The organism is Lederbergia sp. B243.17, assembly GCF_057657925.1.
In genome coordinates this window covers 115,344-173,014 of sequence record NZ_JBWBKF010000055.1, presented here as the reverse complement: position 1 = coordinate 173,014, position 57,671 = coordinate 115,344, and the positions used below count along the sequence as shown (strand labels likewise).

Annotated in this window: 44 protein-coding genes, 1 pseudogene and 1 riboswitch (1 of these 46 only partly in view); of the genes and pseudogenes, 40 read left to right on the top strand and 5 right to left on the bottom strand. The window is 43.1% G+C overall.

Translation table 11 applies throughout. The features are described from left to right. Positions 1 to 282: 282 nt before the first annotated feature. The 11 genes and pseudogenes from AC0TWI_RS10455 to AC0TWI_RS10405 all read left to right on the top strand — a co-directional run. Entirely contained in the window at positions 283 to 3,285 is a 3,003-nt protein-coding gene (locus AC0TWI_RS10455; protein ID WP_488126288.1) for a lamin tail domain-containing protein, read from the top strand. A gap of 474 nt (positions 3,286 to 3,759) precedes the next feature. Then, entirely contained in the window at positions 3,760 to 4,179 is a 420-nt protein-coding gene (locus AC0TWI_RS10450) for a PTS sugar transporter subunit IIA (RefSeq protein WP_488126287.1), read from the top strand. Between the two features lie 15 nt (positions 4,180 to 4,194). Continuing rightward, positions 4,195 to 4,665 (top strand): PTS sugar transporter subunit IIB, encoded by a 471-nt coding sequence (locus tag AC0TWI_RS10445; protein ID WP_488126286.1) that lies wholly within the window; start codon positions 4,195 to 4,197, stop codon positions 4,663 to 4,665. 23 nt (positions 4,666 to 4,688) lie between these two features. Then, positions 4,689 to 5,471 carry a PTS mannose/fructose/sorbose/N-acetylgalactosamine transporter subunit IIC gene (locus tag AC0TWI_RS10440; protein ID WP_488126285.1) on the top strand — a complete coding sequence of 261 codons (783 nt, stop codon included), beginning with the start codon at positions 4,689 to 4,691 and terminating at the stop codon, positions 5,469 to 5,471. After that, positions 5,452 to 6,303 (top strand): PTS system mannose/fructose/sorbose family transporter subunit IID, encoded by an 852-nt coding sequence (locus tag AC0TWI_RS10435; protein ID WP_488126300.1) that lies wholly within the window; start codon positions 5,452 to 5,454, stop codon positions 6,301 to 6,303. The genes AC0TWI_RS10440 and AC0TWI_RS10435 overlap by 20 nt, the downstream gene beginning before the upstream one ends. 26 nt (positions 6,304 to 6,329) lie before the next feature. After that, positions 6,330 to 7,391 carry an SIS domain-containing protein gene (locus tag AC0TWI_RS10430; RefSeq protein WP_488126284.1) on the top strand — a complete coding sequence of 354 codons (1,062 nt, stop codon included), beginning with the start codon at positions 6,330 to 6,332 and terminating at the stop codon, positions 7,389 to 7,391. Positions 7,392 to 7,465: 74 nt separating this feature from the next. Beyond that, on the top strand, positions 7,466 to 8,476 hold the full coding sequence (locus tag AC0TWI_RS10425) for an SIS domain-containing protein (protein ID WP_488126283.1): 1,011 nt from the start codon (positions 7,466 to 7,468) through the stop codon (positions 8,474 to 8,476). Between the two features lie 379 nt (positions 8,477 to 8,855). Further along, complete coding sequence (rpoN, locus tag AC0TWI_RS10420) at positions 8,856 to 10,169, top strand: RNA polymerase factor sigma-54 (protein ID WP_488126282.1); 1,314 nt, start codon at positions 8,856 to 8,858, stop codon at positions 10,167 to 10,169. A 128-nt stretch (positions 10,170 to 10,297) separates the two neighbouring features. Continuing rightward, complete coding sequence (locus AC0TWI_RS10415) at positions 10,298 to 13,054, top strand: sigma-54-dependent transcriptional regulator (RefSeq protein WP_488126281.1); 2,757 nt, start codon at positions 10,298 to 10,300, stop codon at positions 13,052 to 13,054. Positions 13,055 to 13,590: 536 nt separating this feature from the next. Continuing rightward, entirely contained in the window at positions 13,591 to 13,890 is a 300-nt protein-coding gene (locus AC0TWI_RS10410) for a hypothetical protein (protein WP_488126280.1), read from the top strand. 657 nt (positions 13,891 to 14,547) lie between these two features. Further along, a pseudogene (locus AC0TWI_RS10405) lies at positions 14,548 to 21,174 on the top strand (discoidin domain-containing protein); the annotation flags it as partial. Between the two features lie 57 nt (positions 21,175 to 21,231). Here the strand turns inward: AC0TWI_RS10405 and AC0TWI_RS10400 are convergent. Then, the gene (locus AC0TWI_RS10400) at positions 21,232 to 21,870 is read right to left on the bottom strand and encodes a LuxR C-terminal-related transcriptional regulator (protein WP_488126279.1); all 639 of its coding nucleotides are present in this window, start codon (positions 21,868 to 21,870) and stop codon (positions 21,232 to 21,234) included. A 58-nt stretch (positions 21,871 to 21,928) separates the two neighbouring features. Then, positions 21,929 to 22,012, bottom strand: a riboswitch (cyclic di-GMP riboswitch). Positions 22,013 to 22,311: 299 nt separating this feature from the next. Between AC0TWI_RS10400 and AC0TWI_RS10395 the strand changes: the two genes are divergently transcribed. The 3 genes from AC0TWI_RS10395 to AC0TWI_RS10385 all read left to right on the top strand — a co-directional run bounded on the left by AC0TWI_RS10395 (position 22,312) and on the right by AC0TWI_RS10385 (position 24,269). After that, positions 22,312 to 22,734 carry a hypothetical protein gene (locus AC0TWI_RS10395; protein ID WP_488126278.1) on the top strand — a complete coding sequence of 141 codons (423 nt, stop codon included), beginning with the start codon at positions 22,312 to 22,314 and terminating at the stop codon, positions 22,732 to 22,734. 24 nt (positions 22,735 to 22,758) lie between these two features. Further along, positions 22,759 to 23,532: an MCP four helix bundle domain-containing protein gene (locus AC0TWI_RS10390; RefSeq protein WP_488126277.1), complete on the top strand. Its 774-nt coding sequence runs from the start codon at positions 22,759 to 22,761 to the stop codon at positions 23,530 to 23,532. Positions 23,533 to 23,597: 65 nt separating this feature from the next. Then, positions 23,598 to 24,269, top strand: coding sequence for a hypothetical protein (locus AC0TWI_RS10385; protein WP_488126276.1), 672 nt, complete (start codon positions 23,598 to 23,600; stop codon positions 24,267 to 24,269). A gap of 428 nt (positions 24,270 to 24,697) precedes the next feature. Here AC0TWI_RS10385 and AC0TWI_RS10380 read toward each other — a convergent pair whose 3' ends face one another. Continuing rightward, positions 24,698 to 24,868, bottom strand: a complete 171-nt coding sequence (locus AC0TWI_RS10380) for a hypothetical protein (RefSeq protein ID WP_488126275.1) — start codon at positions 24,866 to 24,868, stop codon at positions 24,698 to 24,700. 156 nt (positions 24,869 to 25,024) lie between these two features. Between AC0TWI_RS10380 and AC0TWI_RS10375 the strand changes: the two genes are divergently transcribed. The 16 genes from AC0TWI_RS10375 (at position 25,025) to AC0TWI_RS10300 (ending at position 39,043) form a co-directional block, all read left to right on the top strand. Then, a complete protein-coding gene (locus tag AC0TWI_RS10375; RefSeq protein ID WP_488126274.1) occupies positions 25,025 to 25,684 on the top strand; it encodes a helix-turn-helix transcriptional regulator in 660 nt (219 codons plus the stop codon). A gap of 16 nt (positions 25,685 to 25,700) precedes the next feature. Continuing rightward, complete coding sequence (locus tag AC0TWI_RS10370) at positions 25,701 to 26,072, top strand: RidA family protein (protein WP_488126273.1); 372 nt, start codon at positions 25,701 to 25,703, stop codon at positions 26,070 to 26,072. Positions 26,073 to 26,156: 84 nt separating this feature from the next. After that, positions 26,157 to 26,915 (top strand): 3-oxoacyl-ACP reductase family protein, encoded by a 759-nt coding sequence (locus AC0TWI_RS10365; protein ID WP_488126272.1) that lies wholly within the window; start codon positions 26,157 to 26,159, stop codon positions 26,913 to 26,915. A 96-nt stretch (positions 26,916 to 27,011) separates the two neighbouring features. Beyond that, positions 27,012 to 28,478, top strand: coding sequence for an NCS1 family nucleobase:cation symporter-1 (locus AC0TWI_RS10360; RefSeq protein ID WP_488126271.1), 1,467 nt, complete (start codon positions 27,012 to 27,014; stop codon positions 28,476 to 28,478). Further along, positions 28,471 to 29,700, top strand: coding sequence for a M20 family metallo-hydrolase (locus AC0TWI_RS10355; RefSeq protein ID WP_488126270.1), 1,230 nt, complete (start codon positions 28,471 to 28,473; stop codon positions 29,698 to 29,700). Before AC0TWI_RS10360 ends, AC0TWI_RS10355 begins: the two co-directional genes overlap by 8 nt. A gap of 13 nt (positions 29,701 to 29,713) precedes the next feature. Next, positions 29,714 to 31,087, top strand: coding sequence for a dihydropyrimidinase (gene hydA, locus AC0TWI_RS10350; protein WP_488126269.1), 1,374 nt, complete (start codon positions 29,714 to 29,716; stop codon positions 31,085 to 31,087). Positions 31,088 to 31,112: 25 nt separating this feature from the next. Then, positions 31,113 to 32,012: an NAD-dependent epimerase/dehydratase family protein gene (locus tag AC0TWI_RS10345; RefSeq protein WP_488126268.1), complete on the top strand. Its 900-nt coding sequence runs from the start codon at positions 31,113 to 31,115 to the stop codon at positions 32,010 to 32,012. A 78-nt stretch (positions 32,013 to 32,090) separates the two neighbouring features. Continuing rightward, complete coding sequence (locus AC0TWI_RS10340; protein ID WP_488126267.1) at positions 32,091 to 33,035, top strand: sugar kinase; 945 nt, start codon at positions 32,091 to 32,093, stop codon at positions 33,033 to 33,035. Positions 33,036 to 33,052: 17 nt separating this feature from the next. Continuing rightward, positions 33,053 to 33,700, top strand: a complete 648-nt coding sequence (locus AC0TWI_RS10335) for a bifunctional 4-hydroxy-2-oxoglutarate aldolase/2-dehydro-3-deoxy-phosphogluconate aldolase (protein ID WP_488126266.1) — start codon at positions 33,053 to 33,055, stop codon at positions 33,698 to 33,700. A gap of 240 nt (positions 33,701 to 33,940) precedes the next feature. Continuing rightward, complete coding sequence (locus AC0TWI_RS10330) at positions 33,941 to 34,696, top strand: GntR family transcriptional regulator (protein WP_488126265.1); 756 nt, start codon at positions 33,941 to 33,943, stop codon at positions 34,694 to 34,696. A gap of 17 nt (positions 34,697 to 34,713) precedes the next feature. Further along, positions 34,714 to 35,145 carry a PTS sugar transporter subunit IIA gene (locus AC0TWI_RS10325; RefSeq protein ID WP_488126264.1) on the top strand — a complete coding sequence of 144 codons (432 nt, stop codon included), beginning with the start codon at positions 34,714 to 34,716 and terminating at the stop codon, positions 35,143 to 35,145. An 18-nt stretch (positions 35,146 to 35,163) separates the two neighbouring features. Continuing rightward, positions 35,164 to 35,448: a PTS sugar transporter subunit IIB gene (locus tag AC0TWI_RS10320; protein WP_488126263.1), complete on the top strand. Its 285-nt coding sequence runs from the start codon at positions 35,164 to 35,166 to the stop codon at positions 35,446 to 35,448. 6 nt (positions 35,449 to 35,454) lie between these two features. Beyond that, positions 35,455 to 36,723, top strand: coding sequence for a PTS ascorbate transporter subunit IIC (gene ulaA / locus AC0TWI_RS10315; RefSeq protein WP_488126262.1), 1,269 nt, complete (start codon positions 35,455 to 35,457; stop codon positions 36,721 to 36,723). A 26-nt stretch (positions 36,724 to 36,749) separates the two neighbouring features. Beyond that, on the top strand, positions 36,750 to 37,673 hold the full coding sequence (locus AC0TWI_RS10310) for a phosphotriesterase family protein (protein ID WP_488126299.1): 924 nt from the start codon (positions 36,750 to 36,752) through the stop codon (positions 37,671 to 37,673). Positions 37,674 to 37,683: 10 nt separating this feature from the next. Then, a complete protein-coding gene (locus AC0TWI_RS10305; protein ID WP_488126261.1) occupies positions 37,684 to 38,307 on the top strand; it encodes a bifunctional 4-hydroxy-2-oxoglutarate aldolase/2-dehydro-3-deoxy-phosphogluconate aldolase in 624 nt (207 codons plus the stop codon). Positions 38,308 to 38,311: 4 nt separating this feature from the next. Then, on the top strand, positions 38,312 to 39,043 hold the full coding sequence (locus AC0TWI_RS10300) for a creatininase family protein (protein WP_488126260.1): 732 nt from the start codon (positions 38,312 to 38,314) through the stop codon (positions 39,041 to 39,043). A gap of 283 nt (positions 39,044 to 39,326) precedes the next feature. Here the strand turns inward: AC0TWI_RS10300 and AC0TWI_RS10295 are convergent, their stop codons facing one another. Beyond that, the gene (locus tag AC0TWI_RS10295) at positions 39,327 to 42,362 is read right to left on the bottom strand and encodes an ATP-binding protein (protein ID WP_488126259.1); all 3,036 of its coding nucleotides are present in this window, start codon (positions 42,360 to 42,362) and stop codon (positions 39,327 to 39,329) included. 239 nt (positions 42,363 to 42,601) lie between these two features. Here AC0TWI_RS10295 and AC0TWI_RS10290 point away from each other — a divergent pair, with 239 nt between their 5' ends. Together AC0TWI_RS10290 and AC0TWI_RS10285 are read left to right on the top strand one after the other, a co-directional pair. Next, complete coding sequence (locus tag AC0TWI_RS10290) at positions 42,602 to 43,219, top strand: class D sortase (RefSeq protein ID WP_488126258.1); 618 nt, start codon at positions 42,602 to 42,604, stop codon at positions 43,217 to 43,219. Between the two features lie 8 nt (positions 43,220 to 43,227). Next, the gene (locus tag AC0TWI_RS10285; RefSeq protein WP_488126257.1) at positions 43,228 to 47,979 is read left to right on the top strand and encodes a collagen binding domain-containing protein; all 4,752 of its coding nucleotides are present in this window, start codon (positions 43,228 to 43,230) and stop codon (positions 47,977 to 47,979) included. 45 nt (positions 47,980 to 48,024) lie between these two features. Here the strand turns inward: AC0TWI_RS10285 and AC0TWI_RS10280 are convergent, their stop codons facing one another. After that, on the bottom strand, positions 48,025 to 49,140 hold the full coding sequence (locus AC0TWI_RS10280) for a response regulator (protein WP_488126256.1): 1,116 nt from the start codon (positions 49,138 to 49,140) through the stop codon (positions 48,025 to 48,027). Positions 49,141 to 49,434: 294 nt separating this feature from the next. Here AC0TWI_RS10280 and AC0TWI_RS10275 point away from each other — a divergent pair, with 294 nt between their 5' ends. Together AC0TWI_RS10275 and AC0TWI_RS10270 are read left to right on the top strand one after the other, a co-directional pair. After that, the gene (locus AC0TWI_RS10275) at positions 49,435 to 50,001 is read left to right on the top strand and encodes a GNAT family N-acetyltransferase (RefSeq protein ID WP_488126255.1); all 567 of its coding nucleotides are present in this window, start codon (positions 49,435 to 49,437) and stop codon (positions 49,999 to 50,001) included. Continuing rightward, on the top strand, positions 49,997 to 50,665 hold the full coding sequence (locus AC0TWI_RS10270; protein WP_488126298.1) for an HAD family hydrolase: 669 nt from the start codon (positions 49,997 to 49,999) through the stop codon (positions 50,663 to 50,665). The genes AC0TWI_RS10275 and AC0TWI_RS10270 overlap by 5 nt, the downstream gene beginning before the upstream one ends. 241 nt (positions 50,666 to 50,906) lie before the next feature. Here AC0TWI_RS10270 and AC0TWI_RS10265 read toward each other — a convergent pair whose 3' ends face one another. Beyond that, positions 50,907 to 51,527 carry a hypothetical protein gene (locus tag AC0TWI_RS10265; protein ID WP_488126254.1) on the bottom strand — a complete coding sequence of 207 codons (621 nt, stop codon included), beginning with the start codon at positions 51,525 to 51,527 and terminating at the stop codon, positions 50,907 to 50,909. Positions 51,528 to 51,807: 280 nt separating this feature from the next. Here AC0TWI_RS10265 and AC0TWI_RS10260 point away from each other — a divergent pair, with 280 nt between their 5' ends. The 6 genes from AC0TWI_RS10260 to AC0TWI_RS10235 all read left to right on the top strand — a co-directional run. Beyond that, complete coding sequence (locus AC0TWI_RS10260; protein ID WP_488126253.1) at positions 51,808 to 53,508, top strand: methyl-accepting chemotaxis protein; 1,701 nt, start codon at positions 51,808 to 51,810, stop codon at positions 53,506 to 53,508. Positions 53,509 to 53,743: 235 nt separating this feature from the next. After that, the gene (locus tag AC0TWI_RS10255; RefSeq protein ID WP_488126252.1) at positions 53,744 to 55,444 is read left to right on the top strand and encodes a methyl-accepting chemotaxis protein; all 1,701 of its coding nucleotides are present in this window, start codon (positions 53,744 to 53,746) and stop codon (positions 55,442 to 55,444) included. A 192-nt stretch (positions 55,445 to 55,636) separates the two neighbouring features. Then, positions 55,637 to 56,569: a GntR family transcriptional regulator YhfZ gene (gene yhfZ / locus AC0TWI_RS10250; protein ID WP_488126251.1), complete on the top strand. Its 933-nt coding sequence runs from the start codon at positions 55,637 to 55,639 to the stop codon at positions 56,567 to 56,569. A gap of 63 nt (positions 56,570 to 56,632) precedes the next feature. Continuing rightward, the gene (locus AC0TWI_RS10245) at positions 56,633 to 57,010 is read left to right on the top strand and encodes a PRD domain-containing protein (RefSeq protein ID WP_488126250.1); all 378 of its coding nucleotides are present in this window, start codon (positions 56,633 to 56,635) and stop codon (positions 57,008 to 57,010) included. Next, on the top strand, positions 57,010 to 57,366 hold the full coding sequence (locus tag AC0TWI_RS10240; RefSeq protein WP_488126249.1) for a DUF2620 domain-containing protein: 357 nt from the start codon (positions 57,010 to 57,012) through the stop codon (positions 57,364 to 57,366). The genes AC0TWI_RS10245 and AC0TWI_RS10240 overlap by 1 nt, the downstream gene beginning before the upstream one ends. 27 nt (positions 57,367 to 57,393) lie before the next feature. Next, positions 57,394 to 57,671: the start of a YhfT family protein gene (locus AC0TWI_RS10235; protein WP_488126248.1), read on the top strand. Its footprint extends 1,015 nt past the window's final position; the window shows 278 of its 1,293 coding nt (coding positions 1-278); the start codon lies at positions 57,394 to 57,396; its stop codon lies off the right edge, out of view.

The following is a 57,671-nucleotide window of genomic DNA, read 5'->3' as shown; positions in this document are numbered from 1 at the left end:
ATCCATTAAGATCTGATAGGCTTAAAGCATTCAACTTTGCTGTGATATAGTTATTCCGACTCATTGCCATCAAGAGTGTGGTGTACTATGATGAAAATAATACATAATATTCTGATACCATTTATGGGTGGAGAATAAGAGAACCCCATGAAAATGCCAGACTGCTGCATCTTTGCGGCACTGCTGGTTTTTTCATGGGGTTTTTTATGTGGAAAAGTGCTTTTGCCTCTATGCTTCGTCAGCTTCCCGAACCCTACAATATATGCAAAAGGGAGGAAGGATATGTTTAGTAAGATGGATCGTTTGATGCATGGGCTGTGGATGGCAGTGGCGGTGATCGTCATGGTGTTTTCTGTGCCGGGCGGTGATGCTCAAGCTTTGGAGGGGGACCCGGGCGTTTTGATTACGGAAATCGTTGCGAAATCCGCCGGGGAAGGCCAGCCGTTTGAGTATGTGGAGATTTATAATCATACTTCACAGGCAATTGATCTGAACGGCTATCAGCTGCAGTATTTTACGAGTGATTTTACGCAGCCGGCCAACAGATGGCCGATTCCGGGCCAACAGATCCAGCCAAGAGAGTCGATCGTGCTGTGGCTCAAGAAATTTAATGATCCGGATGTGCCGCTCTGGGATTTTAACTCGAATTACGGCGTGCTGCTGCATAAGGACCAGGTTGCGGAAATAAAATTGACAACGGCTGGGCAAGGCTTGCACGACAGTGCCTTGCGCCAGGTCGGCATTGCCAATGCTGCGGGAGAAACGATTGTCACCGCCCTTGTGAATGAAGGAACAGCAGACGGCATTACAAACAAAAGTGTCATCTACCAAAAAAGTGATGGACAACAGATGACAAGGATCCGGAACAATGAAACGGCCACTCCGGGAACACTTGTTGCCGGTCAGGTGCCGGGGCCAGAGACACCGACAGACGTAAAGGCAGAACCATTAAACGGAGCCGTTGCGCTGAGCTGGAATGCATCTGCGGAGGCGGTAAGCTATCACGTCTATCAAAAAGGGGCAGCCGGGCCGGCGGTTGTCAATGGCGACACGTTCTACACGGCGGAAAATCTAGGGAACCATCAGTCTTATACTTTCACGGTAACCGCGATAGATGCGGATGGAAATGAATCACCGGCAAGTGCGGCTGTTCAGGCGGTCCCGCAGGAAGCGTCCGACCGTGAAGCTCCGCAGGCTCCAGCAGGATTGAAAGCAGTGCCTGGAGCCGACCATGTCGTGCTTCAGTGGGAACAAAACCCGGAAGCGAATCTTGCTGGCTATAACGTCTATGTTGATGGAATATTTTACGAAAAAGTCTTGCCGGAAAAGACGAGCATTACTATATTGCCGCTCCAGCTCGGAAGGGAATACACGTTTTCCGTGACAGCGATTGACATCGCCGGAAATGAGTCCGATCAAGCGCAACTCATTGCCGGACTATCGGACGATGTGCCGATACCTGAGATTCTCATCACGGAAGTCGTGCCGGATACGGATAACTACGCAAAGTATGACGCCTTTGAGTATGTGGAGATCTACAACAACAGCAATGAAGCCATCGATTTGAAAGGCTACCGGATCCGTTCTGGAAGCTGGAACGTAGAAATCCAAGCGTCCGTCATTATAGAGCCATGGGATACTCAGCTGTTCTGGACAAGGACACAGCAAATCATGCCAATTACGCTTGAGGCGTTCAACTCCGCCTACTTCGGCTCTTATGTAAGCAAATACTTAAGCGAAGAAAAAGTTCATATTTTAAACAATATCGGCGGTTTGGTGAATAGCGGAAGCCAAAGCGTCATCATAACCAATCCTCAAGGATCCGAAGTGGTGAGGGCAAACTATACGGGAGCAGACGTGTCATTAAGAAAATCCGTTACGTTCGGCTTTCCGTCTGACCGCAGTCTGACGATGAAGACGCTTGCGGGCCATCAGGAGCCGACCCCGGGATGGGTCGATCCGGATCAGGTGCCTAAGAGGCCTCAAGGGGATCAGCAGTTGCCAAAAACTCCTGCGAATGTCCGGGCAGAAGCAGGCAGCGGAACGGCAGAACTGACGTGGGATCCGGATAATGAGGCTGATATTTATCGTTATCATATATATAAAGACGGGCAACTGGAGTTCTCCGTAAAACCGGATCAGTATTCCTTTACGCTTTATACGCTAACCGGAAACAAGACGATTACACTGGAAGTCGCTGCAGAAGATGTATATGGGAATATTTCAGAGAAGTCGGAGCCGCAAAGAGTAACGCCGGCCCACCAAATCATTACGCAGGAAGAGAGGTCTTTTGTGGAAAAAGATCCTGCCTACCAGGGGTTATGGGACATCAGCAAGGACGGACCAGTCATACCGGGACTTGCCCAGGACCTCATACCCCAGGGAATCACATACTATAAGCAAAAGGATTGGATCTTGACGATCAGTTATCTTGATAATGGCAGACCTGGCACCTTGACCGTCGTAGATGCCACAACTGAAAAGCTCGTTAAATCGGTTTTGCTTTATAACAAAGACGGCAGTCCATACACGGGCCATGCGGGAGGACTCACGATCAGCAAAGACCATGTCTGGGTCGCTTCCGAGGAGCATCTGCTTCCATTCCGGATCAGTGATCTTGTGAATGCGCCTAACAATGGCGAAATCCGCTTCCTTCACAAAATACAGGTTCCGATTCATGCCGCCTACAATGTGTATGATGAAGGCATTCTCTGGGTCGGTGAATTTTACGAGGCGAAAGACTATCCGACCGATCCGTCTCACCACATGGAGACTCGGACGGGGAATATGCATCATGCCTGGATGATCGGCTTCGATTTGCGGCCGAACACCGATATGCTTACAAAAGAGCAATGGAATGAAAGTTCCGGCCAGCCGGCTGTTCCTGATTATGTATTATCGACAACGGACAAGGTTCAGGGAGCAATTGTTCAGAAAAAGGGCATCACCTTGAGCACTTCCTATGGCCGGGGGAATGACAGTGTGCTGTACCGCTATGAGTATCCATTGAAAGAGAAGCCGCATAGTCAGCTGACGGTCGCAGGGAAAACTGTTCCCCTCTGGTTCTTGGACGGAGCTCAGTCTAAGCCGCGTGAGAGCATTGAAGCCATCCCCATGCCGGAAGGGATTGTCGCCAACCATCCGAAAGATCTGTATGTGGTCTTTGAATCAGGAGCCAATAAATACCGTTATACGACCACCTATCCGATGGACCGCATGCTGAACATCGATTTGAAGAAATTGATGAAGGACGACAAGGACATCATTAAAGAAGAGAGAAAGTAACGAAATCTGGTGACAAACAACATTTGGAAAGGAAAGGCATCGTCGAGATGAATCTCTGCGATGCTTTTTCTAGGGCGCCCTGCATGGGCGAATACTAGGTGGTGAAAGCTCCACTACAGGCTTGGCATCAGGAACGGTTAGCTGTTCATCCTATCCCATAACGTCCCATTGCTGATGGCCTTATGAACGGCAGGAAAAAAAGTCCGCCCAATATGCTCTCTAAAAATGATACAGTGTCAAAATACGTTGATGTAAAACACAATCGGGACTTTTAGTGTCAAAAAAGCTGTGTATATAGTCAAAATACCCAATCCGAAATGGATGGTATTAAAAATTATATTTTTTTTATCCCTTTATATAAAGCGCTTTCTTAATGATTTTATAAAAAAGTTAAAGCATGCCACTAAGTTGGCATGCTTTTTGCATTAATAAAGGGTGAGGAAAAATACAGTCATGATGAGGGGGTGATCAATAGTGAGATATATATTGCTGGCTTCACATGGAAAACTTGCAGAAGGGATGCTGAATTCAATTGAGGTGATCATTGGTAAACAAAATAATGTTTGGACTTTAGCTGCTTATCTTGAGCCTCAATTTGATTTAAAAAAACAAGTGATTCAGTTTGTAAAGAAGATATCTGATAAGGACGAACTTATTATAGTCACTGATATTTTAGGCGGGAGTATAAATAATGAGTTTATGAATGTATTAGAGGATAAGAGAATTCATTTAATTTCCGGAATGAATTTAGCGCTTATCATTGACCTGTTAACGAACATATCAAGAAGTGAATCTCTAGAAACAATCATTCCTTCGGTTTTAGAGAATATCAGTGAGTCCATCAAGTATTGTAATTTGGAAATGAATAATCAAGTATCTGACGAAGAATTTTAAGGAGAGGGCAAATAAATGATTAAATTATTGCGTGTTGATCATCGATTATTACATGGACAAGTTGCATTCAGCTGGACACAGCATCTAGGGGCAGATTGTATTTTAATCGCGAATGATGATGTGCCAGTCAATGATCTGCGAAAAACGACCATGAAACTAGCGAAACCTCAAGGTGTGAAATTAGTCATTAAAAGCATAGAAGATTCCATTGAAGCCTTAAAGAGTGGGGTTACTGATAAATATAAACTCTTTATCGTCGTGGAATCGGTTGCTGATGCGGAAAGAATAGCAAGCGGTTACCCCCAAGTGAAACTAGTAAACTTGGGAGGGATAAAGGCAAGGGAAGGAACAAGAAATATTTCAAAAGCAGTTAATCTATTGCCACAGGAAGAGGAACTGGTTAAAAAGATGATGGCGAAAGGAGTGGAGGTGGAAATCAGACAAGTCCCTAGTGAAAAACGAATGAATGCTGAAGCTGCATTATAAAAAAAGATTAGGAGGAGCAAAGGATGTTAACGGCATTATTATTAGGGTTTATTGCCTTTGTAGCGCAATCTGAGTATGCCTTGGGAACATCTTTGATATCTCGTCCCCTGGTTACTGGACTGTTTGTAGGAATTGTAATGGGGGACATCAAAACGGGTGTCATTATGGGTGCCACATTGGAATTGGCGTTTATTGGTACATTTTCTGTCGGTGCAGCAATCCCTCCAAATATCGTTACAGGTGGTGTTTTAGGTGTAGCTTTTGCAATTGCCAATGGTGCAGGCCCTGAAACAGCTTTACTGCTTGGTTTGCCTATAGCGACACTAGCTCTAATATTTGAAAACCTGTATCTCGGTCTTGTGCTGCCGATTCTCTTGCATAGGGCTGATAGATATGCTGAAGAGGCAAATACGCGCGGTATAACGGCAACCCATCTATTAGGCGGATTTGGAATGTCTTTGATGATTGGCTTAATTGTCATGATTTCCTATTCTGTTGGCAGTAATGCTATCAGCCATGTACTGGATATGATTCCGGCGCCAATTCAGACTGGATTAGAAGTGGCAACTGGGCTGATTCCTGCTCTTGGATTTGCGATGTTGGCTAGATTGTTAATCAATAAACAAGTAGCACCGTATTTTTTCCTGGGGTTTTTATTAGCAGCATACCTAAATATACCAGTAACGGGTATTGCATTGATTGGTGCGGTAGTTGCTTTTGTGATCGTTAACCTGATGAACAGAACGAAGCTGGCAGGAATTGAAGGAGGGGCGATTGACAGTGGGGATGACGATGAAGAGTTCTGATGAACATGATGCGATTCAAAAAGACGAGGCGGTTGAGATTACAAAAAAGGACTTGAATAGCCTTTTTTGGCGCTCCTTTACAATGGAGTTCTCTTGGAATTATGAACGCCAAGCTAGTCTTCCATTTACATTTGCGATGATCCCCATATTAAAGAAGTTATACAAAAATAAAGAAGACCTTGCTGCTGCTTTAAAGCGGCACTTAGAATTTTTTAATACGACTCCCCATATAGTCACACTTATATTAGGGATTTCAGCTGCAATGGAAAAGCAAAATGCGGAAGACCCTGCGTTTGATTCTGGATCAATTAACACGGTTAAAGCCTCTTTAATGGGCCCTTTGGCAGGGATAGGAGATTCGTTTTTTTGGGGAACTCTACGCCTTATAGCTACAGGGATTGGCACATCACTTGCACTGCAGGGAAACATTTTAGGGCCAATTTTATTTTTATTGGTATTTAATATTCCCCACATCGCGCTACGTTACATCTTTACAGGATTAGGCTATCGACTGGGGACCGGTTTTTTGAAAAAACTGCAAGAAAATGGTGCCTTGGGAATGTTAACTTTAGGCGCAGCAATATTGGGATTAATGGTTATTGGCGGTATGAGTGCAGAAATGATTGTATTAGAGATTCCAGTCACTTTTGGCAGTGGTGAATCCGAAACTTCTGTGCAAGAAATATTGAATGGGATTATGCCGGGACTTCTGCCTCTTCTGGCGTTTGGCTGTGCCTATTGGATGCTGGGAAAGCACTGGAAGCCAACGACGATTTTGCTTTGGATTGCAGTTTTTAGTATTTTAGGTGCTTGGGCTGGAATATTTGGATAAGCTATTTGGAAAGGATGAGGGTCGCATTGAATGAAACGATGATGGACTATATCAATGAACAGCATCTAGTATGCAAAAATATTATCAATAATTATTCTGAAAACCTAAGACCATTTCAAGATCTAATTACGCGCAAAAAGCCGAGAAATTGGTTAATTATCGCAACTGGTTCCAGTTATAATGCAGCTTTAAGCGCAAAATATTATATAGAAAAGATATCTGGAATATCAGTTGAGATTAAGGAGCCTTTTACATTTGTTCATTATGAAGAAATTAATCGGTCAACAGATTTCATATTAGCCATTTCTCAAAGTGGAAAAAGTTCATCAACAATTGAGGCCTTAAAAAAATCCCGAACAAAAGAAGATACCCCTATAGCTATTTTAACAGCGAATTTAGACAGCCCTGTAACAGAATATGCTGATTTCATCATAGATATTGGCTGCGGAGTTGAAAATGTGGGCTATGTGACAAAAGGTTTTACGTCCACCGTATTAACCTTAATGCTGATGGGGATGGTCACTGCCAGTAGTTATGGAGATAAAAAGGCCCTATTAGAAAAGAATGAATTTGAAAGAGTTATAGATGAAATTCCAAGCGTTATAACTGCGACTGAAAGCTTTTATCGTCAATATGAGAAAGAGTTTACTGAAATTTCGCGCTTTTCGGTAGTTGGATATGGACCAACAGTTGGGACAGCTAAGGAAAGTGAAACAAAATTCACTGAAACAATCCGACTTCCTACACAAGGGTTTGAGTTGGAGGCCTATATGCATGGACCGTATTTAGAGGTGAATGATCGATATGGGTTACTACTAATTCAAACAAAAAGCCCCCATCTGGAAAGGATAAAAAAATTAGGTGACTATTTCTCTGCCTATACAGATTATTGTTATTCCATAACAACTGATTGTGGCGATGCTGAAAAAACGCTTTCGTTATGTCTCGATATTGATGAATATAAAGCTCCGTTGCTGTTGGCGATTCCATTCCAAATTATTGCTTATCGTTTATCTGCAGCCAGAGGCATTGATCTTAATCAAGAAATATTCAAAGACTTTGACGAAGTTTTAAAAAGTAAAGTATAAGAGATTCTATGTTCAAACTTGCTAGTAAATCCAGCAAAAAAACCAAAAATAAAAATGTTGAGAGGGGATTTACCATGTTGAAATTTAATGAAAAAGCATATTTAGCTGATGCAGAAGAAACGTATGAAACAAGAGGAATTATTAAAGAAATAGCCGATGAAATATCCGAAGAAGGTTTTAAAAATATTTTCTTCATTTCAGTTGGCGGATCTCTAGCCATCATGTGGCCGGTAGTGGAAATGATAAAACAATTAAGTCAGATACCTGTCTATGCTGAGCATGCTGCTGAAATTGTTCTTACGGATAATAACCAGCTAACAAAAGACTCGCTCGTTATTATGGCCTCCAAATCAGGGGATACGAAAGAAACGGTTAAGGCGGCTGAATGGTGTAAGGAAAGAGGTTATAGGGTAGTTTCCCTCGTAGGAACTCCGGAATCGCCTTTAGAGAAACTTAGCCGCTGGGTAATCCCAAACAAGGCGAAAGATGGAGTGGAATTCGAATATATGGCAATGTTTATGTTCGTCTTCCGCTTATTGGCCAACAATAATGAGTTTCCTGGTTATGAGAAGTTTGTGGACCAATTAAAGCATTTACCAAATAATTTACTTAGAGCAAAAGAGAAATTCGAGCCGATTGCAGATCAAATTGCCAAAAAGTATCATAATGAACCATATAATATCTGGGTAGGCAGCGGAGAAATGTGGGGAGAAGTATACTTATTTTCTATGTGTGTTTTGGAAGAGATGCAATGGGTAAGAACAAAGTCGGTTACTTCTCCGGAATTCTTCCACGGGACATTGGAGTTAGTTGATGAAGATATGCCAATATTTCTAGTTAAGGGAGAGGGGAAACAAAGAGTTCTTGACGATCGTGTAGAAAAGTTCTGTAAAGAATACACGAAAAAGCTTGTTGTATTAGATACAAAGGATTATGAGTTAGAAGGAATTGATGATGAATTTAGATGGATTCTAGCTCCAACAATATCTACAACTCTGTTGGTAGAACGATTAGCAGTTTATTATGAAAAATATACAGGACATGATTTAGACATCCGTCGCTATTATCGTCAATTTGATTATTAATGCGATTAAACCAATATTGATGATTTGTAAGTTAGCCTAAATAGAAACCATGCAGGAATCGTCCTTTGAGAAGGGCGATTTTTGCTAAAATTTTTTTTGGTATGTTCCGCTTCATCAGTTAGGGGGCAAAACCTAGTGATCTGGTTCTCAAGTAAACTTATATTAACGATCTGAAGGAACCTAATCGGATTTCTCTATCTTCCGGTAGCTTGAAAAGTTATAATAAAAGCCGTAAAAGTAAACATAAAATACGGAATATTTGTGCAGCCAATCATAAGAATGTATCAAGGACAGAAATAAATTACTAAAATTTCTCGCATTGCCTTATCCATGTACCTTACGTTTGGTCCCATTTAATAAATACATCCGAGGTGGGAAAATGCAAATCGAAACCAAGTTGGTGCAAAAGCCGCTGCAAACTGTAAATCTAACACAAAATTTAATTCAATCTATTACTTTACTTCAGTATACTAGCTTAGAACTGATCAGTTTAATTGAAGAGATAACGTTGGATAATCCGTTAATAGAGGTAGAGACTAATGACGCTTTTTTAGGGGGAGAATCAAAAAAACAGTATATAGAGGATGGAAAAGTTTCCGAACTATCATCAAAGGAGACATTTTTTTCTCTTAAAAGTTTTTTGTATGAACAGATTATAGACTTACAGCTGAATAAAGAGGAGTTCAGGCTTTTACGTATTCTTATTGAGTCCCTTGATGAAAACGGTTACTTGGAAATGGATGAAAACGAAGCTTGTGAGTTATTAAGTGTAGGAAAGTCCGAATTTAACAGAGTCCTTACTCTTTTGCAAAGCTTGGATCCGATTGGCATTGGGGCTAGAAGCTTACAGGAATGTTTTCTTTTACAGCTAAATAAAAGTCATAGTGTTCACTGCCATACATCCATTATTGTAAAGGAATACTTTGAGGATCTTATAAAAATGAATTGGAACAAAATTTCAAAGGAGCTGGGTTTGACACCTGATGAAATTAAAGGAGTAGTCAAAGACCTGAAAAAGTTGAATCCTAAACCGGGGATTGAATTTTTGAACAGTCCAACTGAATATATCATCCCTGATATTGTTATTGAGTACAATGCCGGCCAATGGCAATATCACTTTGGTGATGATACATATTTCAAAATAAACTTTGATAAACAGTACTATACTAAATTAAGTAAATTAGAAGATCTGTCAATTAATAAGTATTTAATCGAGAAAATCAATCAATATGAATGGTTAAAATCCAGCTTGGAACAAAGAAAAGAGAATATCAAAAAGGTTACGAAAGCGATTGTTAAAAGACAACACCTATTCTTTTTAAATAAGAGGATGGATTTGGAGCCAATGACAATGACCGAAATAGCTCAGGAGATTGGGTTGAATGAATCAACCATTTCCCGGATAGTCAATAATAAATATATCAGAACACCTGCCGGTACATTTTTCATGCGAAATTTGTTTTCAGTGAAAGTCACCAAAAACAAACTCCATGGTGAAGTTTCATCGACTTTTATAAAGAGAGAGATAAAGAATATTATTGAGAGTGAGAACAGAGCAAGGCCCTATTCCGATCAAAAAATTGTTGATTTATTGGGTACTAAAGATATAAATATATCTAGAAGAGCAGCTGCAAAGTACAGGAATGAACTTACTATCCCTACCGCTTCGGAGAGGAAAAATTTATACTACTGATTGATTTTATACTGACTTTACCATTCTATTTGTATATCCTGTATTAGACCATTTACATGAGTTGAACTCATTTGGTATGGGGTCCGGGCGTCAAATCCGAACAAATGTAAAGAGGGAGTTTGAGTAATATGGCTCTAAAAGAAAATATACTTGAGTTATTAATGGACCAGACAAATGAATTAAATCTTGATGAACTGGGCGGGGAATTCACTGCAAATGAAATATCAAAGGTTTTCAATATAAAACGTAATACCGTCAGTCACTACTTAAATCAGTTTGTCGAAGAAAACGCAGTGATTAAAATTAATACAAGACCTGTATACTTTTTTAGCAAAGAGGTTTTTGAAAAGAAGTTCTTCCCGGTAAAAAGATGTGTTTTTGAAAGCGTTAACGATTTAAAAAGAGAGAACGCCTTAACCTATGGTGAAACAGATGTACTTCAAAAGTTAATAGGTGCTGATGGGAGCTTAAAAAGAGCTATTGAACAAATTAAAGCATCTGTTTATTATCCTGGCGGATTGCCAATAATGCTAGCTGGTCCCACCGGTGTAGGAAAGAGTTACACAGTGGGAATGATATATAAATACTGCATTGAAAAAGGAATTCTCTCGAAAAACGCCCCCTTTATAACGTTTAATTGTGCGCAGTATGCTAATAATCCTGAACTGCTTTCAAGTTATCTGTTTGGCTATACAAAAGGGACATTCACAGGTGCGGATGCTACTAAAGAAGGACTGCTAGCCGCCGCAGATGGGGGGATTCTTTTTCTTGACGAAGTACATAGACTAAACGCTGAGAGTCAGGAAAAGTTGTTTGTTTTCATGGATCAAGGAAGATATCGTCGAATGGGAGAAAGTGAAGTCTATCACAATTCAAATGTTAGACTTGTTTTTGCGACAACAGAAACACTCCAAAATCATTTTCTTCAAACATTTTTGAGAAGGATTCCAATCCAAATAAAAATACCCAGTCTAAACAGGCGTGGGGAGAAAGAAAAAAGGCAATTTGTATATATGTTTTTAATTAATGAAGCTAAAAAGCTGCATATTCCTATTAAAATCACAAATCATGCCATTAACGCACTGACCAAGCATAACTACTCCAATAACATGGGAGAATTAAGCAGCATGATAAAGCTTATTGTTGCTTCTTCATTCGCAAAAAAACCTAATGCTGAAGAGGTAAAGATTACTCTTCAAGATTTGCCGGGAAAAATATTGGAAGATACATTATCTGCAGGCACTAGAACTGAAAAAACCAAGGATATCACTATTTATGAAACCTCCACCATGTATCAATTATACGAAAACAGTATTTCACATCTCCAACCCATTAAAAGCACATATGAAAAAGTATTGATGTTATTTGGTGACATGTTGGAACAAAAATATTCACTTGATACTTTTCAAAGTAATCTAGTAGAAGAGGTAAATGTTTTATTTGACCATTTAATATTTGATTATGCAAGAGAAAGCGAAGACACACTAATTGACATAACCATGGTGAACATCGAAGAATCAATAGAACATATTGAGAAGAATTTTAATGCAAGGTTTAATGGGAACAGCATATATGCAATGGCATACTTTTTATATTATAAAGGCAACACGGATTTCCATTGGACCGAGCCCCAATTATCGTTGATAAATAAACTATCCGAACATTTAGGGACCTCTTATAAATATGAACAAAAACTGGTACGGCTCATCATCGATAACTTGAAAAATAAATTAGATCTGAAAGTTGAATTGATAGATGAAATCATACTATGGATTTACTTAAGAGGATTAAAAGTGGATAACAATGTTAAACATCCAAGGGCAGTCATATTGGCCCATGGTTATGCAACAGCAAGCAGTATCGCCAATGTAGTAAATCGGTTGTTAGGGAAAAATATTTTCGAGCCTTTTGATATGCCAATTGATATTTCCATAAATGATATCGCTACTAAGGTTCTTAACTATATAGAAAAAGATGATATCTCACAAGGTCTAATTATATTGGTAGATATGGGGTCATTAAAAAATATTGATAAACTTATTAAAGATAAAATCAAAGCTCCTGTCGCTATTATTAATAATGTATCGACACAAATGGCATTACATCTGGGAAGTATAATAGCAAAAGATATGCTTTTGGAGGAAATCGTTAAAGTCGTTACTGAAAAGTCAGTAATGGACTATAAAGTACTATACCCTGAAAAGGAAAAGGAGAAAGTGATCGTTACTTCCTGTCAAACGGGAATGGGGACAGCATTGCAAATTAAGAAGCTATTGGATAATAGTATACCTGCCGACTTGAATATCAAAATTGTGGCTCACGACTATAACCGTCTAAAGGAGCTGAAAGATAGAGAAACACTATTCCGGATGTACGACGTAATTGCAATAATTGGTACCTCTGACCCTGATATAGACAGGGTTCCCTATATTTCGCTAGAAGATATTGTATCAGGGAGCGGAGAACAGAAGATGCGTGAAATTTTCCTTCCTATAACTACAAGTGAGTGTTTCAACGAGATTAATAATAATATTGTGTGGAATTGTTCTTTAGAGCGTGTGATAGACTCGATAACAATACTAGATTCAGAAAAAATTCTTGCCCATGTGAAAGATTTCGTAGGCTCTTTGGAGCTAAGGTTAAAAAAGAGGCTTTCTAACGAGAGGAAAATTGGCATATATATACATGTTAGTTGCTTGGTAGAAAGGTTAATAAGACGTGAACAAATCGAAACCTATCCTAACCAAACCATATTTGAGCAGTCTCAAAAAGAGATCATAAAGGCAATTTATGAATCCTTCAGACCAATAGAAAGTATTTATAATGTCAAAATTAATACAGCAGAAATTGGATATATATATGATTATTTATCATCGAATAACTGATAAGCGATAAGCCTTCGATTCAAAAATGGGTCTTGCCTGTAAGCGATAGCCAATAAACACAATTTCTGATAAACCAATGAACATCACTACATTCACCCTATAAATTTGATGGCAGAGAATGGCTTATGATAAATCCCGTCAAACAAAGCAACACGACCGACCGATAGTCCCATGTCGGCCGTGTTGCTATTCTTTTATCACGATTAGGATTTCGAATAATACTCTCCGCAAATCAATAGAGCGGTCCTGCCTTTTTGATGAATAATAGTTGACGATGATTTCGACAGCCATGAGCCGGACTTCCGCAGTCATCAAATCCTGATTCAATTCAGGATTTTTTTTTACGCCATTTATAGGAAAAAAGCTAATGTTGAAGGGAATGAGTCGGAAATTGTCGAGAGATATACTGTAAATTTATTGGAAAAAGGACGACTTTTGTATTATTCGGTGAATTCTATCATTATGAATCCTTTCAGGAGGTGATCATATAGCCGTTTAGAAAGTATTTCAACCTAGGCCTAAGAGGAGGGAGGTAAATGTTAAAACCAAAAGATATGAAGATATTCCACGAAATGCTGGGGAATTCTCCGATTGAAGTGGAGTGCTTTTATTATGATGGCTATGTTAAGGCATTCGCCAACTATTATTACTACGAGGAGGACTGCGTGACCGGCTCGTCACAATCAGCGAAGGAGAGACTGGCCATCAAGGATGCAATAATGGATCTGAGAATAGAGCTTCAACGGTTCTTTGCCCACCAAAACATATGGGAAACAACAAGCCCCAATGCGGGTGAACCGGTAAAGATCTGGTTCCGAAATGAAAAATGGAGTTGATTAGACCTGATCAATCATTTGATTAGCCGGAAATACGTTAATCAAACAATTGATTAACTGCTGTTTACAGAAAACCCGCTGGAATACATATATTTTTCCTCACATTAAGCCGTTTTGTTTTTCCTCATCCTAAGAATATTACCCTTGAGGAAGTTCAACACGTCCTTTTCCGGCTCCTATTGACCGATTGAATGACGGATACCGTTCCTAAAACCTCATAGCGACAGCTTCAGACACTGCTTGCATATTTTACTGCTTCTGCTCAATGGCCACAATGGTTGACTGGACGGCGTGGGACGGCATGCTTTTTTATCTTCCCGAAATAAGAAAATCGAGGAGGACTAAAATGGAAGTTGCTGATATGTATATTATCGAGCCTGTAACTGGTCGCGTTATGAAGGGTGACAAAAGAACCAAAGGAGTAGACAGTCCTAGATGATTGACTTTTTGAAATTTTGTTACTTTTTACCCGTAGGATTGTGAGAATAGGTGAGCTATAATGAACCCATCACTTATACGGGTTTCATGTTACTGACAGGATCAGGCATGGAATAGTTACAAGTTTAGCAGATTGCTAACTTGTGCTATCTCCATGCCTTTTTTGTTTTTATAAGGGGGTGATTTCAGTCAGGGTGAAAGACTGTGCACTGTAAGGATATGAATAATTTAGGGGGGGAAGTCTTGAATTTTAAAAAGCTCGGCATCAGTTTGATAGGGACCGTTTTGATTATGGTCAATCTGTTTTCTCCTGTATTAGCAGAAACTGAGAATAAACCGGTTAAAACATCGGCGGCAGAGGTTCTAAAATCAATTGAAGACAAAAAACCCGTTATTTCGGCGGATGGAAAATCAGTCATTTTGCCAGACCCCAATAATCCGGACTATGAGGTGTCACTATATGGGTCTGATAACAAGCAAATCATTGATATGAACAAGAACTTTCATCAGCCGATCAGCAATATGTATGTGAACATTTTGTATAAGGTACAAAACAAACAAAATGAAAGCGATTACGCCGTTTCTGAAGATGATATCCGTGTTAACGTGGAAGGCCAGTACCAGCAACAGGCAGGTGACAATCCCGTTCCAGCGGTACTTCCCAGTATTCGAGAATGGAAAGGATACAGCGGACACTTTACTTTAACGAATCAATCCAGAGTCATCGTAAAAGGCAAAGTTTCTGCGGATTTTGGGAAACAGCTGCAGCAGTATTTCAAAAATATGTTGAAGATTGATATCCAAGTCACATCAGGCGAAGCAGCAGGAGCAGGGGATATTCTATTTGCGATTGACCCGGCAGAAGAATATCTTGGGAAAGAAGGTTATACGTTTGAAGTGAAAGATGCAATTACCGTAAGGGCACCCGAGCAAACCGGACTCCTTTACGGGGCAACAACACTAACGCAAATTTTTTACCAATCGGAGGATAAGAGAACAGCGCCAAAAGGGCTTGTTCGGGATTATCCGAAATATGAAGTTCGGGCCGGTATGCTCGACGTGGGAAGGATGTATATCCCGCTCGATTACGTTCAAGAAATGACGGAGTATATGGCTTGGTTTAAGCTGAATGAAATGCAAATGCATATTAACGATTACAGAGGCGCCCCGAATTACTCCGCGTTTCGGGTGGAAAGCAAAAAGTACCCACAAATAAATGCCGAAGATGGCTACTACACACAAGAGGAGTACATTGCTTACCAAGAAGATATGAAGAAATATGGGATTGATATTGTCACAGAAATCGATACGCCTTATCATGCGGAGAGCTTCAGGGCCGTAAATCCTAATATGATGCTGAAGAAGGGCGCTCTCGATATTACCACCCAAGAAAAAAGAGATCTGGTTTATCCGTTCATTGAATCTCTTTTCGATGAGTTTTTAGGTGAATCTGTTACGGATAGCAGCAGAGTATTTAAAAGCAGCAAGTTTCATATAGGAACAGATGAGTATGACAAAGAATACTCCGAACAAATGAGGGCTTATACAGACCACTTTATCAAATATGTGAATAAGAAGGGCTATGAAACAAGATTATGGGGCTCTATTGGGAAAAACGGCTTTGATGGCCAAACACCTGTTACGGGCGAAGCAACAATGAACATATGGGCCCCGTACTGGTCGGATGTAAAAGAGATGTACGGGATGGGCTTTGACATTATTAATACAGCTGGCGGGGATTTGTACATTGTCCCGATCGGCAATGCAGGCTTCCCTGATTATCTGGATATCAAAGACAAGTACGATTCGTGGGAAGTTAATAACTTCTGGTCAGCGATGCGCCAAAATGGCTTGGGCGGCGCTACGATGCCATTTGCACATCCGCAAACAAAGGGTGCTGAGTTTGCCTTGTGGAACGACTTGACCGCATTTTCGGGCGGACTTTCCAGCCATGACATTTTTGACCGCTATAAAGATGCAGTAATGCTTGTAGCAGAGAAAACGTGGTATGGCGAGAAAACAGAGGGACAAACATCGGATGAGTTTATGCAAAGGGTAGCGACTTTTCAAGATAAGATTCCGATGTCCAATCCAGGCAGATATATAGAATCGAATAGCGAAGTTGTATTGAGCTATGATTTTGAAAATGTAAAAGGAAATACGGTCGAGGACAAATCGGGGAATGGCTACGATGCGGAGATTGTGGGCGGGACTGTGGACGACGGTTCACTCTCCTTGGACGGAAACGGTTATTTGAAACTGCCGCTCTCGGGTATGGGCTATCCATATACGGTTTCCTTCGATATTGAGCTGGAAGAAGGTTCGTCCCCTGACGCAACCATCTTTGCGGGAAAGGATGCCAATTTCTATTTGAATATCGACCGCTCTGGGAAGCTGGGATATGAAAGAAATGAACCAACCTCCCCGAACAGCGAGCATAAGTTTATCAATTATAAATTCGGCTTTGACCAGGGCCTGCCAACAGACAAAAGGACAAATGTCTTGTTGATGGTCGACAAGAAGGAAACAACCATCTTCTTTAACGGGCAAAAGGTTTCAACTGCGAAGCAATTGAACCGAAAGGAACTAAAGACAGGCGATTCTACGTCTTTGGTGCTGCCACTTGAAACGATCGGGAAGGGCATCAAAGGGAAAATTGACAACATCAAGCTGGTGAATAAAGTATTATCCAACAGCTTATCCAGGAATATTGCCTTGAATCAAAAAGTGACGGCCTCCTCCGAATACAATGCTGAACAGGCAGCATCCTTCGTAACGGATGGGAATTTCGGATCGAGATGGGGCTCCCAGTATAGCGGCCTATCAGATGCCGATAGAGATAAACAGTGGCTTGAAATTGAGTTGGATGCCGTATATGAACTCGACACGGTCAAAATCTTTTGGGAAAATGCCCGGGCCAATGTCTACGATATCCTCGTTTCAGAGGACGGCAAGGAGTACACAAAAGCCTACTCCTACTCAGAAACATCAGCGAAAGCAAATACGGATACGGTTACTCTGCCCAACACAAAAGCCAAGTTTATCAAGATTGACATGAAAAAGAGATCCACCAAATATGGATACAGTATTTTTGAAGTAGAAGTATTCGGCAAAGTGGACTTTGAATTCGCCGAAAAGTTCATAGCTGAATCAAAGGAACGACTGAAGGCTGTATCTGAAAAGCTTAGCGGGATGGCTGAGAGAGAACAGCTCGAAGCCGCGATTGCCGAACTGGAAATCTTCCTATTCGACGGAAATACGGACATGTTCCTATTTGACAGGTTAATCGGCAAGCTTACACAGGCAAAGCAAAAATTTGAGACAAGCATCCTCGACCTGACTGCCGCCGAAAAGCTGATCAAAGAAGCGAAGGAAATCCTCTCGATTACACCGCCAGAAAACAGCGGAAAAATGGAGCGGGAGACGTTGCAGGCTCTTATCGGAGAGTTGGAAGCAATCATGGCAGGCGATGTTATAGATAGGGCCGCCTTTGATACGTCGTTCAATCGACTGAGGGAGGCAAAGGAGCAATTTATCGCCAGCATTCAGTACGCTGACTTCCCGAGAAACCTCGCTTTGAAACAGAAGGCCACCGCTTCATCATCGTATAACGACAGTCAAGGGATACACTTAATAAATGATGGAGATATGGGAACCAGGTGGGGCTCAAAGTATGAAAAAGGAGCCAATTTTGTAAATGAACAATGGGTTCAAATCGAACTCGAGAAGGAAACGGATTTTGACACATTAATCCTTCGATGGGAATCAGGCCGGGCACAGAAGTATAAAGTATCCGTATCAAACGATGGGGTGAACTACAAAGAGGTTTATGCTCAAGATAAAGTGACATCGAACCTTACCGATGTTCTTGACCTCAAAGACAGCAAAGCGAAATACGTAAAAATTGACATGCTGAAAAGAGCAACAATATACGGATATAGCATCTTTGAACTGGAGATTTATAACTACTCCGCAGCGAAAGAAGTAATCAGCCAGGCAAATGGGCTGCTTGAAAAGACTCCGGCCAATCCGAATATTGATGCCGAAAAGCGGGCAGAGGAAGAGCTGCTAGCTGCTATCAAACGTATGCAAGACTATATCGCCAGCCAGAAAAAAGATGAGGTAAGCTACAATACAGCCCTGAATAGCTTGCACGCAAAAAGCAATGCCTATCGGGAAGCTGTAAACAACACCTCACTCTCGGTAACACCAGAATCAGCACAGCTAGCAGTGGGTGAGACACTTCAGCTTACCGCTAAGACAGAGAATGAAACCGGCTTAAAGTGGAGCAGCAGCGATACAGATATTGCCACAGTAACAAACGATGGCCTAGTTACCGCCATTGGTCCAGGAAATGTGCAAATTAAAGTAACCACTGAGGACGGCTCGCAGTCTGCGGTTAGCCAGATAACGGTAACTAATCCTATAGATAAAACTGCTTTGGAAACGCTCATCGATGAAGGGGAGAAGTTGCAAAAGGAAGAGTACGAGGAACAAGGCTGGGCAGTATTCAGGGAGGCACTTGCCGCAGCAAAAGCGACTTATTCAGACAGTGGAGCGAAACAGGAAGAAATTGAGCAAGCATATGCCAATTTAACGAGAGCTATAGAGGGTCTTGTGAAGATTGATGCAGAGCTTCCAGATAAAACAAAGTTGAACGAAACGATAGCGTTGGCGGAGGCAAAGGAAGAAGCTCAGTATGAAGAGGAAAGCTGGGCAGTCTTTGCTGCAGCATTAAGCGATGCGAAGTCCGTTGCAGCTCAGGAAAACGCATCTCAAGCGGATATCGATCAAGCGGTATTGGCATTGAAGCAGGCGATGGAAGGCTTGCAGCCAAAGGAATCATTGTCTCCGGATAAAACGAAGCTAAGAGACGCTATCAATAAGGCAAAGCAATTAAAAGAGGGAGATTACAAAGAAGCGGGTTGGCCAGCCTTTATGGAAGCTCTAACAATTGCTGAAGAAGTACTTTCAGATGAAGAGGCTACTCAGGAGACTATTGATAAGGCTCTCGAGCATTTAACAATAGCAATGAATCACTTAGAAAAGGTTCAGGACGATTCTCCAAATAAATTTAAGCTGATTGAACTCATTGAAGCGGCGACTCAAAAACAGCAGGCGGATTATGAGGAAGAAAGCTGGGATCTGTTTGTGATGGCATTGGAAAAAGCCGAATCCGTCTTGGAGAATGAAGAAGCAACCCAGGAAGAGATTGATGAAGCGGTTAACGAGCTGGAAAAGGCGTTGGAGGGGTTAAAGCGCATTAATCAGCCGGATACAGCAGAACTTGAAGATTTAATCGAACTTGCAAGCGGAAAGCATGAAGCAGAATACAAGGAATCCAGCTGGCAGATTTTTGCCGAAGCTTTAGAGCAAGCAAGGGCTATTCTTGGCAGTGAAACGGCCACTCAGGAAGAAGTCGATGAAGCGGCTGCAGCATTACAGGCTGCGATGGACCGGTTGATCAAGAAAGATCCACAGGTCACGGATAAATCAAAACTAAAAGCGGTCCTAAATCAAGCTGCGGAGAAGAGAGCATCGGATTATACTCCTGAGAGCTGGGAACCATTCATGCAGGCCTATACTCAGGCGAATAATGTTTTAGCGAACCATGAAGCGGACCAAGATACCATTGATCAGTCTACCATCTTGTTGATAGACGCCATGAATCAATTAGTGAAAATCGCTGTTGAACCGCCAATTGTGGTACCGCCAACGCCGCCAGTGGTGAATCCGCCGACACCACCGGTTGTAGTTCCACCGGTACAGCCTGAAAAACCGGCAGAACCGGAAAAGCCAACCATCCCTGAAAATGTTGTTATTACAGGGAAAAGCGCACTGCAGCAGGCGGAGGATAAGACGGTCAGGGCGATAGAGATCAAGCTTCCAGCGTTAACCGATAAGACAAATGAAGTAATTGCGGAAGTCCCTGCGGATATCTTGAAAAAGCTTGCTTCATCTGGAAAGCCTGTAGTCGTGAAATCCGGCGAAATGAGTGCAAATATACCGGCGTCGTTGCTACACTCCATTTCTAAACAAAATATTGATCAGCTATCCATTCACTTGGGAATCAGTGATCAAAAACCAAATAGAAATGAAGCTGTATCGCCTTTGTTTACCATTCAAGTAAAGGTGAAAACAGGAGGGAAAACCGAAGTGCTTACAAACTTTGCTGAACCAATTACAGTTCAAGTTCCTGTAAAAGACGGGGCAGTGAAGGATAAGCGCAAAGTTGCGGTGTATAGAGTGGATGAAAATCAGCTTGCCTATGCGGGTGGGAAATATAACAAAGGAAGCATTGAATTTTATGCTGGGCAATCCTCTGACTATATAGCCCTAGAAAGAAACCTGACATTTGCAGACATCCAAAAGCACTGGGCTAAAGATCAAATTGAAGTATTGGCCTCCCGTTCTATTACGAATGGGAAAGGCATGGATGAGTTCGCTCCAAACGATTCGCTTACACGGGCGGAATTTGCTGTACTGATTGCCCGCGCTCTCCAGTTACCATCGAAGGCATACGAAGGCATCTTCAGCGATGTAAACGCGAATAAAGATTGGGCATACGAAGGGATTGAAGCTGCCTACCGTGCAGGCATTATTACTGGCAGAACGCCGAACACCTTCGATATGGATGCAAACATCAGCCGTGAAGAATTGGCGACGATGGTGATGCGAGCGATAGAATATCGCAATCAATCCCTGACAGAGAACTTGAATACACAAGGAAACTTCAAGGATCAAGGTGCCATCAGTTCCTTTGCAAAGAAAGCTACATCTCAGGCAAGCGCATTGGGCATCGTCCAAGGCAAGGAGGACAACGTATTTGATCCCAAGGGTCAAGCATCACGCGCAGAATCTGCAACGATGTTGTTCAGGGCTTTGGCTAAACTTGATGAGTTTTTAACTGATCTGATATTGAACAAGCCCCGTCGCATTCGCATACAGCGCAGCATGGGTGCGGTCGGCCAAGTTCAATTTGGAGAGGACTTGACTGACATGTTTCTTTACTGTGTTCTCCGAGATGAACAGTCTTTCGGAGATTTGTTTATTTGATAGCCCCATTCCGAGTTCGCGCAGCACTTCTTTCTCCTTATATGTAAGCTGTTCTACGTGGGTAATTTCTTCAAGCTCTTTTTTTTGCATGAACTGGTCAAAGACTTCGGGGTCGTAATATTTTCTGCCTCTTTGAATGAGGTGGAGGGCATGAATCAATTCTTCTGGGAGTGCTTCTTTGGAAATGTAGCCGTCCACATTCATCGCTCTAGCGTGTTCAAAGTCTGCCGGTTCGCTTGAAGACGTAAGGATGGCAAACTTCGCCCTGCAGCCTCTATTTCTCGCCTCTGCCATCATCCGTAATCCGCAGTCCGATCCTATATGAAGGTCTGTCAGTACGAGATCCGGTTTGAAACTACTTATTAAGGATAAGGCGTCTCTACTACTTTTTGCTTCTTCCAGTGCTTCCACACCTTCCTGATGGGACAAAATGGAGGCAACTCCTTTCCGAATGAGAGTTTGGTAATCCACAAGCAAAATCCGCATCACATCATCCCCCTTTTGCAAAATAAAAACCCAATTCCCCTTGAACAAACATGTCCAAGCAGAACCAGGCCGGTTGCACCACTCACTCCATACATCCCAGGTGCCCATATAAAGGATGTACTTCATCGTTTCCGTGTATAGGTTTTCTTCTACCAAAAAGTATACATAGAGTTGGGAAAAAACATTGTCGTTTCCTCATATTAAGGTAGTTCTATTTTTGTAATATTCCCTCTTATTTTGCTGTTCTTCAATTTACTGGTACAAAGGTATACCACGAAGTTGGTACGTCAGGAGAAAATGAGGGGCAAAAGATTACCCTTTAGAGGGAAGTGAAATCCCGCCCATCCTCCTATACTGAAGATAGATTCAAAGAGTTGAGAGAGACGATAGGAGGGGGTTTGCGAACGAAGTGAGGCAACAATGAATTAAGAGGTGCTACATATGAAAAGGTCTTTTACCATTCTAACCCTAGTACTTTTGCTTTTATGTGCCGGAACCATTTATGCAAGCAGCAATTCTGATCAAAACCTTTCTCAATGGTATGAAAAGGTGTTTGAGAGCAAGAGTACACAAGTAGGAAAAGAAGCAGCAGCCGGGCTGATGAAACTCATTCAGCAATCAAATTCCTTTCTAGCAAAAACAAAGGTGAATTCTGCTAATGCACTGGCAATCTTCCAGGCTGACACGACACTCGGTTTTATCACGAACATCCAACAACAAAAATCCGATTACGTAACAGACATCAAGGCCGCAAAGGAACAGCTGCATAACGAGAATTTACGAGAGTACATCGAAAACCGCAATATCGAAGCGGATATAGAACAAGATGTTGAAAAAATAATGGAAGAAGTCTTTAACAACTAAAAACAATAAAAGGGGATAAAAAACATGCTGAAAACACTTAAAGGGAAAGTAATCGCAGGAACAGTAGCTGTCGGACTTGTAGCGGGTGGAGGAGTGGCATTTGGTGCGACAGATGCAGGACAGAATCTGTTGAACTGGTATAATGCCCAATTTGGAAAAGCAAGCAACACTGTTTCAAAGGAAGTAGCTGCCTATGGGAATGGAAAGGTCGACGGTTTTGTTGAGGAATATAACGCATTAAAAGCAACCACTACAACAAAGCTTACAGAAAAAGGAGAATTTGTAGCCGGGGTTACAAACAAAGCTGTAAGAACTACAGCTGATGGACATATTGACGCAATCAAAGAGCAAAAGGCACATATCGAGGGCTATCTCGCAGATCAATTTGATAAACTGGCCCAATATACGCAAGGATTGATCAATGAGTCCGGTGACAAAGCATTAAAGGATGCAAATGCCGACCTGCAGAAACATGCTGTTGCAGTAGGGACTGAAACGAGAAAGAACATGGAGGAAGATATGAATGCTGCGACGGCAGCAGCACTGAAGGATTTAGAGGAGACGATTAAATGGGCTAAAGAAGACCTCCAAGCACAGCTCGATAAGGAGACGGGGCTGACCATCGAGGAAATCAAGGCAATGATTGATGCGAAGATTGCTGAGCTGCGCGCTGAAATTACGAAGAAAAACAATTCATTGATTGCTCTAGAGGAAAGAATAATTGTGAATACAGGAAAGATGGCTCAGATCCGGGCACAAGCAGAAATTGAAAAAATGGTAAACAATATGAACAACTAAACTTTCTTACAGCAAAAGGGCCTCCATATCGAGGTCCTTATTGTTTACGACAAGGAGGGAATGAGATGAAAACCAGCAAATCTGTAAGAAAAGTGTCCATCTTGCTTGGGACAATGCTGCTGGCGGCAGTGATTGGCAGCGGAACGACCAAAGCCCTTGCAGGTCAAGACATCTTTGCCATCTTAGCAAACTGGTTCAACACCAAACAAACGGAATCCGTCCAACAAATTGAAGCAGCAATCACCGCTGAAAAAGAAAAATTAATGGATGAACTAAGGATTGCAATGCAAGAGGAAAAGCAACGGGCTGAAGAAGAAATCGCAAACTTCAGGGCCGAAGAGATCGCAAAAAGGGTGGCAGAATTGCAAAGCTATGCTGCCAGCCTGAACATACATATTGATACTTCCGCTCAAAAGGCGGAAATATCCGCTGATCTTGATGCTACGTTGGCGGCTGCTCTGGAACAAATCAATCAACAGGTAAGTGCTGCACCGCCGGCAGGGGGGATAGCACCTCCTCCAGTTGTTATTCCTAAGGAGGAAATTCCAAACGAAGAAAATGCTAAACCGTCAGTTGACGGGGAAGGAACGGAGAGTCCAGCGGTTGATGAAGAATCTGCCTTCGAGCAAGAATCAGCCGAGGAGCCAGCTGGAGAGGATGCGGGAGAGCAGGATGAGACGCCCTCTGTACAAGTAGAAGAACTGGAACTCAATAGTGTGAATTTGCATTTAAAATGATTGAGTAAATGGTTAATTTGTCGAAGAAACCCCTGTAGAAAAACGAGGCCACTGAAAAAGTCTATATTGGGATGGGAAACCGAGAATGGGGCGATTCCTCATTCTCGGTTTTTCGCTTTGAACCCGGGGATCTGCGTTCCAGGCGGACGCTTTCCGCGGGGCAAGCCTTCCTTTCGTGGATAAATGGCAAGTACCTACCATCATACGGCAATCAAGGTACGCCTCAAGAAAAGTATGTACGTCCCAGGAAAAGTATGTACGCCTCAGCGAAAGTATCTACCACCTCAGGAAAGTTATTTACCAATTAACCGTATTATCCCGAGGCCAAGAACTCCTGTCATCTGAAGCTTGAGCTTCGGGCCAACAGGATGTCCTTAGGTTAATGAAAAAATAGTACAAAACGGAAAGGAAAGAGGGACATTCTGTCGTTATTCAAGCAGAATCTGTCTCTTTTTCCCATGTAAAAAGTATGTTTCATAGAAACTTAACGTTTTTTCAGTGGCCTCAGAAAAAAATGCAGGGTTTTTTGCTATACAATAGCCAGTTTCAAAATAGTTCGATTCAGTTTCCACTACAGGCTTTTCCTTCACTATCCCCATGTGCAGAGTCCTCCAATCAAAGGAAATCTATAAATCTAAAAGTTTTTTTGGCCTGCTAACAAAATTTTTAGAAAAACAAAATAATTGTTTGACAAACTAAAAAATATTTTTTATTATGAATAACAAGAAGTTTGGTAATTCAATGGAGGTAGAGCAGTGGAAAGCATTAAAGACGAAATGCCTTTTCTCAGTTCACTTGTAAAAGGCATTGCGAACCAATTTGGGGAGACATGTGAAGTTGTTCTGCTAGATTTGACTCAGTACGAAGAATATGGAAGCGGTTTAATTGTTCTTATTGAGAACGGGCATGTAACGGGCAGGAAAGTGGGAGACACAGGGACGAATATAGGATTGGAGGTGCTTAGAGGCAATATGGTAGATGGGGACAAGCATAATTACCTCACAAAAACGAAAGAAGGCAGGATGCTGAAATCTACCACCATGTATATACGGAATAGTGAAGGTGTCCCGATAGGCTGTATTTGCATAAACTTTGATATTACAGATTTGATGATGTCTGAATCTGCTATTAAGAAATTCATTGATTTGGATGGCTTGAAGACGGATGTAAATGAAGTCTTTGTTAATAATGTAAACGATGTCTTGGATCTTCTCATACGAGAGGCGGATGACTATGTCGGCCGTCCTGTAGCAATGATGACCAAAGAGGACAAAATGAAAGGGATCGAATACCTGGACAAAAAAGGAGCTTTTCTCGTTAAAAAAGCTGGAGATAAGGTTTGCGACCATTATTTGATCTCTAAATACACGCTTTATAATTATCTGGATACAATTCGAAGTATTGTCACTGAATAAGAGGAGGATACACATCATGAAACAAATTATCAACACACATTTAGCACCTGTCCCCGGAGGACATTTTTCACAAGGAATTAAAGTGAACAGTACCATTTATGTTGCCGGTCAAACACCGATCAATGCTGAAACCGGGGTGATGGCGGATACGATTGAAGAACAGACGAGACAGTGCCTGCTGAATATTAAGCATGTTTTGGAGGCGGCTGGTGCAGGATTGGAAGACGTTGTAAAAATCAATACCTACTTAACGGATTTAGACGATTTTGATAAATACAACGAGGTATATAAAGAGTTTTTTAAAGAAGGGTTGCCTGTGAGAACAACATGCGGCTGCCAGCTGAAGGGAATTCCGATTGAAATCGATGCAATCGCAGAATTAGGTTAAGAGAATCAATTGAGTCAATAATAGTTTCCTAAACTGTTATTGACTCAATTCAGATATTAATCGCACTTAAGAGAGGAGAATACTATGAGATTGGAAGGGAAAGTGGCTGTAATCACCGGCGCAGGTCCGGGTGAGGGAATCGGAAGAGCGATTGCATGTGCCTTTGCAAAGGAAGGAGCAAAGCTGTCACTGAATTATTTTGCTGGTAATGATGAGTTGAGACAAAGATTTTCTGAGGAAATACGTGAGTATGGCCCCGACGTTTGTGTAGTAGAAGGGGATATTTCAAAAGAAGAAACTGCCAGTAAGTTGATTTCCAGCACAATCGAGAGGTTTGGAAGGATCGACATTCTCGTCAATAACGCCGGCATCTCCACTCCAAGTTTGCTGAAGGATATGACGACTGAAAACTGGGATAGGATGATAGACGTTAATTTAAAGAGTGTCTTCCTCACTACGAAGTATGCGATTAACCCGATGATTGAGCAAAGGTCTGGAAGAATCATTAACATCGCTTCCCAAGTCGCGCAAAAAGGCAGTGTTGAACATTGTCATTACGCTGCAGCCAAAGCAGGGATCATTGGCTTTACAAAATCATTGGCATTAGAGGTAGGAGAATATGGGATCACCGCAAATTGTATTGCGCCGGGACCAATTTTGACTCCGCTGATGAATGAGGTATCAGATGAGTGGAGAAATAAGAAAAAGAAAGAGCTGGCGATCCCGAGATTTGGAATGCCTTATGAAGTAGCTCCTACCGCAGTGTTTCTCGCTTCTTCTCCAGACGGAAACCTCTACACAGGACAAACATTAGGCCCGAACAGCGGAGATGTAATGCTTTAAGAAATGATAGGTTGAGTATTCAGTAAATTGAATTTATTTGATAGTCTGCGTTTAGCTTTTCACTAAAACCTTCGTTAAAGAGAGGAGAAAAAGTTAATGGGCTTCAAGAATAATGTTTTGAATATCAAACCAGATCCTACCCTCTATAATTCAGATTTAGCACCGGTTTCCGGCAAGGAGAAAAATTGGACGTGGTGGTCCTACAGTGCAATCTGGATGGGCATTGTACATAACTTAGTCGCCTGGCAAGTGGCCGCTCATTTAATGGCGGTTGGTCTGAGCTTTTGGCAAGCGTTTACATGTGTTGCGCTTGCGTATGGAATTGCATTTGTCGCAATCCTTTTTAATAGTTATTCCGGGGCTAAATACGGTGTGCCGTTCCCAGTGTTGATCAGATCAGCATTTGGAACAAAGGGCGCACACTTGCCGGTCTTCATCCGTGCAGTATTAGGTGTATTTTGGTTTGGGGTACATATGTATCTCGGCAGTATGGCGGTAAACGCTATTTTAGGAGCCTCTTTTTCTTTCTGGGAAGGCTTAGGGGATATTAGGCTTCTGGGAATGGGTTTGAACAACTTCATTGCGTATGTGATCACATGGGTGCTTCATGCCTATATTATTACTCATGATATTGAAAGGGTTCGAAAGTTTGAGAACTGGGCCGGTCCTGTTGTCATGCTGGTAGGCTTGGGATTAGTCGGTTGGGCGATCAAGCAAGGAGACGGGCTTGGAAATTTGGTTTCTATTCCGGGAACCGTTTCCGGCACTGAGTTTTGGGTTACCTTCTTCCTCGGTATGTCCGCGCTGCTTGGAACTGTTGCAACACTTATTCTAAATATATCTGATCTAACGAGGTTTTCCAGAAGCCAAAGAGATCATATGATTGGCCAGGGCATTGGAATGCCGATTATGTTCATTATTTTCTCCGGCATGGCATTGCTGACGACAGCCGGTACGATGATTGCTTTTGATAAACCAATCACCAATCCTATTGATGTATTAGTGCAATTTAATCATCCGATTATCGTTATTCTCGGTGCCGTTTCCATCCTTGTCTCCACCCTTTCGGTAAACGTTGCGACAAACGGTGTAGCGGTAGGATATGACCTGACCAGTTTAATGCCGGAAAAACTTAACTTTGGTAAGTCCGCGCTGATTGCCATCATCGTCGGAGCGATATCTGCTCCTTGGCTATGGTACCAAGAAGGAGGGGCCTTCGATTTGGTTATGGGGGCGGTTGGGGCAACCATGGGTCCGGTACTTGGCATCATGCTTGTTGACTACTTCCTGATCAAGAGACAGTCTTACAAATTAGACGATTTATTTGTCCACACAGGGGAGTACGGCGGTTGGAATAAAGCTGCGATCCTTTCTTTTACAGTAGGAATCATTGCTGCCTTCATTGGCTTGATTATCCCTTCATTAAGTATCCTCTATAGCTTCAACTGGTTTATTGGAGTCGGGGTTGCTGGGGCTGTATATCTCGTTTTAATGTGGCCAAAGCGCAGTGCAGAGACGGATAAAGGATACCATTCAACAGAGGAGAAAGTTGCAAATGATTAATAAACAAAGACTTCAAGAAAGAATTGAAAAGCTCGCTGAAATTGGAAGAACAGACGAGGGCGGAGTAACACGAATTGCCCTTACAAAGGAATACAGAGTAGGGCTGGATTTGATCACTTCTTGGATGGAGCAGGCCGGCATGCAAGTAAGAATCGACCAGGCAGGAAATCTGATCGGAAGAATGGAGCCGGCTGAACCGGGATTAGCGGCAGTAGCTGTTGGTTCCCATGTAGATTCAGTAGAGGATGGCGGCAAATACGACGGAACGGTTGGCGTTATTGCGGGAATAGAAGTAGCGCAGCATATATATGAAGAAAACATTCAAATCAAACGGCCATTTGAAGTGATTGCCTTTTGTGAAGAAGAGGGATCCCGTTTCCAATCGGGCGGTGTTTTTGGAAGCAGGGCAATGGCTGGAAAACTTACGCCGGAAGATCTGCAAATCAAAGATAAGAATGGTGTAAGCAGATTTGATGTACTCAAACAGTTCGGTTTGGATCCGGAAAATATTGATAAGGCAGTCCGAAGTGCCGAAGACATCTCACTATATCTTGAAATGCACATCGAGCAGGGGCCGATTTTAGCTCAAAAAAATATCCCGGTCGGTCTTGTTACCGGGATAACAGGATTATCGCTTACAGAGGTGGTTTTTGAGGGAGTGGCTAATCATGTGGGGGCAACTCCGATGTACTTGAGGAATGATGCGCTGCTTGGGGCTTGTGAAACGGCACTGGCTGTTGAAAAGATTGTCAATGAGTACGGTGGAACAGCAGTGGGTACGGCTGCGACAATGGATGTCTATCCTAGCCAGGTGAATATTATTCCAGGCAAGGTTTCCACAGTGATAGATGTGCGGGATGTTGACCTGGAGAAAAGAGAAAACATTTTGAAGGACTTGGAAAAACAGGTCCAAGATATTTGTAAAAATAGAGATTTGCGATATCAATTTATCACCAAGTTAAAAGCCAATCCTGCTATGACAGCGGATCATGTCTTTGAAAGAATGAAAGCAGAGAGTGAGAAGTTGAATCTTGAAACGTTTGAAATGCCAAGCGGCGGCGGACATGATGCCCAGTTAATTGCTGAGTTTACCGATATGGGGATGATCTTTGTCCGTTCCGAAAATGGCAGCCACAATCCAAAGGAATACGCATCGCCCGAAGACATAGAAAGCGGAACAAAACTATTATCGAATGTGGCTCTCCATTATTTGAAATCCTAGGAGTGATATCGTCATGGCTACAATCATTAAGAATGGAATTATCGTTACCCCGTCAAGGGTCTTTCGCGGTGATGTAAAGATAGAAAAAGAGTTAATCACTGAAGTGTCAGACAATCTTCATCATTTGGATGGAGATTGTCTGATCGATGCAGAAGGCAGCTATGTTTTGCCTGGCGGAATTGATCCCCATGTTCACTTGGCAATTGCAGGAACAGTAGACGACTTCGAAAGCGGCACCAAAGCGGCAGCAGCAGGCGGGATCACATCCATCATAAATTTTACCGATCCCAAGCCGCAGCAGGAATCCTTTCTGGATGATTTAAAAGAGTGGAAGGAAAAAGCAAAAAGCTCTCTCATTGATTATGGATTTCACTCCATTATCAATCGATGTGATGAACAAGTACTGGAAGAGATTTCAATGCTGCCGGAAAATGGGGTTACGTCCATCAAGCTTTTCATGGCCTATAGGGGAACCAATATGGTCGATGATGTGCAGATGTATAAGCTGATGGAAAGAGCTGCGGAAAATGGCATGATTACAAATGTTCATGCCGAAAACGGCGATATCATTGATCAATTGATTAAAGAAGAATTAGAGAAGGGGAATACCGACCCGATTTATCATGCATATACTCGTCCAGCACGTCTTGAGGCGGAAGCGGTACATAGAGCTTTATCCATAGCTGAATTGGTAAATGCACCTATTTATATTGTGCATGTTTCCAGTGAAGAAGCATTGGAGGAGGTCTTCCGCGGGAAAGAGCGAGGCATTGAGGTATATGGAGAAACCTGTCCGCACTATCTTTTGCTGGATGAGAATGAATTGCTGGCTGAAAAGAAGGAAGCCGTCAAATACATTTGTTCACCTCCTCTACGAACCAAAAAAGACCATAAAGCACTATGGGAAGGCGTGCAAAACAATGATATTTCCGTGATAGGATCAGACCATGCGTCCCATCCTTATAAAGGTGGAAAAGTGTTAGGGTTAGAAGATTTTACAAAAGCACCAAACGGGCTGCCAAGCATCGAAAACATCTATCCTCTTCTTTATCATTATGGCGTTCATGAAAAAAGAATTTCTTTACAAAAGTTCGCTGAAATAACGAGCAGCAATGCTGCCGAGATATTCGGAATGTATCCGAAAAAAGGAATCATCGAAGTAGGAAGCGATGCGGACTTGGTGATTTTGAATCCTGCCCTTTCCCACGTTATCTCCCAAAGCAATCAGCACCAACAAACTGAGTACAATGTCTATGAAGGACATAAGCTTAATGGGAAGATAACGCATGTATTTTCACGTGGAGAATTGATTGTAAAAGACAATGTGATTTTGGGAGAGACCGGACGTGGAGAGTTTCTGTTTAGAAATAAACATACACACCAATAGATTTTCATAAGGCAGGTGACAATCGTTGAACGTTTTACTGACAGGGAGCTCCGGATTAGTCGGCCAGCACTTGGCTTCTCTTTTATGCGAAAAAAATATAAACGTGATCGGTTATGACAGAGTATCCAATCAGTTTTCAAATAGTCATTTTAAATTTGAACAAGGCGAGTTGCAGGATTATCCCCGCTTGGCCGACATCACCAAACGCTATGAGATCGACGCTGTGATCCATAGTGGAGGGATTTCCCATCCTCTCCAAGGTAACGACTCTTCGAACCAAGTGATCCAGACCAATATCGTGGGCACAAATAATATTTTTGAGGTTTCCAGATTATTTGATGTAAAAAAGGTAGTTTATTTAAGCTCGGGAGCAGCCTACGGAAACAACAAGTCAGCATCATTGAAGGAAAATGAAAAAAGGATGCCGACATCCGTCTATGGTGTATCTAAAGTTACAGGAGAGTTTTTGGCCCAGGTGTACTGTGAGCAACATGGCATGAACATTACTACGTTACGACTGCCTTTTGTATATGGGCCTGGCCGCAAAATGCCCGACCCGATCAATGAACTAATCCTTCAAGCAATCAAGGAAAAGGAAATCCTCGTAGAAGGAACAGGCCAGCAATTTGAATTTATTCACGTAAAAGATGCGGCTGAGGCAATTTGGCTTGCCTTAACTTCTGAAAATAGCAAAGGTGAAATATTCAATATTGGAACCGGTACTCTGACTTCCACGGAGGAAATCGCCTCGATTGTTAAAAGAATTTTCCCTGAAACGAAGATGGAAATGGGGAAGGAAACGGTGAAGTATGATCAGATGGGGCCGTTTGACTGCACGAAGGCTAAGGAAATATTGGGTTACGAGCCAAGCTGTTCATTGGAAAGCGGGATAGTGGAGTATGCAGATTGGATCATGCATACCTAAAAATTAGGGCTCTTTCAACACAAAGTTGAAGAGCCTGTGCTTTTTTAATTCAAGAGAATAAGAGAGGAGCAAGGACACTTGGATGTAGTTACTTTTGGGGAAAGTATGGTCTTATTTACACCGAGAGAGGAAGGGCCATTACGGTTCGTTGGCGAATTTAAAAGGACACTTGGCGGTGCAGAGTCGAATGTTGCGATCGCTTTATCCAGACTGGGACACGAGGTAGGCTGGGTCAGTAAATTGGGGAATGATGAATTTGGCTTGTACATTCGAAATCTGATTCGCGGCGAAGGTATTGATACGTCTCAGGTTGTTTTTGATGCTGAATTGCCGACCGCGGTTTTCTTCAAGGAAAGAAGGCAGCAGTCCGATCCGGCTATCTATTATTATCGGAAAGGATCAGCCTTTAGTTCCATTCAGTTGACGGATGTGGATATGAATTATTTTGCAAAGGCCAACTATATTCATCTTACAGGGATTACGCCTGCTCTGAGCAATTCAAGCAGAGAAGTACTATACGGGATTATGCAGTTCGCCAAATCTCAAGGAAAAACGTTGGTTTTTGATCCAAATATGAGATACAAACTTTGGGCACTTGAAGAAGCGAAAAAAGTACTGTCCGACATCGCAAGCCAGAGTGATATCGTATTGGCTGGGGTAGAGGAAGGAACATTAATGACAGGGGAAACCTCTCCAGAAAAGATAGCACAGGCATTACTGAGCAACAAGGATACTAGTTTAGTTGTCATAAAGCTCGGAGAAGAAGGAGCCTTTTATTCGGATGGCAAGGAGAGTTCTTACGTGCCCGCATACAAAGTAGACAAGATCGTGGATACTGCAGGAGCAGGAGACGGGTTTGCAGCGGGTTTTCTGTCAGGATTATTAAGGGGCTGGAGCTATTATGATGCAGCAAAACTGGGGAACAAAGTGGGCAGCCTCGCTCTGACTGTTGCGGGGGACATAGAAGGATTCCCATATTGGCATCAGGTTAGCCCTAAGAATCAACATGAAATATTACGTTAATGAGGAGAAGGAAAACGATGCATAAAGAAGAAGTAATAAAACAAATCACCGATATTGGTGCCGTTGCGGTTATTCGCAGTGTACCTATGGATAAAATTGAAGCATTAGCGGACAGTCTTGTCAAAGGCGGTATAAGAGCCCTGGAAGTTACAGTCGATTCTCCCCAAGGATACGATTGTATAAGGAAACTTTCGGATAAATACGGCGACCAAATCATCCTTGGAGCCGGTACGGTATTAGATAGCTCTGCCGCTGTTACAGCTATTACCTGCGGGGCAAACTTCATTGTAAGTCCGTGCTTGAATATTGAAGTGATACGAGCCACATTACGATACGGCAAAGTTTCCGTGCCAGGGATCATGACCCCTTCTGAAGCATTACTTGCAATCGGAAACGGAGCAGACATGGTGAAAGTGTTCCCGGCAGAATCCGTAGGCCCGAGATTCGCCAGCAACCTGAGGGGGCCATTGCCTCATATTCCGGTAATGTTTACCGGGGGGATTAACCTGGATAATGTCCCTGATTACATAAGAGCCGGTGCCCAAGCTGTCGGGATTGGCGGAAATCTGGTGAACAACAAACTGATTGCCAATGGAAATTTTGGCGAAATCGAAAACATTGCCCGTCAATACGTGAAAGCTATTAAATTGGCGCGTGAAGAGTAAGTTTATTTGTACCAAAAAAAGAGATAGTGATAATAGCAGGGGTTTTTTAGTCGGATATACGACTAGAAAACTCCTTTTTTTGTCTCCTGTTTCTAAGAAGAAACTTTTAATTTTTACAAACATCATGATGTAATCTTTATAAAATAGGTATTGCACCCAAAACATCATGATGTTATGATGAAAAAAGAAGGATATTGTATATTTCATCATGATGAATAATAAGAAAGTGGTGGTAATGAAGTGGTTGAAAAGATGTTAGACAAAAACTCTAAACAGCCGCTATATAAGCAATTAAAGGTTTTATTGCTGGCTTATATAGAAGAGGGCCTTTCTGAGGGAGACCCGTTGCCGATAGAATCAGAGATTGAACAAATGTACGGAGTAAGCAGAGCAACAGTTCGGAAAACGATTGATGAGCTAGTATCCAGTGGAGTTGTGAAAAGGATACAAGGTAAAGGCACTTTCGTGCAATCAAAAAAAATAATTCAAACAGCCGGAACAATCACGAGCTGGACAGAAGAGATGAGACTTAAAGGAAAAGAGATCCATACAGAAAATGTAGTTTTAGCTGAAATTGAACCTTCTGGAAAGATAAGAAAGGAATTAAACCTATCAGCTAGCGAGAAGGTGATTTGCTTAAAGCGTATAAGGTTTTCAGACGGAGAGCCCATTGCAATCATGATTAACTATATCAGAGCAAAGTATGTTCCGGGTTTTTTAGAAAAAGGACTTCAGCGAGAGTCTTTATATGAGACCTTGGAAGAAGAGTACGACATCCGTCTTGAAAAGGCTCATGAGATAATTCAAGCAAGAGATGCAACGGATTTAGAAGCTATTGAGTTGCGTATACCACCGGAATCTTCTCTTCTTCATCTAACAAGGGTTTCTTATTTAAGTGATGGCACGCCGTTTGAACTGGTTGAAATGTCAAATAGAGGAGACCGTTATCAATATCACATTGAGCTGAACGGCAGGCAAAAAACGAAAACACTTTAATGCAAAGGAAGATGGAAATGATAAATCTTACTGAGGGATTAATAGAATTGGATATTGAAGTGGAAGACGCAGAGGGTGCCATAAGAAGAGCTGGGCAATTGCTGGTGAATGAAGGGTTGGCGGAAGAGAGGTATGTGGATGCAATGGTAAAGGGATTTAAAGATATCGGTCCCTATATCGTTGTTGCTCCTAATATTGCTTTTCCCCATGCAAGGCCTGAATTTGGCGCGAAAGAAAAAGGGGTTTCTATTCTGCGCTTAAAAAAGCCTATTTCGTTCGGGCATCCGACAAATGATCCAATCACTCTTGTTTGTGCGCTTTGCGGACCAGATAGCAGCAGTCATATAGAAATGTTGCAAGCGCTTGCTGAGGTTCTTAGGGATAAGAATAAGTTGGAGATCATAATGTCCCCATCCACTGGAAAAGCAGAAATTCTATCAATTATATAAAAAGGGGAGTGTCAAACGATGTATATTGTAACCGTTTGCGGAATGGGATTTGGAACAAGCTTAATGCTGCTAATGGAAATTCAGTCCATTGCTAAAAGTCATGGATATACGGTAGAAGGAGAGGCGGTTGATTTAGGCTCGGCAAGAGGAAAAACATGTGATTTTATGGTTGCTTCCAGCGAAATTTCCGCAGAATTGAAAGACGAATCGGTAGAAGTCGTGTCTATAAATAATCTTTTGGATAAGGAGGAAATTGAGCAGAAAGTTATGCCTATTATACGGGAGTTATCCGACAGGGGGTAAAGGGTCATGTTAGATATTATTGTATCCATATTAAGTAATCCAGCAATAATACTCGGAATCATTGCCCTCGTTGGATTAGTGGCATTAAGAAAAACGACTTCCGATGTCATAAAAGGAACGTTAAAGACAATCTTTGGCTTTATTATACTGCAGCAGGGTTCCAATATCATTGTCACTGCGTTGATTCCATTCAGTACCATGTTCACTGAAGCATTCGGGTTAACGGGAATTGTGGCAGAAGATAACTCATTGGTTGCTGCTGTACAAGTGGTATTAGGAAAAGAAACTGCTCTTATCCTAGTGTTTTCTTTCCTTATTAATCTTCTGATTGCGAGGATCACCAAATATAAATACATCTTTTTGACAGGCCATATGATGTTCTCCTTTGCCGGAACAATGGCTATTGTATTCAATCAGATGGGGCTATCTTCTGCGATGACTATAGTACTAGGCTCTGTCATTCAAGGGATATCGATGGTTCTTTTTCCGGCAATTTCACAGCCATTCGTCCGCAAAATAACCGGGAAGGACGATATCGCGTTTGGTTTCTGGGGAAGTTCTTGGATTAGCTTATCAGGATGGATTGGAGGCCTGGCCGGAAACAAGGAGAAATCGTCAGAAGATGTGAAGGTTCCCAAATCACTTGATTTCTTAAAAGATATGAGTGTTTTGATGGGAATTGTCATGGTAGTCATCTATCTGATTACTTCACTGTTTGTGGATAAGGATGTATTTAATGAAATTTCTGGAGGACAAGACCTTGTCCAGTTCTCATTGATGAATGCGTTAACATTTGTTGCGGGTATTCTGATTTTACTGCAGGGGGTTCGGATGTTTTTGGGTGAAATTGTTCCGGCGTTTAAAGGGATTGGTGAAAAAATCGTTCCTGGGGCTAAGCCGGCACTCGATGTACCCGTCTTCTTCGCTTTCGCACCTATCGCTGTAACAATTGGTTTTCTATCTGCATTAGTAGGGAGCTTGCTTGTAACCTTTATATCTACTGTTTTACCTGTAGTAGTGTTGCCGTCGGTGATAGGTTTGTTTTTTATGGGCGGAGCGGCCGGTGTGTTTGGCAATGCTACTGGAGGCAGACGCGGAGCAATCATTTCGGGGTTCTTTTTAGGAATCTCTTGGACGTTGCTCGTAGCGCTCGCATATCCACTGGTCGATATGGGCGCTTATGGGGTGGAAGGACTTTGGTTTGCATCGCCTGATGCGATCATCGTTGTAGTAATCATACGATTGATTGGTGCTTTATTTGGACTTGCTATCTAAAGCCGCAACTTTTTAAGGAGGAATCGATAATGAATAAGGTAAGAACGTTATTGGGAGACATCAATGCAAAAGAATTAGGATTTACATATAGTCACGAACATTTATGGACTTGTCCACCTCCTAGCCAAAAGGATCGCGATTTGGAATTAACAGATTATGAAGCTTCTGTTAGTGAACTTTTCAGGTTTAAAAGAGCAGGGGGAAATGCAATCGTTGACGCAACCACACTTGATTATGGCAGAAACGCAGTCAAGATGAGACAGATGTCAATTGAAACAGGCGTTCATGTAGTTGCCACCACAGGCTTTAATAAACATATTTACTTTCCTGCATGGGTAAACGCGCTCTCTGTTGAAGAAATTCAGCAGAAATTAGTCAGAGACATCACAATTGGCATGGACGGAACGGATGCGAAAGCTGGTTTTCTGAAGTCGGGATCTTGGGACCAATTGATTCATCCGCTGGAAAAGAAGGTCACCAAAGCTGTTGCACTCGCCCAAAAGGAGACGGGAGCACCCGTCTGGCTGCATACTGAAGCAGGAACAATGGGAGAGGAGATGCTAGACCTGTTGGAAGAAGAGGGCGTGGACTTAACGAAGGTTGCAGTTGGTCACAGCGATCGGAATGCGGATCCTTATTATCATTTGCAATTGGCGAAAAGAGGGGCTTACGTCCAGTTTGATGGAGCGAGCAAAATTAAATATCATCCTGATAGTGTCCGGGTCGGCTTGGTTAAAAACTTGATTGATAATGGGTTTGTAGAACAAATTCTCATTTCAGCGGATATGGGGAGAAAGCAATACTTACATGCTTATGGCGGTGGACCGGGATTTGAATATATTCTAAAAAAGTATATTCCAAGATTGAAAAACGAAGGAATCAGCGAGGATGACATTCATACGATCTTTGTGAAAAATCCAGCACGCTGGTTAGCACAATTTGAAGGGTGATGAAATACAGATGACAATTCAAAAAGGGGCTCTTATAGCGATCCTCAGAGGCATTCATCCGGGTGATGTTATATCGATAATTGAGACTTTGGTTGAAAATGGAATATCATCAGTTGAGGTATCACTAAGTGACGAGGAAAATGCAATTCAATGCATTAGGAATATTCGTTCTGCTTTTCAGGAGAGAGTCCATTTAGGTGCTGGGACAGTCGTCCATCCATATCAGGTTGATAAGGTTCTTGAGGCGGGGGCAAATTATATAATCACACCCGGCTGGGATCGGCATCTAGTTCAATATGTACAGTCTAAAAAAGTAAGCATCTATCCTGGAGTATTTTCTCCAGGGGAAATCCTTCAAGCAGTGCAAGAGGGTGTAAAAGTCGTAAAGCTATTCCCGATAAATGAGTTAGGTACAACTTACGTAAAAAGCTTGCAGGGACCATTTCCAAAAATGCACATTATGGGTGTTGGAGGCGTCGATTTAAACAATCTAAAAGACTATCATAAAGCAGGTTGCTCTTCGTTCGCAATAGGCAGTGACCTTGTCCCAAGGGGAGCCTGTGTAAAAGACTTAGAGGAAATTGGAGAAAAAGCAAAGCAATATGTAAAGCTAATGAAAGATTTAGGGAGCTGATGTAATGTCAATGGTGAAAGAAGCTGTCAACATGACTAGAGATCAAGTAAAAACAGCTTTGGATGAGTGCCCAGTTGCTATTTTACCGATAGGAGCTACGGAGCAGCATGGTCATCATCTTCCCTTAGGTGTAGATATCTTCTTGGCAGAAGGAATATCAAGAAGGATTTGTGACAGGACAGGCGCACTTCTCCTGCCATCCATACCTTTTGGCTATTCATGGGTTTGGCGTGATATACCTGGAACAATCTCTCTTCAGCAGCACCATGTGGAGGCGGTCATCAAAGATGTTGCCCATAGTTTGAATAGATACGGGGTGAAGACGTTAATTGTCGTTAATGGTCATGACGCCAATAACTCCAGCATGAAGTATGCGGCACGAGAGCTGATGGATGAGCTGGATATGAAAATTGTCTATTTGTTCTATCCAGATCTTGCAGCAACAATGGAAGAGCTGTGTGATTCAAAAACCTGGCACGGTATGATTCACGCATGTGAATTTGAGACATCATTGATGCTTGCGCTTAAACCAGAGCTTGTCGATATGAAGAAAGCGGTTAAAGAATATCCAGAAAAGCCTGCGTTGTATGGCAGATCCACCATCTCATTGGGAGAACTGAGCAAAAGCGGCGTATACGGCGATGCAACACTCGCCAGTAAAGAAAAAGGAGAAATGCTCCTTGAACGATTCGTTGATAAGATGGTTGAGTTGGTAGAAGATGTTATTCCACAGTAAAAGATACTCTCAATTAAGCGTAACACCAATAATTGAAAGATGTCATTTAGGTACAAGTTTGATATTGACTTGCCTGATGAACTAACAATGCACATCAGATGGGCGTTTTCTATGCGGAACGAGAGTATACGATTAAGAAAGTGAAAGAGCATTTTGGATTATGACGGGAGAAACAATTTATACTTATCCCTGCCAAATGCATTTATACAAATGAAAAGAAGGATGCCATCTGTGGCATCCTTCTTTTAGGTGTGATGACAAGAAAAGTAGGTCAGTGACTCTTTTATCGTTTTGGTACAAAATAGGTCACTGAAGTGCCTACCCCCAACTCGCTCCTAATCTCCAACCCCTCTCCAAACAGCTGCTTCAGCCTGCGGTTCGTATTCGCAATTCCGATTCCTTGCTCATTCTTATTTGAAAGAATGTCCTTCACCTTTTCCGCATCCATGCCAATCCCATCGTCCTGTACTGATATGACATGCTGGGTAACATCACTTTTTACCGATATGGTGACAGTTCCGCCTTTTTCTTTCTTTAGGATCCCATGATTCAAAGCGTTTTCGACGATTGTTTGGAGGGATAGAGGGGGGATGAGGATTCCTTTGTCATAATCCAATTCCCACTTGACTGCCAGGCGTTCCCCGAACCGTTCTTTCTCGATGTACAGATAGGAGCGGACCAAGTCCAGTTCGTCTTCAATCGGAATCAAGCTGTTAGTGTTGTGCGTGTTGAAGCTTCTTTGCAGGTAGTTGCCGAATTCATGAAGCAGTGCCGCCATCCGGACCGGGTCCATTTCGCCCAGAGAGGCGATGGCATTTAAGGTATTGTACAGAAAATGCGGTTTGATTTGTGCCTGCAAATAGGCCGCTTCCAGACGGAATTGTTCTTGGATGGCGCGGTTTTGGGTCAGCAGCGAATGGACGCGTGCTTTCAGTTCGACTGCGTTTGCCGGCTTCGCGACATAGTCATTTGCTCCTGCTGCGAAGCCTGAGTAGATGTCCATCACCTGGTTTCTAGCGGTCAGCAGCAGGATAGGGAGCTCCGCAATCGTATAGTGCTTGCGTATTTCTTTGCACAGTTCATAACCGGACATATTCGGCATCATGACATCGGATATGATGAGATCCCATTGGCCCTTTTTGATCATGGATAGTGCCTCTTTCCCGCTGCTTGCCGTTGAAACGTCATATTGCCCGATCAGCATGTTTCGAATCACCCGTACGTTTATTGGATCGTCATCGACAACGAGAATCGTGCCAGGTGAACGATCCCTCTTTTCCTCAACAATTAAGCTATCTGTCTGTACCGCTTGGACTGTATCTCTTACAGCAACACCTCTTTCCGTCGCCACCCACTCAGATGCATTTGCAATCTCCAAAGTGAAGGAGAAAGTCGTCCCTTTGCCGACTTCCGATTCGACAGAGATGTTGCCGCCATGAAGCTCTATCAACTGCTCTACAATATTAAGCCCAAGTCCAATCCCTCCTTGCGCAGATGCCTCCGAATGTTCATAACGGATAAAAATTCTCTTGATCATGTCCTCACTCATACCAATTCCGGTGTCCGTAATAGAAATAGTTGCAGTTTTGCCATCCTGGCTCGCCCCGATTATAATGCTGCCTTCTTCTGTAAACTTCACTGCATTATGAAGCAGATTAAAGAGAATCTGGACGAGCCGGCTCTCATCGGCAATGACGGGTGGAAACGACTCGGGTATGTGGCAAGTGATGTGCAAATGACTTGTGTCCTTCACAACTTGAACCATATCGATCACTCCCGAGACAACACCTTGAATGTCGAGAGGCTTTTGTTCCAGCTCTATTCGCCCTTCTTCCAGTTTGTTCAGGTCCAGTAGATCGTTTAGCGTAAAGGCCATCCGGTTGCCGATTTGCAGGAGCAACGCAAGCTCTTCTTTGTTTTTCTTGGTCAGGGCAGAATCTTCATTTTCAAGCATGGTTTGAGCAATATTCAAGATGCCATGCAGTGGATTTCGCAGTTCATGTGATGTATTTGCAAGAAAAAGATCCTTTTGCATGTCTGCTCTGGCTAACTTTTTATTTTGCTCCGCATTCAACCGCAATACTTCCATGTGGCGCCTGAACAATAACAAGGCGATGACCATGATCGAAATTATGTAGTCAAAAGGATAATAAGGAATGTTCGCGACACCTGTTTTAATCGCCGTTCCCCAAGCGGCATTGGAGATAAAGCAGGTTAGGTAAAGAAGAATGAACACACCGTCTATATTGCCTCTCTTTATCGCAGCAGCGGTCGGGATGATCAGCTGGGCAGCGATAAAGACTGCATATGCAATCAAAACATAAATCGTCGGCAGCCAATGCAAAGCAGGGGAAGCCAATGAGATAATCGCAATGGGAACAAACAGGACAAGAGAGAAATTTGCTGCAGCCGATGAAATTTTAAATAATACATTGATAAATTTTAAAGTGGCAAGTAGCAGGCCAATCAACAGTACGATAAGGAGTTTGATATAAAGGCTGTTCTCGATTGGCAGCGGCAATAAAACATTATCATCTATTAAAATAAGAAAACTGTTAAGAGTTAGCAGCAGACTGAAGTAGAGCAATTCTTTCTCGTATTGCCCCCGGCCCAATAGAAAAATGAACAATGCATAAACCGCATGGAGTACAAAGATTGCCCCGACAAGCCATTGCATCGATTGTGAGAAGGCTGCTTCTTTTGAAATCGCAGTCTGCAGTCCGAATCGGACCGAATCCATTAAGCCTCCAGTCCGCAAGCTGTCATAGTTTGAAATTTGTACGATGATGTCAAGTTCCTTCGCGTCACTGGCGAAGATGGTTATCAAGGGTCCTTGTTTCTTTATCTCTTTTTTCGGTTCGATCGTGGCGATGTTTTCATTATTCACTCTTTTTCCGTTAATAAAAATGCTTGCATATGATTCGATCTTATTAAACTGAATCCCATAGATCGTTTCCTCGGTATCCGGCAGCAAAATTTTTAGGCGATAGGAGCCATAGCCTGTAGCGGAGCTGTCTGCTGTCCCCATTAAGTCCTTCCAATTTCCCGGTACTTTTATGTAGTGTCGATCCTGTTCATTTATGGGAGGCTCCTCAGCAATAAAGGCAGAAGGATAAAACTCCCACTCTCCATTCAGGGAAACTGTTTCATCCTTACTCAATGTTTCCCCGCGTAAATCGACAACCCCATTTACTGCTGTCTGATGGGAAGAGGAATTGAAATAAAGGAACCAGCCAGCACGCAAAGCGAGTATGAAGAGGATGAAACTAGCGATGATAAAAAACACTCTTTTTGAGTTTACTTGTTGACTTGTTATCAAGAGCCTTCACCTTTCGAAAAAAAGTTATGAGACCAGATTGACTTTATCTTATTCGATTGAGTTCACCCTGTCCATGAGAACTTGGCATATGAAAACCCGCTATATTCATACGTTAATAAAAGCGCCTTCATTCTTGAACCTTTTTTGTTTAAGAAAAGTGTAAGAGAAGTGTAAGCAATTCATAAGGCCGGCGATCTATCGTAGTTAGGTACTAGTTGACGAAAGGATGCGGGAGGTGAGTGTCGATCAAGAAGCTGCTTGGCATCGTATTGGTCGCTGCTGGAATCGGTTTGCTATTTGTGCCGCAAATAAAAAAACAGGCATTCGACAACGAGCAGCGGGACATTCTGGAAGCACTCGAACGGCTTGGGACGTTTGAGAGCAGTGTGAGGGCTGAAGAACCGGACAGAAAACCGAATGTGCCCGATAAATCTACGGAGTCGGTCTATGCGGATGGTGTCCGGGGATTGCTGGAGATCGAAAAAATCGGTTTAAAGATGGCGATCTTCGAAGGCGTGACTGATGAAACACTTCAAAAAGGTGCTGGCATGATCGAGCCGGACAAAAGGATCGGCTTTCAAAACATCGGCTTGGCCGGGCATCGTGCTATAGCAACCGGCAAACAGTTCAACCGTCTTGGAGAATTGAAGCTGGGCGACGAAATGGTTGTGCGTTCACGAGAAGGAGACTATACATTTGTTGTCACGGACACATTCATTGTCGACCAGTCCGATACTTCAGTGCTCGACGATGGAGAGCAGCCTCTTCTCACACTCGTCACCTGCACTCCGATTGGCAGCTGGCGTCCAACCGACCGTCTTATCGTTCGCGGAGCATTAAAAGAAATAGGGGGATAGGAATAAGAATGAAAAAACTGAATGTATTTGCCTTGCTGGTTCTGCTTATCGGGCAAACCATACTTGGCCCGATTGGAACAGCAAAGGCAGCTGGAGAAGAATCAGTAGATACTTCTGGTAGCATATCAATAAATGAAGTGGCCATCGAAGGCCTGGATAGCAAAGAGGTTGAACTGGGTACAAAAGTTTCGCTTGAATATAAATGGGTATTGTCAGGAGTTGCTGGATCTGGCAAGAAATCTATTCCGAGCGGGTTGACTGTGGATGATGAGAGCAGACAGCTAGAAGCTCCCGCATCAGGCTCTTATCATGTATCCGGAAATGTGCTGACTGTAACAGCGACTGACTCGGAAGGAGCAGCAAGCTCAGGGACGGTTAGGCTGCAGGCAACCGTGACTGGGGACTTTGAGTTTGATGGGGGCAAGTATTCTTTAAAAGCCGGAGAAACAGCTACTGATGATCAGAGTTCTGAAACACCTGGTGGAAGTGAAGAACCAGAGGGTGGGGATACGAATGGAGAAACCCCAACAGATACGGAAGGGGAAGGCCCAACAGAAACCGATGAGGGAGACAAGGATACCACAGGTCAGGATGAAGGAAATGAGGATGAAAAAACTGATGAGGAAGGCGTGGATGAAGCTAACATAAAATCAACGGGGTCTATTATTGAGGAAAATATCCTGACGGGTGCAGTAATCACGGTTTACGAAAATGAATCTAGTAATGATCCGGCGCCGGGTGTAACGAAAGATTCTATTATTAAAATTGACTATACCTATTCACTCCCGGAACGGCATGGATATGAAAGCGGAGCTACATTCTCGTTCACCATTCCGAGTCAAGTGGAAATTTATGAACCGTTAGAAGAAAAAATCATGCAGGGTGACGAAGTAGTTGGTATTTTCTCGGTTGACAAACAGGGAAATGCAAACGTAGTTTTCACCGATTTTATCACTAAGCATTCCAATGTAAATGGTACACTTGAAGTCCTATCGAAAATAAGAGAAACGACCGTAATTAACGAAGATAAAACGATCATCATTACACCGATTTCAGGCAGAGAATCGGTCAAATTGCCTGTTATTTTTATTCCAACGGGCGGCACGATCGACAAGTCAGGCATGCCGGACAATAAATATAACGGTAAAACAATTAAATGGGAAGTGAACTTCAACAAAGACCTGAATGAGATTAAGGGTGCCGTGCTTGAAGATATTATCCAGTCCGGCCAAGAGCTTAAAGCAGAAAGCCTCCGACTCTTCAAGTTAGAGACTAGGCTTGACGGTAAGGTTAATTTAGGTGAGGAAGTCCAAGACTTCACATTGGGTGAAAATGAAAACTTCTCGATCAATCTAGGTGATATCAGCTCAGCGTATCATCTTGTCTATGAAACTATGATTACAGATAACAGCCAAGAGAAGTTCGAAAATAAGGCGGTATTAAAAGGCGACAACCTCGATGATGCAACGGCTACCGCAACAGTCACAATTGGCCGGGGCACTCCGCTGGAGAAGCGTTTTAAAAGTTATGACCCTGCAAACCAGGCCATCACTTGGGAAATCAAGTACAACTATAATGAGAAGCAAATTGCTGAAAAAGATGCGATGTTACAAGACGATTTCCCTGATAACCTAACATTAGTGAGAGACAGTGTGAAGGTAGAGAAGGTGACCATCGGTGACGATGGACAGGAAGAATCATCAGAGACATTTACTAATTTTGAACTGGAGGGTGTAACGAACGGAAAGTTCACCCTTAAATTCAAACAAGACATCTCAAATTCCTATAAAATCACCTATCAAACTAAAGTGAACGGCCGGGTGTATGCAGACTCTCAAGAAATCGTTAATGAAGTTACATCAGGAGACATAACAGTCGGAGACAAAACAACCATTTATCAGCAAATCTTGTCAAAAAGTCATGTAGACGACACCAACTATAATACGAAGACAACGAAATGGAAGATTATGCTGAACAAGGACAGCCACCTGATGAAGAATGTCGTAATCACCGATGTGTTCACAAACAAAGGGCTTGAACTTAACGAAGACACATTTGTTATCACTACGGGTGGAAACGCTCTCGTAAAAAACACGGATTACTCACTTAACAAAACGGATGATGGATTTACAGTCAATTTTTTAAAAGAAATAAGCACACCTCATGAAATCACTTATACTACAAAGTTCAATTATGAAGGCCGGGAAGATAAATCGCTCAATTATTTGCGTAACACGGCGAATGTATCCTGGGTAGGTGACGATGGACCGAAAGACAGGACTGCCCACGCTGATTTCCGTCCAGATAATTATACAAGAGCAAATGGTTTTAAAGGCGGCTCGTATAATGCTGTAAAGAAGGAGATTACTTGGACCATTGGTGTCAACTACAACTTGCGCCATCTTGAAAACGCAAAAGTCATCGATCTGATCCAAGACAACCAGCAGTTCATCCCGGAAAGCTTAAAACTATACAAAGCGGTATTAACCGGAAATGCCAATGGGGCAACGAAAGGGGAAGAAATTACACCGACTGTCAGCTGGAACGAGGAAAAGACACAATTTGAAGTAGACCTGGGAAGCATTGATGGACCGTACATCATTGAATACGTAACATCCCTCGACGGCCAGCAGGTGAAAAAGGAATACAAAAATACAGCTGTTCTGAAAGACGGAGATTCTGATGTTTTAAGTGTCTCGGCGTCTGTGACCATACTCCATGGCGGTCATTATGTAGGAAAACAGGGAGTGCAAGAGGGACGCACTATCAACTGGACAATACCAATTAACTACAGTCAATCGACAATCGCTAACTTTAAATTATTCGATAGTCCAAGTGCAAACCAATTCATCGCCAGTGACTCATTCAAATTGTTTGAGACGACAGTTTCCGATAATGGGACTGTAAGAAAAGCTGCAGAAGTGGAAAAAGGCTTCTATAAACTGGAGCTCGAAGATGATGGTAGCTTTACTCTTTCCTTCCGGGAAAAGGTCACTAAGCCATATATCCTTGAATATTCATCGATCATCATGGCAAAACCAGGTGACAGCATAACGAATGAAATACGGTATACAGGGGACGATGTAGTTGAGTCGGCAACACCTTCCAAAGAGTCCATCACAGTGAAGCGCTCATCCGGAAGCGCAACGATCGAGGGATATACAGGTTCACTAACAGTAGTAAAGACTGATGCTGCAGATTCACAGTTGACGCTCGAAGGTGCAGAATTCACTCTGATAGATTTACTTGAAGAAAAGGAAGTTGCAAAAAAGAAAACAGGCGCAGACGGAAAGATAGTTTTTGATAAGTTACTTTATGGTTCCTATTCTTTAAAAGAGACATCTGCACCGTCAGGGTACTTGCTGAACGTTGACAATACAAAAGAAATCAAAGTAACGGGTAACGTGGAATTGCCGGTCACAAACGAAAAGGCAACACAAGCCGTTGAGTTGAAGAAAATTGACCGGGACAACGAGGAAAAAATGTTGCCTGGCGCGAGATTCGCCCTTGAAAAGAAAAAGGGAGAAAACGATTACGAACGCATTAGAGAAGATTTGGTCACGACTGATCTAGGCCTGATCCAATTGAACAATCTTGATCCAGGCGACTATCGGTTTGTAGAAATTGAAGCGCCTGAATGGTACGAACTGGACGACAAACCTTTAAACTTTACAATCGAACGCAACGAGAATACCGTCGTATCACTTACGAAAAAGAATGTACGCTCGAAAGGTACAATCACTATTCTCAAAGTCGATGCGGCTGATGAAGAAAACGTCCTGCAAGGAGCGGAATTCACACTAAAAAGTGAAGACGGGGAAGTTGAGGAAACGGCAACATCAGATGAGGCAGGAAAAGTCACTTTTGAAAACATTCCATACGGCAAATACACCCTTTCTGAAACAAAAGCACCAGAAGGCTATGTGATCGACCTTGCTGAAGGGGAAGGTCAACTGGAGTTAAATGAACCATCCAAGGAATTAACAATCAAAAACAACAAAATCATCCGCTCGTTCAAGCTAACAAAAGTGGACAGCAGCAACCAAAACAAAAAGTTGCCAGATGCTGAATTTGAGCTTTATAAGAAAAACGAAAGTGGAAGTTTTGACAAGATTGATCTGGAAGAGAAATTGATCACCGATGAAAATGGGGAAATCCTATTGGAATCCCTTGATGCGGGTGAGTATCAAATGATTGAAACAAAAGCGCCAGCCGGTTATTTGCTGGATAAGGCACCAATCGGTTTCACAATTGATGAAGACCAGATTTCTGTCAAAGAAGGTGTGAAAACAAACAGGAAGAAGCCAAACCCTGGAAATCCACCAACAGACCCGACAGACCCAGGCAAGCCAGGTGATCCGACAGATCCTGACAAACCAGGCAAACCGACAGATCCAGGGAAGCCGACAGACCCGACAAATCCTGGCAAACCAAATGAACCAACGAATCCGGGCCAGCCGGGAACACCGACAGACCCAGATAAGCCGGATGACTCAACTGGAACATGGGAGCCAGCTGACCCGGCAACACCAAGCAAGCCAGGCAGCCCAGGGACTCCAGGTACTGGAACTGCAGGCAACACAGGAAATATAGGAGAAACACCAACCAACAGCCAAAAGGGAGCACATTCTACTAATGGCGGACAACAGCTTCCGCAAACCGGAGAACCTTATCCGATTGGCACAATAGTTGGAGGCATTACGCTCATCCTGCTTGGAGGATGGCTCTTGGGAAGAAGGAAAAACAGTCATACAAACTAAAAAGAAGAAACAGCAAGAGCAGACTGCTCTTGCTGTTTCCCTTTTTTATAAAATTGTTTTCAAGAACTCGGTTACGGCCGGATCAGGTGAGATACCGAGATCATGGGCCAGCCGTTTTTTCATATCATGATAGACTTTCACCGCTTCCGCGCGGTTTCCGGTTTCGATATAATGCTCCATCAGTTCACGGACAGCGTATTCCGAATAAGAATCGATCGTGATGAGCTGCTGCAAATACATATGTTTTTTTAAGCCGTTCCCTGTTTTTGAAAAATAATCGATCAGTCCTTGCAGAAGACCAATCATCTGCTGCCTCATAAGTTGAGTCACCTTTATCGACCATCCATATCCATTGTTCTGCAGATAGTCGCCTGTATACAGGGCAGCAATCTCTTCACATTGCGTGCAGTTTTCGATGGTCACGCCCTTGTATGTTTTCATGAACTGGGAAAACTCATGGGCATCGCATTTGATTGTCGGTAAATGTAATGCATAGCAATCGTTCGAGAAGGAGACAGTTCCCCCGCCACCAATTGATTGCAGTGTTTTGCGCAAATAGGAAACAGCGGTATGTAATTGGATTTTGGCACGTTGATACTCGATGTCCGGCCAAAGCGCATGGATGATCGAGTCACGGTGCATCGGTGTTTCGGCATGTGTAAGGAGGAAGGCACATAATTCCTTCACCTTCGCGGTTTTCCATCTTATCGGTTCCTGATTGGCATACAAGGCGAATTCTGTGAAACAGACAACATGTAAAGAGAAGGTGACCGCGGGTTCGGGTTTTCTTGATTGAACCCCTAAATATCCACTCAACCTCGCGACGGTTTTCTCCAGACGATCGACGGTATATGGTTTCAGCAAATAGTCAATGGAGTGCAAATTGAACGCTTCAATCGCATAGTCACGGTAAGCAGTTACAAAAACAGTAAGAACAGACGGATTCCAGCTATGCAAAATTTCAGCTAAATCAAGCCCGTTCAGGCCAGGCATCTCGATATCCAGAAAAGCCACGTCAAAAGTAAGAGTCTTCATCTCTTTTAAAAATTCAGAGCCATTCGAGTACGTTGCGATGACCTCTACTCCGCCAATGCTATTCAATTTATTACTCAAATGCTGCAACGAAAGCTGTTCATCATCTACAAGGATCGCACGGATCATAAGATATATTCTCCCATTCTGACCAACTGCGGTTTCCAAATATTATCTCAATCCCGCTTCAAGGAATCAAGATGATTAATCTAGCATTCTTCGACAATGAAAATAATGGAGATGCCACTAGCGTCGAATTATAGAAGGATTTAATTTTAACTAGGACTCTAATCAAACGATTGATTGGAAAAGTCTATGTGAAGTACTTTATCATTTTCCGCCACTATAGGAACAAATCTAGCAATCTGATAGAATGAAGGTGTTGGATTACTGTGAAGAAAGCAGAACTAGGAGCTGAACGTGATGAAATATATACCCGTCAGAATGACACGCAAGGATGTAACAAACATTCCTCAACATTCACTGCCTGAAGGATTTTCTATTCGTTTGTTCCAAAAAGGGGATGAACATCATTGGGCACGGATTGAAAAGAGTGTCGATGAATTCACCAGTGAGGAAGCAGCGCTTGAACACTTTAATAAAGAATTTGGGCCATACGCGGATGAAATGACTGAGCGATGCATATTCATTGAAAATGAGTGCGGAGAGCCGATTGCTACGACAACCGCATGGTATGGCAAGCTGCCTGGCGAGGATGAAGCAGCCGGGAGAATTCACTGGGTTGGCGTCGTACCGGAGTACCAGGGAAGGAAGCTGTCAAAGCCGCTGCTCAGTGCCGCGATGAATATTTTGGCTGAACGCCATTCTAAAGCGTATCTTACATCGCAGACGACAAGCTATAAGGCAATCAATATGTACCTGAATTATGGTTTTGAGCCAGATTTTACGACAGAGAATAGTGAGGAAGCATGGGGATTGCTTGAGGAAATGCTGGATCGAAAGATTTTGAAAGGAGATAAGGATGATTAAAGCCCTTATTTTTGATTTCGATGGATTGATTTTGGATACGGAGACGGCCTGGTACCATGCTTATCAAGAAGTGCTTCAGTCCCGGTTTGGAATGGAAGTGCCCTTTGGGGAGTTTGTCAAATGCATCGGGGCGAATGATGAACCGCTGTATTCCCATTTAAGAGAGACGCTGGGAGCCGACTTTGACGAGGAATTTCTTCGCGGACGTACGAAGGTGCTGCATACGGACTATGTAAGAAAGATGGAGGCACGTGAAGGGGTACTTGAGTATTTGCAAGAAGCCAAAAGATTAGGGCTGGGCATTGCCCTGGCTTCGAGCTCGACAAGGGAGTGGGTGACCACCCACTTATCAAACTTGAATTTGCTTTCTTATTTTGATCACCTCGTCACAAAGGACGATGTGGAACGAGTTAAACCCGCTCCGGATCTATTCTTAAAGTCTCTTGAAGCATTAGAGATTGAGGCACATGAAGCTGTCATTTTTGAAGATTCCCTTAATGGGGTGATTGCCGCAAATGAAGCGAAAGTTCCAGCGGTTGTGATTCCCAACCCGGTTACGGAGTCTCTTCCGTTTACAAACTACCATTTGAAAATCAGCTCGATGACGGAGAAAAGTTTGGATGAAATCATTGAGTCATTAGAAGAAGTAAAAAACACGGTTTGAGCCGGAGGTCTTTTCTATGGCTGGCGTAAACCTATAAATTGAAAGGTATAGACGTCTAGTTACTAGTGTGACCGGAGCTAGAAGGACTTAGTATAGAAATAAAGAATAAGAGGATGATTGAATGTGTCTCGGGTAATGTACCAAAGTCTAAGGCATACCCACAGTCATACTCATTCAAGTTTTGAGCGGACCCCCTAATCAGCCACTGATTAGGGGGATTAGTGATTTATCTCATGTCTACTTACTGCAAGCGTTCCTTCAATCGATGGAAATCATCGCGGATTCTTCGCTTGTACTCTTCGACTTTCTCCCGGCGTTTGACTGAGCGTTCTTCCGCCATTTGCTCCCGCGCATTTCTCTCCAATTCGTCCTGAACTTCTTTTGCGTGTTCTAGCTCTTCCTGTACCGTACTAGCATCAAAACGAAGGGTGACGGTATCATATTTCGCAAACAGTACATCCAGAGGGTTTTCCGAACTTTCCTGAACGACAGCGATGATGGCTACGTCTCCGTCCTTCATCCTGTTCGTCATCGCTTGCAGCAATCCGGACTCATGTTCGATATCTTTTGCATCTGAAAGCATACCGACTGAACCACCGATACCGATGCCAAGCAATACACCAAGCGGTCCGGCAAGCATGCCGGCTAATCCGCCGATCAAGGTGCCGATAACCGTATCGTTGCCTGAAAGCATGCCCGTATCAAACGAATCCTTCAGCTGAATCCGTCCTGCTTCTCTTTTAAAAATTCCGACGTGCGACAGGATCACTTCTTTCTCTATTACCGCTAGTTGTTTCATATCCGATAGCGCCTGGAATGCTTCACTCTCAACTTTAAAATAACTGACCAATACATGTTCCACTCCGAAAAACCCCTTCCACTTATCTTCCAGATACATATTCCCTTCTGTTGGGAAAGTAAGCGTGCGTTTTTTGTCTCCCTGAAAGGCGGGCTGACTAAATGATCAGATAATAATTGGTAAATTTCGACTTTTTCCGGCATATTCATACTTACTAACCACTGTCGATATAGAAAATGTAAGGCATTCGACTAAAAACAACAAACTTCTCACTGATGCGAAAGGAGGGCTTTTCTACGTCGTGGGGAAAGAAAATTTTGAAAAGTGAAAGAAGGAATAACCGTTGAAGGAAAGAAAAATTACCATTGGCGCGAAGATCAATCTTCTTGTCATCAGTATTGTGCTGTTGTTGATTGTTGTGATCAGTCTCGTGGCCAAGTTTCAAATAGAGAACGCGTTGATGGATGTATATACGGGCAGGGTTAAGGCCGTTTCAGCGCTCGGCTATAATTGGCTTGATGAAAAATATAAGGGTGAATGGTCGATCAAAGACGGTAAGCTGTATAAAGGCGATACGATCATGAACGACAACAATGAACTTATGGATGAAATTACTGAGATTACGAATGGGGCAGCAACCATTTTTCAAGGAGATACCAGAATCGCAACGAGTGTAAAGAAGAATGGTGAAAGGATAACAGGGACAAAAGCAGATCCTAGGGCAGCGGATTTCGTGCTAAAGACTGGCGAGCCATACATTGGAAAAGCTGATATCGGCGGCATTGAGCATCTGACGATGTATAAGCCGCTGAAAAACGAAGACGGTGACGTGATTGGAATGTGGCTTGTCGGCCCGCGGATTGAGACCATTCAACAAACTGTTGTATCGGTGTTGTTGATGATGATTGCCATCGTTGGGGGTCTTGGCATTGCTGCCGTCCTAGTTTCCATTTTTATGACGAAGAGAATTGTCCGTCCGATTGTGATGATCAATCATCAGCTTGATGAAATTTCAAACGGCGAAGGTGACTTGACGAAAGAGCTTTCCGTCAAATCGAATGATGAGGCGGGAGATCTTGCTCGTGCTTTTAATCAGTTTTTGCAGAGCCTGCGGACGATGATTGGGCAGATCGGCGAGACGTCCGAGCGGGTCGCATCCTCTTCCGAACAGTTGACAGCGAGCGCAGAGGAGTCAACGAACGCGACGAACCAGGTTTCCCTTTCCATTCAGGAAGTGGCAAGCGGTTCTGCTATTCAGGAAAAAGGAACAATTGACAGTGCCCAGGCGATGAAGGAAATGGCGATCAGTGTCCAGCAGGTAGCAGAAAATACATCATATGTAGCAGAACTCGCAGCAGAAACCAATCACGAAGCGAGTGACGGCTTCCAAGTTGTTCAACAGGCGATCGAGCAGATGAATACGATCCAGCAGACTGTCGACCGTTCAGCAGCTATCATCCGTGAGCTTGGCAACCATTCGAAGGAGATTGGCCACATCACCGATATTATTACTGATATATCCGAACAGACCAATCTGCTCTCGCTCAACGCGGCGATTGAAGCGGCAAGAGCGGGGGAACAGGGAAAAGGGTTTGCTGTCGTTGCAGCTGAAGTACGAAAACTCGCCGAGCAGTCAAAAGACTCGGCTGGTAAGATTACTACGCTGATTCAACAGATTCAGACGGCAACAGAACAAGCTGTCGTGCAAATGGACAAGGGAACAAAGGATGCACTCTCTGGCATGGAAATCGTCCGGAAAACAGGGGAGGGCTTCGAGCGAATCAAGTCATCCATCGATAAAGTCGCAGGCCAGACTCAAGATGTCTCCGCTGTATCTGAGCAATTGTCTGCAAGTGTTCAAGAAGTAGCCGCCTCCATCGAGGAGATTGCTTCCATTGCCCAGCAATCGGCAGGGAAATCCCAATCGATTGCCGCGGCCTCTCAAGAACAGCTTGCCAGCATGGAAGAAATCACCTCGTCAGCCGCACACCTTTCAAAGAGTGCAGAAATACTGAGAGGGCTTGTGAATCAGTTTGAGATTTAATGCGAGACACCGTCCTTTGGCGGTGTCTTATTTTTCAGAATGAGTGTAGGGATAATGAAGTATAAATCGTCGGTTTATTTAGATTTTTTCAAGCGCTCTTCACTCTTTTCCTTCGCTGTCGATATAGAGAAAGTAAGAGAAACGCCAAAATTCGACATTTTCCTGTAGTACTTAAGGAGGGTCTTTTCATACTGCAGGATAAGGTAATTTTACTATCAGGAAAGAAGGAATAGCAGTGAAGAAAAGGAAGCTGACGATTGGCACGAAGATGAATCTTCTTGTCATCAGCATTGTACTTTTGCTGGTTGTCGTGATCAGTCTGGTTTCAAAGTATCAAATAGAAAAAGTATTGATGGAAATGTATACGGGCAGGGCAAAAATTGTGTCGGAGCTTGGATACAATTGGCTGGATGAGAGCTTTAAAGGCCCATGGGCAATTAAAGACGGGGAATTGTATAAAGGGGATATGAAGATCAACGATAATCATGAGCTCATGGATCGAATCGCTGAAATTACCGACGGTGCATCGACCATCTTTCAAGGAGACATGAGGGTTTCAACGAGCGTGAAGGAAAAGGGAGAACGGGTAGTAGGGTCGAGTTCAGATCCGAAGGTCGCTGATGCTGTTCTGAAAAAAGGAGAAACGTACATATCTGTCGTTGACATTGTGGGAACTGAACATCTTGCGTATTATCAGCCTTTGAAGAACAGAGATGGCGAAGTAATCGGCATGTGGATGGTCGGCCCTCCGATTAATATGATTCAAAAAACTGTTATAACACTTTTGGCAGTTCTGATCTCCGTTAGTGCCGGACTTGGCATTGCGGCCATTATCGTTTCGGTATATATGACGAGAAGAATTGTCCGTCCAATTGTAGAGATCAATCATCAGCTTGATGAAATCTCAAACGGCGAAGGGGATTTAACGAAAAAACTCGCTGTTAAATCGAACGATGAAGCGGGTGACCTGGCACGGGCCTTCAACCAATTCTTGCAGAGCTTGAGGACGATGATCGGGCAGATCGGTGAAACATCCGAGCGGGTTGCATCCTCTTCTGAACAACTGACTGCAAGCGCAGAAGAGTCAACGAGTGCGACAAACCAGGTTTCCCTTTCTATCCAAGAGGTGGCAAGCGGCGCCGACATGCAGGAAAAGGGCACAAGTGAAAGCGCTCGGGCGATGAGGGAAATGGCGATCAGCGTTCAGCAAGTGGCCGAAAACACTTCTTATGTTGCGGAACTTGCGGCCGAAACAAATTTAGAAGCGAGCGATGGCAGCCGGGTCGTCCAAGAGGCGATCCACCAGATGGATACAATCCAGAAGACCGTTGACCGCTCGGCGTCCATTATACGCGAACTTGGGAACCACTCGAAAGAAATTGGCAACATCACCGACATCATCACTGACATTTCCGAACAGACCAACCTGCTTGCGCTCAATGCTGCAATTGAAGCAGCAAGAGCGGGAGAACAAGGCAAAGGGTTTGCCGTTGTCGCTGATGAAGTACGGAAACTCGCCGAGCAATCGAAAGACTCTGCCGGCAAGATCACAGAACTGATCAAGCAAATTCAAGAAGCAACAGAACATGCCGTCGTGCAAATGGATAAAGGCACAGAAGATGTAGTCTCTGGAATGGACATTGTCCGAAAAACAGGCGATGGCTTCGAGCGGATTCGTTCTTCGATTGACAAAGTCGCAAGCCAGACACAGGATGTTTCCGCCGTATCGGAACAGTTGTCGGCAAGCGTGCAGGAAGTTGCTGCCTCCATCGAAGAGATTGCCTCAATTGCACAGCAATCCTCCGGAAAATCGCAAGCGATTGCCGCTGCCTCCCAAGAGCAGCTGGCCAGCATGGAGGAAATCTCCTCATCAGCTGCACATCTTGAAAAGAGTGCAGAGACCTTGAGAGAACTAGTGAACCAGTTTAAGATTTAATACAGGACACCGCCTTGAGGCGGTGTTTTTTGCATCAATCTACCGAAATGGATGGTATGAACCTACTATTTATGTTAGTTGAAAAGTTTTTAATCGTATTATCGTCTCCCCTTGTATTCCTCCCCACCAACACGTATACTTTAAATATACGGAATTTTGTATATTGAGAATGAAAGAAATTAGAGGTATTGTATGAGCAGGATTTGGAGCAGTTTGTATTCAAAAAATGGGCTGGCAGCCAAGTTTATTGCCAAGGAGCTGCTGCAGACTGAGACGGGGGAGCGAATTCCGCGGGTCAGTGATATTTCCGAGAAGCTTTCGATTGGCAGAGGTACGGCTCAAGGTGCTCTCCGTGTGTTGGAGGAGCTTCATGCTATTTCGCTTGAGTCGCGTGGACACTTGGGAACGTTTTTGACAAAGAAGGATGCAGATCTACTCTACGAGATCGCAGGTGTCGGACCGATGATTGGTGTTATGCCGCTTCCGTATTCCCGGAAGTATGAGGGGCTGGCGACGGGGATTGTTGAGTCTCTATGGGAATTGAATAAGAAGTCCGGTCTCGCGTATATGCGCGGTTCGCGAAGAAGGTTGGAGGCGTTGAAATCGCGCCGATATGATTTTACGATTCTTTCTTTGATGGCTGCAGAGGAGGCGCTGAAGGACCATGACGGATTGGAAATCATTCATCAATTCGGAAGCGAATCCTATGTAACGGCACACCGGATTTTTTTCTCGGACAGCAAACACACGAAACTGGCAGCCGGAATGAAAATCGGCATTGATTCCTCTTCTTCCGATCAGGCGGAAATCACGCTTGCCGAATGCGAGGGGCTGGATGTGGAGCTTGTTGAAGTGAACTATATGCAGCTCGTGCCGATGCTGAAAAACGGGCAGCTGGATGCCGCGGTGTGGAATGCTGATGAAGCCTCTTCAGTGAATGTTTTTCCCTCGACTGGTTTTCAGACAGAGAAAGCTGCCCGCCTGGCTGCAAAGGCGACGAATGCTGTAATGGTCATTGAGGCGGAGCGCCAAGATATAAAGGACCAGCTCGGTTTTTTGGACATTGAAAGAATATGTGGTGTGCAGCGGCAAGTAGAAGAAGGCGAAAAGTATCCGCATTACTAAGGGCGGCGGTTCTGAATGCCTTCTATTAACAATATACTAAATACAGTATACTGGAGGATTAACATGGATCTGGAATTATTGCAACAGCGCTTGGATTTGCTTCATGCTTCTGAAGTCATTTCTATGAAGGCGCATACAACATCAGTGGAAGTGTTTAAGAGACTGACAAAGCAATTAAGAAAAGAGGAGATCGAGTATGGGGAGATGTTGTTTACCCATTTGCCTACTGCCTTGACAAGGATTGAAAAGGGAGAAGAAGTGGAAGCTCCGATGATAGATGTTTTGGCAGAGGTGAAAAGCTCTCCTTATGCAGAGGCGGCCCTGCAAGAGATTGCCTTTGTCGAAGAAATTTGGGGAGGTGAATTGCCGCAGGAGGAGCAGGATTTTTTGCTAATGCATTATGCGACCGTTATCCAATTAAATGAAGGGGGACAGGAATAATGAAAATTGTAATAGGCGGGCAAGTTGAGAAAAAAGAGATTGAGAGACTGATAAAGCAACTGGATGAAAGCATCGAAACGACAGTAAAATCCGACCTGGAAGCAGCGATGGCGGTGAAAACCGGACAGGCGGATTACTATGTCGGTGCCTGTCATACCGGTGGTGGCGGGGCGCTGGCTATGGCGATCGCGCTGCTTGGCAAACCAAATTGCGAAACCGTTTCCATGCCGGGCAAAAAACCCGAAGAGGAGAAGATCATCACCGCTGTAAAAGAGGGAAAGAAGGCGTTCGGCTTTACGGCTGATCATATGGAAGCGGCAGTGCCAATGATCATCCGGGCATTGAAGGATAAGTAGAAAATACGGTAAAGAGGGGGAAAAACGATGGAAATGGTGTTCATTATCCTAATTGGAGCGGTTGCGGCTATCCTGGCCAATATGAACATTGCGGTGTTCAACGACGGTCTGCGCCCAATCGTATCTGAGCATGTGGAAGGCAGAATGTCGAGAAGGGACTTGGCTTTCACTGCATTCGCGATGAGCTTCGGGCTTGTCATCGGGTTCGGCATCCCGTTCACTTTGTCGGCCAGCATCATCTTGATTCATAGTATTTTGCTAGGGACCGACATCATTGGTCTTATGACACCGAAGAACAAATGGGG

Coding starts and splice junctions, on each gene's coding strand:
- AC0TWI_RS10455 (WP_488126288.1), top strand. CDS start 283: ATGTTTAGTAAGATGGATCGTTTGATGCATGGGCTGTGGATGGCAGTG.
- AC0TWI_RS10445 (WP_488126286.1), top strand. CDS start 4,195: ATGATTAAATTATTGCGTGTTGATCATCGATTATTACATGGACAAGTT.
- AC0TWI_RS10440 (WP_488126285.1), top strand. CDS start 4,689: ATGTTAACGGCATTATTATTAGGGTTTATTGCCTTTGTAGCGCAATCT.
- AC0TWI_RS10435 (WP_488126300.1), top strand. CDS start 5,452: ATGACGATGAAGAGTTCTGATGAACATGATGCGATTCAAAAAGACGAG.
- AC0TWI_RS10425 (WP_488126283.1), top strand. CDS start 7,466: ATGTTGAAATTTAATGAAAAAGCATATTTAGCTGATGCAGAAGAAACG.
- rpoN (WP_488126282.1), top strand. CDS start 8,856: ATGCAAATCGAAACCAAGTTGGTGCAAAAGCCGCTGCAAACTGTAAAT.
- AC0TWI_RS10415 (WP_488126281.1), top strand. CDS start 10,298: ATGGCTCTAAAAGAAAATATACTTGAGTTATTAATGGACCAGACAAAT.
- AC0TWI_RS10410 (WP_488126280.1), top strand. CDS start 13,591: ATGTTAAAACCAAAAGATATGAAGATATTCCACGAAATGCTGGGGAAT.
- AC0TWI_RS10400 (WP_488126279.1), bottom strand. CDS start 21,870: ATGCGGATTTTGCTTGTGGATTACCAAACTCTCATTCGGAAAGGAGTT.
- AC0TWI_RS10395 (WP_488126278.1), top strand. CDS start 22,312: ATGAAAAGGTCTTTTACCATTCTAACCCTAGTACTTTTGCTTTTATGT.
- AC0TWI_RS10390 (WP_488126277.1), top strand. CDS start 22,759: ATGCTGAAAACACTTAAAGGGAAAGTAATCGCAGGAACAGTAGCTGTC.
- AC0TWI_RS10385 (WP_488126276.1), top strand. CDS start 23,598: ATGAAAACCAGCAAATCTGTAAGAAAAGTGTCCATCTTGCTTGGGACA.
- AC0TWI_RS10380 (WP_488126275.1), bottom strand. CDS start 24,868: ATGGGGATAGTGAAGGAAAAGCCTGTAGTGGAAACTGAATCGAACTAT.
- AC0TWI_RS10370 (WP_488126273.1), top strand. CDS start 25,701: ATGAAACAAATTATCAACACACATTTAGCACCTGTCCCCGGAGGACAT.
- AC0TWI_RS10365 (WP_488126272.1), top strand. CDS start 26,157: ATGAGATTGGAAGGGAAAGTGGCTGTAATCACCGGCGCAGGTCCGGGT.
- AC0TWI_RS10360 (WP_488126271.1), top strand. CDS start 27,012: ATGGGCTTCAAGAATAATGTTTTGAATATCAAACCAGATCCTACCCTC.
- AC0TWI_RS10355 (WP_488126270.1), top strand. CDS start 28,471: ATGATTAATAAACAAAGACTTCAAGAAAGAATTGAAAAGCTCGCTGAA.
- hydA (WP_488126269.1), top strand. CDS start 29,714: ATGGCTACAATCATTAAGAATGGAATTATCGTTACCCCGTCAAGGGTC.
- AC0TWI_RS10335 (WP_488126266.1), top strand. CDS start 33,053: ATGCATAAAGAAGAAGTAATAAAACAAATCACCGATATTGGTGCCGTT.
- AC0TWI_RS10325 (WP_488126264.1), top strand. CDS start 34,714: ATGATAAATCTTACTGAGGGATTAATAGAATTGGATATTGAAGTGGAA.
- AC0TWI_RS10320 (WP_488126263.1), top strand. CDS start 35,164: ATGTATATTGTAACCGTTTGCGGAATGGGATTTGGAACAAGCTTAATG.
- ulaA (WP_488126262.1), top strand. CDS start 35,455: ATGTTAGATATTATTGTATCCATATTAAGTAATCCAGCAATAATACTC.
- AC0TWI_RS10305 (WP_488126261.1), top strand. CDS start 37,684: ATGACAATTCAAAAAGGGGCTCTTATAGCGATCCTCAGAGGCATTCAT.
- AC0TWI_RS10300 (WP_488126260.1), top strand. CDS start 38,312: ATGTCAATGGTGAAAGAAGCTGTCAACATGACTAGAGATCAAGTAAAA.
- AC0TWI_RS10285 (WP_488126257.1), top strand. CDS start 43,228: ATGAAAAAACTGAATGTATTTGCCTTGCTGGTTCTGCTTATCGGGCAA.
- AC0TWI_RS10280 (WP_488126256.1), bottom strand. CDS start 49,140: ATGATCCGTGCGATCCTTGTAGATGATGAACAGCTTTCGTTGCAGCAT.
- AC0TWI_RS10275 (WP_488126255.1), top strand. CDS start 49,435: ATGAAATATATACCCGTCAGAATGACACGCAAGGATGTAACAAACATT.
- yhfZ (WP_488126251.1), top strand. CDS start 55,637: ATGAGCAGGATTTGGAGCAGTTTGTATTCAAAAAATGGGCTGGCAGCC.
- AC0TWI_RS10245 (WP_488126250.1), top strand. CDS start 56,633: ATGGATCTGGAATTATTGCAACAGCGCTTGGATTTGCTTCATGCTTCT.
- AC0TWI_RS10240 (WP_488126249.1), top strand. CDS start 57,010: ATGAAAATTGTAATAGGCGGGCAAGTTGAGAAAAAAGAGATTGAGAGA.